This is a genomic window from Nonomuraea sp. NPDC048916 (genome assembly GCF_040649575.1).
Taxonomy (GTDB): Bacteria; Actinomycetota; Actinomycetes; order Streptosporangiales; family Streptosporangiaceae; genus Nonomuraea.
The window spans coordinates 56657-114327 of sequence record NZ_JBEZFS010000018.1; the positions used below are offsets into that span (position 1 = coordinate 56657).

The following is a 57671-nucleotide window of genomic DNA, read 5'->3' on the forward strand; positions in this document are numbered from 1 at the left end:
GGCAGCCAGGGGCTGTACGGCGAGGACACGCTGCGCCAGGTCGCCGAGCAGTCGCGGCGGATCGCCGAGACGCTGCCGGTGCCCGTGGTGTGGAAGCCGGTGCTCACCGACGCGGCGGCGATCAGGCGGATCATGCTGGAGGCGAGCGCCGACGACTCGTGCGCCGGGGTGATCGCCTGGATGCACACGTTCTCACCGGCCAAGATGTGGATCGCCGGGCTCGACGCGCTGCGCAAGCCGCTGCTGCACCTGCACACGCAGGCCAACGTGGAGCTGCCGTGGAGCACCATCGACATGGACTTCATGAATCTCAACCAGGCCGCCCACGGCGACCGCGAGTTCGGCCACATCCAGACCCGCCTCGGCGTCGCCCGCAAGACCGTCGCGGGCCACGTCAGCGACCCCTACGTGGTCGAACGCATCCTGGCCTGGGCGCGGGCGGCGTCCGGCCTGGCCGAGGTGCGCACCCTGAAGCTCGCTCGGTTCGGCGACAACATGCGCGACGTGGCCGTCACCGAGGGCGACAAGGTGGAGGCCCAGCTGCGTTTCGGCGTCTCGGTCAACACCTACGGCGTCAACGAGTTGGTCGAGGTCGTCGACGCCGCCTCCGACGCCGACGTGAACGCGCTGGTCAAGGAGTACGAGGAGCTCTACCGGGTGGCTCCCGAGCTGCTCGGTGAGCGGCGCGAGTCGCTGCGCTACGCGGCCCGGATCGAACTCGGCCTGCGTCACTTCCTGGAGGCCGGCGGATTCGGGGCGTTCACCACGAACTTCGAGGACCTCGGCGGCCTGCGCCAGTTGCCCGGCCTGGCCGTGCAGCGGCTGATGGCCGACGGCTACGGCTTCGGCGGCGAGGGCGACTGGAAGACCTCGGTGCTGCTGCGCACGCTCAAGTCGATGGCCCCCGGCGGCACCTCGTTCATGGAGGACTACACCTACCACCTGACCCCGGGGGAGGAGCTCATCCTCGGCGCGCACATGCTGGAGGTCTGCCCCTCGATCGCCGGGGCCGTCCCGGCCTGCGAGATCCACCCGCTCAGCATCGGCGGCCGGGAGGACCCGGTCAGGCTGGTGTTCGACGCGGCGCCGGGCCCGGGGATCGTGGTGGGGCTGGCCGACCTCGGCGACCGGTTCCGCCTGGTGGCCAACGAGATCGACATCGTGACGCCGCCCCAGCCGCTGCCGGCCCTGCCCGTGGCCCGGGCGGTCTGGCGGCCCCGGCCCGGCCTGCGCACCAGCACCGAGGCGTGGCTGACCGCCGGCGCCCCGCACCACACCGTGCTGTCCACCGCCGTCGGCGCCGAGGAGCTCACCGACCTGGCCGACATGCTCGGCGTGGAACTGCTGGTCATCGACGCCGACACGACCGTCCGGCGGTTCGCCCGGGAGCTGCGCTGGAACCAGGCCTACTACCGCCTCGCCCAGGGGCTCTAGGGATCCCTGGCATGAGAACGTGATCCGACCGGCGCACCCTGCCCGATACGACGAGTGCGTCCGCATCTCTCGGCCGTCCGTGCTCGCGACCCTGGTCTGGGGACGGTTATCCGCCAAGGCGGCTGTCGCCGTGTGCGGGTGAGGCGTAAGATCGCCGGGCGTGCTGACCAACTGGGCGGGCAACATCGCCTTCCGCGCTCGAGAGGTGCACCGTCCCACCTCGCTCGGCGAGCTCCGGCGGCTGGTGGCCGGAAGTCCCGCCGTCCGGGCGCTGGGCAGCGGCCACTCCTTCAACGAGGTCGCCGACTCACCGGGCGTGCTGGTGGCCCTGGACCGCATGCCGCAGGCCGTGGAGATCGACAGCGCGGCGGCGCGGGTGCGGGTCGCCGCGAGCGTGACGTACGCGCGCCTCGCGCCCGTCCTGCACGCGCGCGGGCTCGCGCTGGCCAACCTGGCGTCGCTGCCGCACATCTCGGTCGCGGGGTCGGTCGCGACGGGCACCCACGGCTCCGGCGTCACCAACCGGAGCCTCTCGGCGGCGGTCTCCGGGCTGGAGCTCGTCACCGCAGACGGCTCGGTGACGACCCTGGAGCGCGGCGACGCCGACTTCCCCGGCGCGGTGGTCGCGCTCGGGGCGCTCGGCGTCGTCACGACGCTCACGCTCGACCTCGTGCCCGCCTTCGAGCTGCGCCAGTACGTCCGCGAGGACCTGCCGCCCGGCTTCCCCTTCGAGGAGGTCATGTCGGACGGCCACAGCGTCAGCCTCTTCACCGACTGGAGCTCCACCCGCGTCTGGCTCAAACGCCGCACGGAGCTGCCTCCCGGCGACTGGTACGGCACCCGCCCGGCCGGCGGGCCGCGCCACCCGGTGCCCGGCATGCCGCCCGGCAGTTGCACCGAGCAGCTCGGCGTGCCGGGCCCCTGGCATGAGCGGCTGCCGCACTTCCGGGCCGACTCCCCGCCGAGCAGCGCGGGTGACGAGCTGCAGTCGGAGTTCCTGCTGCCCAGGGAGCACGCCACCGACGCGCTGGCCGCGCTGACGGCCGCCGGCGACCGGATCCGGCCGGTCCTGCAGATCTCCGAGGTGCGCACGGTCGCGGCCGACGATCTCTGGATGAGCCCCTGCCGCGACCGCGACAGCGTGGCCGTCCACTTCACCTGGGTCAAGGACTGGGCGGCGGTGCTGCCGGTGCTCACCCTGGTCGAGGACGTCCTGGCGCCCTTCGACCCGCGACCGCACTGGGGCAAGCTCTTCACCCGGTGGCCGTCGTGCCCGGAGCGCTTCCGCGAGCTGGTCCGCCGCTACGACCCGGCGGGTACGTTCGGCAACGACTTCCTGCGGCGGGCCGTACCTGACACGAGGTGACAGGTACGACCGGCACCCTGGACCCATGACAGCCAAAGGCACCTTCGACACCGCCGACTGGAACGCCCTGCCGCCCTTCGACGACCGCGACGGCGTCTCGCTCGGCCAGGTCACCCTCCGCAAGACCTTCCACGGAGACCTGACCGCCACGTCCGTCGTCACCATGCTCGTGGCCACGACCGAGGTGGCCGACTCGCGGTCGTACGTGGCCCTGGAACGCGTCGACGGCACCCTCGACGGCCGTTCCGGCGGCTTCGTCGTCCAGCACAACGCCGTCAGCGACCGCGGCGCGCAGGGGCTGCGCGTCACGGTCGTGCCCGACTCCGGCACCGGCGAGCTGCGCGGGCTCCGCGGCGAGATGGACATCCTCATCGCCCCCGACGGCTCCCACTCCTACACCTTCGACTACGACCTGCTCTCACCCTGACAATCGACCCATGACGAAGAGCCACTGGGCATGGGGTCCCGAGCCGGATCCGAATGAGTTACGGGAGCTGGCGCGGCTGACGGCCGCGCACACGGGGATCGGGGATCCGGCCGCGTGGGAGGAGCCGGTGCCCTTCGAGCGGGTACGGCTCGCGCCGCCACGGGTGCCCGTCCCCGAGACGTTGCGGGAGTTCTGCTCCGCCGGCCCGTACGAGCGGGTGACGCGCACCTACGGGCAGGCCTACCGCGACCTGGTCAGGGCCTACCGGGGTGACTTCGGCAACGCGCCCGACCTCGTGGCCCGGCCGAGGGACGAGGACGAGGTCGAGCGGGTCCTCGCGTGGGCCTCGGCCGAACGGGTGGCGGTCGTGCCGAGGGGCGGCGGCACCAGCGTCGTGGGCGGGGTGGAGGCGCGGTTCGACGGGCCCGCCCTCTGTCTCGACCTCGGCCGGATGCGCCGGGTACTGGAGGTGGACGAGGTGTCGCGGGCGGCACTGGTCGAGGCCGGCGCCTCGGGACCCGGGCTGAACGGGCAACTGCCCGGAGAGCTGCGGCTGCGGTTCTTCCCGCAGTCGTACGAGTTCTCCACGCTGGGCGGGTGGATCGCGACCCGGGCGGGCGGGCACTACGCGACCCTGCACACGCACATCGACGACCTGGTCGAGGCGGTGCGGGCGATCACCCCGGCCGGGGTGTGGGAGTCGCGGCGGCTGCCCGGTTCCGGGGCCGGGCCCTCGCCGGACCGGTGGCTGCTCGGGTCGGAGGGCACGCTCGGGGTGATCACCCGAGCCTGGGTGCGGTTGCAGGAACGGCCCGCCTTCAAGGTGTCCGTGCCGGTGCGCTTCCTCGCGTGGGAGGCGGCGGTGGCGGCCGTGCACGACCTCGCCCAGTCGGGGCTCCATCCGTCGAACTGCCGGCTGCTCGACGCCCGCGAGGCGGCGCTGGCCTCGGGAGGGGACGGGCGGCACGCCGTGCTCATCGTGGGGTTCGAGTCGGCCGACCATCCGGTCGACGCGTGGCTGGCACGGGCCCTGGAGATCACCGGCGGGCACGGCGGCGAAGCCGGCGAGGTCACCGGCCGGAGCGCCGGCACGGCAGGGGAGGCCACCGGCCCGCGAGGCGGCGCGTCCGGTCGGGCGGGGCAGGATCGGGAGTGGAAGGGCACGTTCACCCGCATGCCCTATCTGCGCAACGCCCACCCGGGGCTCGGCCTGATCGCGGAGACGTTCGAGACGGCCGTCACCTGGGACCGGTTCCCCGCGCTGCACGAGGCCGTCATGGGGACGTTCGGCGGGAAGATCGCGGTGAGCTGCCGGCTGGCCTTCGCCTACCCCGACGGGCCCGCGCCCTACTACACGGTTCTGGCGCCCGCGATCCGGGGCGAGGAGGTCGCGCAGTGGGACGACCTCAAGCGGAGCGTGTCGGAGGTCCTGCTGCGTCACGGCGGCACGATCACCCACCACCACGCGGTCGGCCGCGACCACCGGCCCTTCTACGACCGCCAGCGGCCCGAGCCGTTCGCGCTCGCGCTCCGCGCGGCCAAGCGGGCCCTGGACCCCGCGGGCGTGCTCAACCCGGGAGTGCTCATCTGAGCCTGGCCCGCGAACGGCGTCCCGGAGGCGTGGGCGCCGTTCTCATTCGTCCCCTGGTCGACTAACCTACCGACCAGCCGGTGGCGGTCCTTCCTGGGCCTCGGTGCTGGTCCGCCGCGTCTTCGGGGTCGCGGGCGCCGCCCACCGGCCCCACCACAGGTACGGCCTGCGCGTCGCCTGGCCGTCGGGCGACTGGGGGTCGCTGCCGATCGAGGGCGGGCTGGAGGTGGCCTTCAGCGGATGCTCGCCGAGGCGGGGCCGCAGGCCGAGACCCTCAAGGCCGAGATCGCGGCCCGCCTGGAGTCGGTCCGGTCGCCGTTCCGCACGGCGGAGGCCTTCCTGGTGGAGGACATCATCGACCCGGCGCGGACCCGGCCCGTGCTGACCGAGTGGGTGCACGACGCCTACGCCGTCCTCGACCCCGGCCCCCGCTCCACGACCCGTCCCTGACCCGGCGAATCGGCGGGTCCGGTGCGGCGCGGGCGCGGCGGCGGATGCGATCGTGAAGGCGGGCGCCGGTCACGCCTGACGGTCGCCGTGCACGCGGGCGGGCTCGCGGCCGCGCGAGGAGCCGCCGAAGGCGCGGCGGTAGGCGGACGGCGAGGTGCGCATCGCCCGCGTGAAGTGGTGGCGGAACGTCACCGGGCTGTCGAAGCCCACGGCCGCCGCGATCTCCTCCACCGGCACGGCCGTGGACTCCAGCATCGGCAGGCTGGCCGACACCCGCTGGGAGATCACCCACCGCAGCGGGCTGGTGCCCGTCTGCCGCTTGAAGTGCCTGATGAACGAGCGCTCCGACATGTGCGCCACCCTCGCCAGGCCGCCGACGCTGATCGGCCCGGCCAGGTTGCCCAGGGCCCACTCCATCGCCCTGGCCACCGCGTCGTCGTCGTCCACGGGCGTCACGGCGGCCTCGATGAACTGCGCCTGACCGCCCTCCCGATGCGGCGCGATGACCAGCCGGCGGGCCACCGCGTTGGCCACGCCGGGGCCGTGGTCGGTGCGTACGAGATGGATCAGCAGGTCGAGCCCGGCCGCGCTGCCCGCGCTGGTCAGCACGTCGCCGCCGTCCACGTACAGGACCGAGGCGTTGACCGAGACGGCGGGGAAACGCCGCTGGAGCAGGTCGGCGTGCTTCCAGTGGGTGGTCGCCTCGCGCCCGTCGAGCAGCCCGGCGGCGGCCAGCGCGAACGCGCCCGAGCAGATCGACACCATCCGGGCGCCCCGCTCGTGCGCCACCCGCAGCGCGAGGATCAGCTCCTCGGAGACCGGCCCGCGCACGTCGGCCACCCCAGGCACGATCACCGTGTCGCAGGAGGCGAGCACGTCGAGCCCGTGTGCCGCCCGCAGGGTGAACCCGCCCACCGCCCTGAGCGGCTCCGGTGTCTCGGCGCAGACCCTGAGGTTGTACCAGGGCACGCCGAGCTCGGGCCGGGGTAGTCCGAAGATCTCCACCACGCAGCCGAGCTCGAACGGCGCCATCCCGTCGAAGGCCAGAACGCCGATCGTGGGCAGGCGCGCGGGCATGAGCATGGCCGCATGTTAGCCCGCGGTCCCCTGCGGCAGAGAGAAGGCATGCACATTTCGGGGGTACAGACCGTTCTGCCCGATCACCGCTACGCGCAGGCGGAGATCACCGAGGCGTTCTCCCAGTTGACCGCGGCCGACCGGGACCTCCTTGAACGCTTCCACGCCGCCGTCGGCGTCGAAGGCCGCAACCTGGCGCTCCGGCTGGAGGACTACGCCAAGCTCGATTCCTTCACCCGCGCGAACGAGGCCTATGTGGAGGCGGCGCTGGACCTGGGCGAACGGGCGATCAGCGGGGCGCTGGAGAAAACGGGCCTGTCGCCGGAGAAGGTGGACCACCTGCTGTTCTGCTCCACCACCGGACTCGCCACCCCTTCGCTCGACGCCAGGCTGGCCCAGCGCGCCGGGCTGCGTGACGACGTCAAGCGGGTGCCGGTGTTCGGCCTGGGCTGCGCGGCGGGGGTGGCGGGGCTGTCCCGGCTCAACGACTACCTGCGCGGCTGGCCGGAGCACGTGGCGATGCTGGTCTGCGTGGAGCTCTGCTCGCTGACCGTGCAACGCGACGACACCTCGGTCGCGAACCTCATCGCCGGCGCCCTGTTCGGGGACGGCGCGGCGGCGGTCGTGGCGACGGGGCGCGGCCCCGGCCCGGAGGTGGTCGCCACGCGCAGCAAGCTCTACCCCGGCACGGAGCACCTGATGGGCTGGGAAGTCGGCGAGCACGGCTTCCGCGTCGTGCTCGACGCCGGGCTGGCCGGCTTCGTCGAGCGGAAGGTCGGCGGAGACGTCAAGGCCTTCCTCGCCGACTACGGCCTGACATCCGACCAGGTCGGGTCCTGGATCTTCCATCCCGGCGGCCCCAAGATGATCGACACGCTCGCCGCGGCGCTGGACCTGCCCGACGAGGCCACGCATCTGACCCGCCGGTCGCTGCGCGAGCACGGCAACCTGTCGTCGGTCTCCGTGCTGCACGTGCTCCAGCAGACGCGCGAACGCCGCGGTGAGCCCGCGGTGCTCCTCGCGCTCGGTCCCGGTTTCTCCGCCGAAATGCTCCTGCTGCACTGCTGAACGCCTGACCTGCGAGGCGTGACCGGGGCCCGCGGGGGACACCATGCGAACGCGGAGTCCGTCCGGATCGTCCCCCTGAGCGGCGGGGCCAAGCGCTGGGGATCGCCTCCTCCGCCATGGTCGCCGCACAGGGGGTGGGATGAGAGCGGCGGGCGCGGGTCAGACGCCCGGCCTGGAGACGCTGATCGCCTCCAGGCCCTCGGGCTGCTTGCCGGGGTAGAGGCCGGTGAGCAGTGTGCTGACCGTGTAGAGGTGCCAGGCCAGGGCGGGCTTCTTGACCACGGGATCGGCGAACAGGGCGCGCACCTCGTCCGGGTTGACGATCGGGGTCAGCGCGTCGAGGCCGCCGAGCACCTGCTCGCGCAGCACGTCCGTCAGCGCCGGGCCCGGGCTGGTGCGCCAGCTCCACCCGCCGCCGGTCTTGGGCGTCGGCAGGTGCGCGGGCGGCGTGTGGGTCCGCGCGAACCACCGCGGCCGGCGTGCCGCCATTCTCTCCGCGAACCGCCACGGCTTCCCCTCGATCGGGACATCCCGTAGCTCCGGGGCAAAGCGCAAAATAAGCGAATAAATCACTTCTTCGGAGAGCCGCCAGCCCTGGTCCAGGCTCAACGCCGCCCGCACCACCCGGTTGTCCAGGAACGGCCGGACCGGGTCGCCCCGGCGCAGCGAGCCCGCCCTGGCGCTGGCCTGCCAGCGGCCCACCTTGTACCAGATGTAGAGATGGTCCAGCGCTTCCAGCCGGTTCGCACGGGCCTGCCATGGTTTGGCCAGCTCCCGCGCGTGCTCGTTCGCCTCGGCCGTGAACAGCTTCTCGTCCTTGTAGAACGTGTTGTTGATCCGGCGGAGCAGCGCCTTGTCGCTGAGGTCCGTCTGGAGCAGGTTGAGGCTGCCCGCCCGGAGGGTCTCACCGCTCTGCCCGGACATGGTCGGTTTGCCGGAGTAGGGCAGGTAACTCACGATCGACTCGTACGCCGAGGTCATCCCCTCACACGTGCGCAGCGTCTCCCACGCCCGGCTCAGCGGGTGCTCCACCAGCACCGCGTCCTTCGCCGCGGTCTGCGGCGGCGCGATGACCGTGTGCTCCACCTTGAGCCTGGCCGCGATCTGCCGGGCGAGGATCACATCGGGGTGTGTGTCGAGCCCGTTCGTCGTCACCCGGAACGGCACCCGCGCCGCGTGCAGCAGCGCCGCCAGGATGCGGGTGTCGCGCCCGCCGGTCAGCGCGAGATTGACCGGCTCGCCGGCCTCGCGCAGCGGCGCGACCGTGGCCAGCAACGCGTCGCCCAGCTCGGCGATGGCCGCCCGCTTCCGCCGCGCCGAGGTGGGCGCGGGCGCCGCCTCCGGCAGCGGGGTCTCGGTGATCGTACGGCTCCCGCCCCGGATGTCGATCCGCGAGCTGGGACGGAGCGCCGACACGCCCAGGTACGGGGTCTCGTCCGACAGGAAGAAGCCCTGCCTGATCATCGTCTGCAGGGCCCGGACGTCGTGGTCGATGCGGTCCACCGGCTGGGCCGCCAGGTGCACGAGCAGCGCGCGGCTGCCCACGACGTACAGATCGGGCGTCTCGGCGTGGAAGACCGGGCAGACCCGGTTGATCGCGGTGCTCGCGGTGAGCTCGCCGTCACGGGCGATCCAGGCGGAGAAGCAGCCGCCCACCGTGTCGTCGGGCAGCCGCGGGGCGTCGGCCGGATCGGCCAGATGACCGTTCAGCCCGAGGACCCGGCCGCCCTCCTCGGAGATCAGGGGCGGCTGCCGAGAGTCGTCGGGCTCGTTGGACCACCCGAACAGGGACACGCCCCTGCCGTGCCACTCCCGGCCGCGGATCACCTCGGCGGGCACGGGGAAAGTGGTTTCGACGGCGGCACGAACCCGATCGAGGACACGGGCCGGGATGTCCTGTCGCTTTGCGGCTAGGCCCAAATAGACGCGCACGGCACCCATGCCTACCGGATATGACCGCTTTGCCACAACCGATCACGCGCGGATCGCGGTTTGCGCTCGCTTACGTCACCGGCCCGGCGACTCGCTGGGAGGGGTCGTCATAAGGCGTGGAGGTGGTTGTAGTGAAATTTCGTCCTTTAGCTATCGGTGTCGGACTTGTTGGACTGCTGGTGCTCGCCGCGTGCGGCGGCGGCCCCCAGGGCTCCACCGGCGACTCCGCGCAGCGCGCCCCCAGCAGCGAGCACCAGCAGCCGACCGCGTCCGCCGAGCCCTCGCCCCGCAAGAGCGAGAAGGACCCGGCCGAGGCCCAGATCTCCACCTTCGCCCTCGACGTGGACACCGCCTCGTACGCCTACGCCCGCCGTACCCTCCAGGAAGGGCGCTGGCCCGAACCCGGACAGATCCGGCCGGAGGAGTTCGTCAACGCCTTCAGACAGGACTACGTGGAACCCCCCGACGACGGGTTCACCGTGCACCTCGACGGCGCCCGCATGTCGCGCGACGGAGCGGTCCTGCGCGTCGGCCTGCAGACCCGCGGCTCCGACGCCGCCTCCCGGCGCCCCGCCAACCTCACGTTCGTGGTCGACGTGTCGGGCTCCATGGCCGAGACCGGCCGGCTCGACCTGGTCAAGCAGGCCCTGCACACGCTGCTCGACCAGCTGGCCCCCGGCGACCAGGTGTCGATCGTGTCCTTCAGCGACGAGGCCCGGCTGCTCGCCTCCATGACCCCGCTCGCCGCCCGCGCCGAGCTGCACCGCGCGGTGGACGAGCTCACCGTCCAGGGCGGCACGGACCTCGAGTCCGGCCTGGTCGCCGGCTACCAGGAGGCGGCCAAGGCCTTCCGCCCCGCCGCCGCGAACCGGGTCATCCTGCTCTCCGACGGCCTGGCCAACCAGGGCAGCACCGAATGGCGGACCATCCTCGACCGGGTCAAGGAGCACGCCGGCCGGCAGATCACCCTCCTCACCGTCGGCGTCGGCCGCGAGTACGGTGACGAGCTGATGGAGCAGCTGGCCGACAACGGCGACGGCGCCGCCGTCTACGTCAGCAGCCAGGAGGAGGCCGACAAGGTCTTCGTCAAGCAGCTCCCCGCCACCATCGAGCTGCGCGCCCGCGACGCCAAGGCGCAGGTGGTGTTCAACCCGTCCGTCGTCGAGAGCTTCCAGCTCATCGGCTACCAGAACCGCGCGCTGAAGGCCGGGGAGTTCCGCGACGACAACCGCGACGGCGGCGAGATCGGCCCCGGCCACTCGGTGACGGCTCTCTACTCCCTACGCCTCAAGCCGGGCGCCACCGGACAGCTCGCCCAGGCCACGGTGCGCTGGCAGGACCCCGACACCCGGAACCCCGCCGAGGCGAGCAAGTCGATCGACGCGGGCGCCCTTTCGGCCTCGGTCTGGTCGGAGGCCCCCCTCCGGCTCCAGGTGGACGTGGTCGCCGCGTCCTTCGCCGTCTTCATGCGCGATCGGGAGGCGTTCGGCCTGGACCTGCCCACGCTCGGCGAGCACGCCCGCCGCCTCGCCGGCGCCGCCGAGGACCCGATGGTGACCGAGCTGGCCGGTCTCATCGACAAGGCCCGCGAGGCGGGCTGACCCCTCGGGGGCTCTGTCGGCACCCCTTTGCCGCACGTCGTTTTAGGGGTGCTTGACCGTCCGTGGAGTCCGATAGACTGGTTCACGCAACAAGGGGCTATGGCGCAGTTGGTAGCGCGCCTCCATGGCATGGAGGAGGTCTGGGGTTCGAATCCCCATAGCTCCACCCAAGTGGCGTTGCAGGCGGCAGCGTAGAGGTATCAGCAGCGGCGGTGTCTGTATGGACACCGTCGCTTTTGCGTGTTTCTGTCCTGTGGGCGAGTCCTCCCACATCCACCGTTCTGGTCTCCTGGGCGGACGCCGCCCCTTTGGGCATGTAGTGATCCGCTCCAAGGCGGTGACCGCGTATCGGAATCTGGTCGCTCCCGCCGGAAGGGAGATCGCTGAGTTGCGGCGGTGTTGCCGCTGGATGGGAAATCGAGCCGAGCTCACATCTTCACTACGAAACGCGTGGAGTGGTGAACTCCGTGCTACGCAAATAATTTTCACGTGGTGGGCTGCTATTGGCGCTTCAGACTGTAATCGCAGGTAGCAGGGCGTTAGTTCTTCATTGCATGATCGTTATTGCTGAACACGCACTCGAAGAATGGTGTGATCTGCCCGGCACTACACGCTAATGTCTCGGGACAGGGCTAGTCTTTGCCTTTATCCACCTCTGGTGATCGGGCCCATCGGACGAAATAACTCGAGGTCGCCCGATGGGCGACTGGGCCGGTACGTGCGCCTGTGCGTTCGTCTCGGTCGATGTCCGATACAAGGAGGTGGTATGGGCACCGTCCAACCCGACGAGCCCGACAGGGGCAACAAGACGAGGCGTCGCCTCGTCGGAACGGTCTTCATGGGAGCTGCCGCGGCTGTCTGTCGAGGCGTCCTGTCGAGGATCGGCCAAGCCCTGTGGGACACGTTCTGCGGGAACGACGACGGCCCTGGGCCTATCTCGTAGTCAAGAGATAGGCCCAAGGTCGCCCTATCGTGAGGCGCGCCGATCCTTGGCCGGGATGCGTGCTTCACAGCTTCACAACAACTCGGCGTGGCCTGTCCGGTAAACCGACCGGGCGGGTCGCGCCGGTTTCTTGCGCATACCTAGCTGGCAACACAGCGTAACTGCCGTATCGCAATTTGCGAGCATGCCGGGCTTTAGCATCCCGGTTTTCACGCATCTATTCAATGTATTTCACGGATTCGAGACACTTCCGCTTGCATGCGCAAACGCCCAAATCGGGATGAATCATACCCGAGATGTGAATAATGTTCTATATAACTACTAAGACGGCCCAACCAGGGTGACGGTTCACATCCGTCCCGCACTACCCCCTTCTCGACACCTGAGACGGATCGTTACCTGTGCGCGCAGCGGCCGAGTTGGACGAAAACCACCTAGTGATCAAGGGTGTCGGTCATCTTGCCGTTGATGTTGTCTTGCCGGCCGTCCAGGCACATGGCATAGACGCGTCGAAGACCTGTTGAGCCTCCTCGAAGGCCGCCTCCTGCTCGCTCGTCTCCGGGGGAGCGATGACGACTTGGAGGTCGACGTCGGGGGAGATCGTGCTGGGTATTGCCGTTCGCGTCCACGACACGGGCGTCGTCTCCTGAGCGGAGCCGATCGAGCGCGTAGCCCATGCCTGGGTCTGTCCAGGTTAGTTCTACAGTCCCCGTGGGAGCGAACCTGTCGAAGCATCGGCGCAGGTGGCGGGAGTGGCGGTTCTGCGGGCACATCGCCTGATCGGCCGGACCTCTCGGTTGCAGGAGCTTTCGACGGTCAGGCCATGTCGATGCCCCGGCGTGCCGTCGCCGTCGGCGGACAGTTCGGCCAAGACGAATCGCGCCGGCGTCTGCCTGCTGACTTAGGATCGGATCATGGTAAAGATCGCGATAGGCGTCGATTGCAGAGTTCAGTGCTGTTCATGGCGTTGCGCGGGTCTCGTCTCGAGGGGCGTCGGGCGTGGCGACGACGTGGTCCAAGCCGGCAAGTTCGTCGGATGAGCCGAATGGATGGCATGAACGCCGAGCCCCGAAGTGATGCGGTCATCGACTTTCCGATCACCGGGGAGTGCCTGGTGCTCAATCCTCCCGGCCATTCGCGCTGGGCGTTCGACCTCCTTCCGCTGGCGCCCGGTTCGGCGGCTGTGGCGGAGGGCGGATGGTGGCGCTACCTGACCTGCCGGCTGCGTTCCTCCGACGTCAGCGGCTGGGAACGACCGGTCCTTACGCCTCTCGACGGTGAGGTTGTGGTCGGTCACGACGGCGAACCCGACCGCGATCGGCTCATCCCCTGGCGCGACGTCCCGGCGGGATTCCTGATCCGGCCGTTGCTCCTCGGTAAGCGAATCCCGGCGATGGCCGGAAACCACGTGGTTCTCGGTGCGGATGGCACGTATGTACTGCTTGCCCACCTACAGCAGGGATCGGTCCGCGTCGCCCCCGGCAAGGCAGTGCGCGCGCGGGAGACGATCGGGCTGATCGGCTCCTCGGGCAACGCCCTTGGCCCGCACCTGCATCTGCAGGTGATGAACGGCCCCGATCCGCTCACCGCGCGGCCCGTGCCCTTCGTCGTGCGCCGATACCAGCTCTGGGACGGCCGACGCTGGCACGAACGAAACGATAGCCCTTTGCCCGCCAAAAGCGTCCGAATCCGGGTTGACTAGTCCGCCGGTGACGCAGCCAGGGGCGAGCACGCCGACGCCGTTGATCACATCGTGCGCCTGTTCGTATCGGAAAGGCCGCTGCCTCCGGGCTAGACGTACCGCATGACGTGCAGCAGGTATTCCTTGCGGTTGAGCGGGTTGTGGTCGGTGCGCGGCCGGGACGGGGGAGTGCCGGGCACCTGCCGGTAGTGGTCGAAGGCGCAGTCCAGGACGCCCTCGCCGCCGGTGAGCGACGGCAGCTGCCGCTGCAGCGCGTGCACCTGGGCGGCCGGGATGTCACCCTCCAGCAGGTACGACGAGCCACGCGTCGCCGAGTCGCGGGGCACGGCGCGCAGGCGTCCCAGGACCGGCACGATCGTCCCGTAGGTGTCGGCCGGGATGTCGAGGTGGAAGCGGTGCATCGGCTCGTACACGCGGGTGCCCGCCTGCCTGAGCGCGCTCATCAGCACCAGGGGCGTCAGGTTGCGGAAGTCTCCGGCGGTGCTCGACATGCTGCTGTCGAACACGCCGCCGGAGTGGCTCTGCCGCGCCCAGTAGCCGGACCGCGTCAGCGTGACCGCGCAGTCGGCGACCTGCCATCCGCGCAGGCCCTGGCCGAGCGTCTCGTGCACGGTCTCCTCGATCGCCTTGAGGAACGCGGGCGGCAGCGAGCCGAGCTCGATCTCCAGCCGGAAGCTCACGCCGGACCCGGCCGGGGCCGGGTCGACGCGTAGCCCGACGGTCGCCAGGAACGGGTTGGGCTCCTTGCCGATGACCTCGACGGCCGCGCCGGTGCCGGCCGGCCGTTCGACGCAGATGGTGGTCGTCTCGCGGAAGGTGACGTCGACGCCGAACTCCTCCGCCAGCGTCGCCTGGATGACCTCCTTCTGCACCTCGCCGTACAGGGAGACGGAGATCTCCTGCCGGACGTCGTCCTGCCGCAGGCCGATCAGCGGGTCCTGCTCGGCGAGCCGGGCGAGTGCGGCGTGCAGCGCGCCCCCGCCGGCCGGGTCGCGGGGCACGACGACCGTCTCCAGCGTCGGCGGGGCGAAGTGGCGGTGCCCGGGCGTGCCGTGAGGCTCGCCGACCTGGTCGCCGATGCGGATGTCGCCGAGGCCCCAGAGCCTGCCGATCCGCCCCGCCGCCACCGACGCGCTCCGGACGGCCGAGCCGCGGTCGAAGACGCTGATCGCGGTGACCTTGCCCTCGTCGTGGCGGCCGAACGGCAGCCGATCCCGTACGCGTACCGTGCCGGAGAAGAGGCGGACGTAGGCGATCTTCTCGCCGGACGGGCCTCGTTCGACCTTGAAGACGGTGCCCGAGACCGGTCCGGCGGCATCGCCCTCGGCGGCGGGCAGCAGCTCCTGGACGCCGGTGATCAGCGCGTCCACGCCCGCGCCCGTGATCGCTGAGCCGAAGAACACCGGGTGAACCAGCGCCCGCCCGGTCTGCGCCGCAAGCTCGCGGCGCAGCCGCCCGTGGGTGAGGGCCGTCTCGTCGTCGAGGTACGCGGCCAGGAGCGCGTCGTCGTGGCCGGTGAGCAGCTCGGCCAGCGCGGAGACGAAACGGGGATCGTCTGGTGCGTGCGGCGTGAAGGCGGCGTCGCGGGCGCCCGGCCCGGCGGGCGATCCCATCGCGATGAGCGACGGGGACAGCTTCTCGGCCATGCTCCGCAGCACGGCCGCGTCGCCCGCGCCGCGGCGGTCGATCTTGTTCACGAAGATCAGCGTGGGGATGCGCAGCCGTCGCAGCGTGCGCATCAGCACGCGGGTCTGCGCCTGCACCCCCTCGACCGCCGACACCACCAGCACGGCGCCGTCGAGCACATTCAGCACGCGCTCGACCTCGGCGATGAAGTCGGGGTGACCCGGGGTGTCGATCAGGTTGACCGTGACGTCGCCGACGACGAACGACACCACGGCGGACTTGATCGTGATGCCGCGATGTCGTTCCAGCGCCAGGGAGTCGGTCTGGGTGTTGCCGTCATCGACGCTGCCGATCTGGTCGATGACACCGGCGGCGTGGAGCAGCCGCTCGGTCAGGCTGGTCTTACCGGCGTCGACATGCGCCAGAATTCCCAAGTTGAGCGTTCGCACGAAGCGTCATGTCCTTTGCGTGAGCGATGATCCTCTCCTGGATGGACATGAACGTTCCTCGCATTTTCGCTCCTCGGTCGACCGGCTGTTCCCCGTAGTGCAGCAGGTGGCCGCCCGGCCGGGCAACCGGTTATCCGGGGGCTCCGCCGGGCCGCAGGCGGTCGAGGCTCTCCTGGTAGAAGTCGATGTCGTCGCGCAGCCGCCGCCGGGTGAAGCGGGCGGGCTCCTGCGCGTGGGCGCCGATGCCGAGAGGGGTCCAGAACGCGCCGGGCGGCGGCTCCTCGTCGCCCTCGGGGATGAACTTGATCGCCTCCAGCGCGGCGTCCCTGGCCAGTTGCCAGCCGTCGGCCGCGTCGGGAGAGGACAGGATGTCGTCCTCCACGGCCATCCGGGCGTAGGCGGAGGAGACCAGGACCCACTGGCCCGCGTCGACCAGGGGCGAGGTGCCGGGGCCGAAGTGCGAGCCCCCGCGCCTGGCCTCGAACTCCGTCTCGTACGGGATCCGAAGCTCGATGTGGTGGCCGGCCTGGTCGAAGACCAGGGTCCAGGAGTCCGCGCCCTCCGTGAGGGTGGTCCAGCGGCTGTAGTCGGGGTTGCGACCCAGCTCTCCGTCCGCGACCGTGAGGCCGATGTGCACGTACGCCTCGGCGATCGTCCTGGCCTCAGCCATGGGCGGCCGCGAGCTCGCGGTAGGTGTCGCGGACGATGAGGAGGCGGTCGAGGGAGAACCTGCCCGGCTCCGCGTCGCGCACGTCACGGCCCTGGGCCGACCAGAAGGCGTGGTCGGGGACCCTGTCCTGGCCGGCGGGGATGAACTTGACCACCTCCGCGACCGCCGCCGTGGCGATCGTCAGCGCCTGCCGGGCGGCGGCCTCGTCGTCGATGGGGACGTTGCCGGCCGTCAGGTCGGCCACCCAGAGCCATTCGCCCGCGTCCAGCAGCTGGGAGGGCTCGGCGCCGCCGAAGGCGGGGAACTCGCCGGTCATCGTCTCGCGTTCGGGGAGGCCGAAGAGGAACTCCCGCTCCCGGCCGCAGTCGGCGCAGGCGCCCGAGTAGCGCGAGGTCAGCTCGCCGTCGGCGGTCACCAGCGCGGTGTCCCAGGTCGTCTCGACCGAACCGCAGGCGCACGGGTGGAGGTCGAGGTAGAGATGCGCCTCGTCTCTCGTTCGTGCTACGGCGAATGGCATCGTCCGCTCCCATTCTCGTGTGGCCCTGCCGACCATCATGCCGAAACCAGGTCACCGGATGCGTCGGGGACCACCGGCTCCGTGGGTGGTTCCTCGGTGGGTGGTTCTTCCGTGGGTGGTTCTTCGGTGGGTGGTTCTTCGGTGGGTGGTTCTTCGGTGGGTGGTTCTTCCGTGGGTGGTTCCTCGGTGGGTGGTTCCTTCGTGGGTGGCGTGGGTGGCGTGGGTGGCGTGGGTGGCGTGGGTGGCGTGGGTGGCGTGGGAAGTGTGGGGGGTTCCTGCGCAGGTGGCTCCTCTGCAGGTGGTTTCTCCGTGGCGGGGTCTTCTGCGGGTGGCTCCGCCGGGGGAGGCTCCTCCGGGGGCCACCAGCCGGTGGCGTTGGCGATCTTGCGCATGCGCTGCCAGAACGCGTGCCGGGACTCGCCCTGGATGCTCCGGTCCAGCAGCTCGGTGAGCTCGGCGGCGAGCGGCTCCGGCAGGAGGGCCCGGTTGGCGTCGCGGCCGGGGGAGCGCCTGCCGAGGCCCCGGGCCTCGGCCACCTCGACCAGCAGGGCGAAGCGGCCCGGCCGCTGCTGCGGGGTCGCGTTCCGCACCTGGTGGGCGAGTTCCTGGAGTTCGGCGGCCAGATGGAGCTCGCTCATGGTGAGCGTGCCACCCGGAGCGCTGGGGACCGGGACCGGCCCGCCCTGCGGGGCGCCCGACGCGGTGGCGACCGTGGTCGCGATGGCCACGGCCGCGGAGCGCTCGATGGCCGGCACCCCCCAGCCGCGGTCCACGGTCAGCACGTGAGTCCCCTGGTGCGTGGTGAGCTCGACGGGGTTGCCGGTCGAGGTTCGGCCCGTCACCACCTCCAGTGGCATCGGCGACCCGCCGGGCGGGGTGACGTCGAGGAGCGCCGAGCCGTACGTGCTGGTCGTGGCTCCGAGGAGGGCGGCGGCGCGGGACACGGCGGTGATGGCGGCGGTGACGGCGGGATCGGCGGGCCGTCCGGAGAACTCGTTGACGGCGATCAGGTGTGCCGTGGGCAGGAGGCCCGCGCGGGCGGCGGCGATCTGCCTGGCCGCGGCGCCGTCGGTGCCCGGCGTCAGCCCCGTGTCCCTCAGCTCGTCGCGGAGCGCGTCCTCGATGGCGGCGCGTTCGAGAGGTGAGGCGGCGGCGCGGGCCTCGACCAGCGCCCTGACGCGGACGAGCGCCGAGGCGTCGTCGCGCCGCAGGGTGGGGACGGCGCTCAGCGGGCCCGGGACCAGAGCACGCCCGGCCGGCATGCCCACCTGGTCGGCGACGGCCTCCGCGATCAGCTCGGCGAGCCGCATCCGGACGCCCGCCCCGTCGGCGGGGGACACGGTGACGGAGAGCAGGCCCGGGCTCGACGTCCCCACCGCCACCGTCCCGGCGGGCAGGTCGGCCTCGGCCACTTGCAGGGTGAGCGGTCCGGCGGGCGAGGTCACCGTGAACGTGCTCGGCTGCCCGGCGGGGGTGGTCGCGGTCCGCGGAGAGCCGGTGGGCACGATCGCCGCGACTCCGGACAGGTCCGCGAGCGTGCCGAGGCCCGCCGCGGTCGTCGGCAGCGCGCCGATGGAGCCGGCGTGGAAGTCCGGCACCGCGGGCCGACCCGCCGACCACGGGAACGACGGAGGGGTGTGGCCCAGGCGGCGGAGCCGGGCGTCCAGCGCCTGCAGCTCGTGCCGCCACTTGCGCGTCTCGTCCGCCGTCTCGGGGGTGGATTCCAGGTCGTGGGCCGCCCTCGCGGCCGCCCACCTGCGCGAAAGGTGGCGGAACTCGTCGAAGTGGGCCGTCACGCACTCGTCGCGGCCCACGCGCGAGCCCGCCCAGGAGATCAGGCGGCGGACCAGGCCCTGCTCCGCCCGGGCCGCGATGGCGGCCATGACCTGCCCGCCGTGCGAGATCTCGTGCAGGACCGCGCGGGCGAGCTGGTCGTTCGAGGCCCGCCCCGACACCAGCATGCGGCCCGTCCTGGGGTCGGTACTGGCCACCCGGCCGGTCGGCACCTCGCCGATCTCGACCTCGAAGGACAACGTCCCCCACGCCTGGGTCTCCACCGTCAGCGTCGAGCCGGACCAGGAGTAGCCGAGCACCTTCCCGCCGAAGTCGGAGATCCGCAGGTCGCGTGCCATCGCCTCCTTGAGCTCGTCGAGCGTCACGTCCGGCAGGTGCGGCGCTCTGCCGTCGGCGATGAACGCGGAGTCCGCGACCTCGGGCGCGCCCACCCCCCCTCCTTCGCCGCCCGCCGAGCCCACGGCGCGGCCGCCACTCGCGGCATTCGTGCCCTCCGCATGGCGCGACGGCCATACCGTGGGCGCCTCCAGCGTGGTCACGTCGATGCCCCGGGCGGCCAGTTCCGTGCGGACCCGCTCGGCGAAGGTGGCCTGGGTCCGCGGGTTGTCGAAGTGCTCGCGCAGATCGAGCCCCACGCGGTCGGCGGCTTCGGCCAGCGGGGGCGACAGGGTGGCGAACGCCGCCGCGAAGGGGCGGTTGCCGTCCTCGCTGCGCAGCGACCCCTTGGGGGAGACGTGGTACGTGAACGTGCGGCCGTCCGGTCCGGTGATGTCGATGCTGATGTCCGTGCCCGACTGTGCGGCCTTGATCCGGGCGTCCATCAGCGAGCCCCACGGCCTGGCCGGGTCCGCCTGCTCCGTGCTCGCCGGCGGCGGCCGCCGCCCGGCCGGCGCGCTCTCGGGCACGAGCTGCCATTCGGAGCCGAGGGACTCCCCGGACTCCAGGATGGCCACCAAGGCCTCGTAGTCGGTCTCGGACATGATGGCGACCACCTCGCCTGTGGCGCCGCGGGGCAGATGGATGGATTTGCCCTCGTTCTTCGGCCCCTCGGGGGTGAGCGCCTGCCTGATGAACGTCAGGTCGTAGAGCGTGGTGAGCTGGACGATGACCGCGTTGTCCTTCTCGAAGAGGCTCATCTCCCTACGATTGCCGCTCGCAACAGTGGTGCTGACCGAGGACTGCTCGCCGACGGAGATGCCGCCGTTCAGGCCGGTGGACGCGTCGTCGATGCCCGTGCTCGCGCCGATCGGAAACGCCATTCCGCCGCTGGAGGAAGATCCGGTGATCCGCTGGAGACGCCAGACATCCCCGTTCTCCACATTCTGCAGACCGCGGGCCAGGACCTGCAGGTTGGACTGCACCGCCTTGATCCACACGTCGACCACGCGGTTGCGCAGCCCGATCACCGGCAGCCGGATCCGGTGCCCGCGCTCGCCGGTCATCCGCTCGAACAGGGCGGTAGCCGCCATCTCGGACAGCCGGTTCCGTAGCTCCGTCTCGAGCACCTCGACACCTTCGCCGAACAGCTTCTTGTTCCTGAGCGCGTCGACGATCTTCTGGTACAGGTCCGCCTTGACAGAGTTGGCCACGAAGCGGTGCAGAGCGGGCACCTGCCGGGGGTCGAAGCTCCTGCCCGGCTCTGCCGGTTGTGTCCCCGCGGGCCTGGTCAGGCCGGTCGGGATCAGCCGGTCCATGTGGCCGGTGAGCTCGACCGTGGTCGTCCGCGGGGTTCCCTGCCGGAGGGGGAGGCCGGTCACGCGCCTCTGCTGAGGGGTTACCTCCACCTCGATGACGGCCCTCACCCGCTGCCGGACCCTGTCCATGCCGTTGAACATGGCGACGCGCTGAAGGCGGGTCTCCTGCTCGGAGAACCAGCCGGTGGTGGCGCGGCTGCGGTCCGTGTTGAGGCCGCCGTTGTTGCCGTGCCCCTCGGCCGAGAAGTTGCCGCCGGCGTTCACGGAGTTGGACGCCGATCTGGTTTCCGACCTGCCGTGTTCCTCGTAGGTGTAGTCCTGGAGGATCAGGCCGACTTGGTTCGTGGTCCCGAGCAGCTTCGCCGGCTCGTCGATGATCTCAAGCCGTGTCTTGACGACGACCTGGTCCCGCCAGCCGTCCTCGTCGAAGGGGGTGAAGTAGCGCAGGTGCATCCCGTCCGGACTGAGGATGTTGTCTATCGGCCCCCACCAGCGTTTCTCCGCGAAGATCTTGCGAACGCTGTCCGCCACCGTCCGATTGCCGAGGGCCTTCGGAGAGCCCGTCCCGATGGCCAAGCGGACGGCGTCGAGCATCTCGATCTTCGTGCCCTTGTGTGCCAGCACGATGTCGTCGATGAGGGTCATCCCCATCGACTTCATGAGGAACGCGGCCACGTCCACCTCGCGCCCGGCCTTGATCAGTTCGGCCGCCCTGGTCAGGAAGTCGTCGACCCTGGTGAGGGTGGAGCCCTCGTCCACGATCTTCTTCAGCGCTTCGATCAGCACCGCCGGGGTGTGTCCCTCCGCCAGCGGGATCGAGGTCGTGGCTTGGGGCGACTCGGCCAGGTAGCGCTTGACGAGCGGCACGGCCTCGTTACGGTCGAGCTGCAGGGTGCCGTTGATCAAACGCTCGACCGCGTCCGCCACCTGGTGCAGTGGCAGGTCGAGGGTCCCCTCGGCGTACAGCCGCAGGGCGTGGCGCTCCGGCAGGGTGTAGAGCATGGTGCCGTCGGCCGTCCTGGTCACCTGTTCCGCGTTCGCCTCGCCGCCGGTGGTGTCGAACTCGACCGGCGCCAGGAAGACGTACTTCTTGCCCACCTCGATCGCCAGCCGTTCCCTGCCCCAGATCGACAGGTCGTACTGCGAGCGCGAACTCCCGCCCGAGTGCGCGCCGCCGATCTTGCCACCTCCGCCGGAGCCGTCGGCCTGCTGTCCGCCCACGCCGAGCGAGCCTTCGACCTTCCCGCCGGACGACCTGCCGGCAGTGACGCCCATGCTGGCCAGCGTGAGGTTGATGGGGGCGCCCACGTCGTCGGTGACGCCGACGAACACCGACTTCCCCTGCCTGGCCTGCAGACCGATCGACGCCTTGGTCGGGACGGCCCCCTGTGGGCGGACCACGAAGCCCGTGTCGTAGAAGGTGCGGAATATCTCCGGGTGGGCGATGAGGCTGCGGACGTTGAAGAACTCGGCGAGATGGGCGAAGCCGGGCGAGTCGCGTCTCGTCGCGCCGGGGATCAGGGCCTGGGCGGTCTCCAGGAGGTTGCGGGTGTCCATGTGCTGGATCGTCGCGTACCGCATCACCTCGTCCGGGGTCGGCACCTCCTTGGACGCCGGGGGCACGGGCCGCAGCGTGCCGTCCTCGGGGAGGAGGTCGCTGGAGATCAGCACCCGGGCGCTCCCGTCCACCTCCGCCAGCATCTCTGGGGTGCCGTCGGCCTCGAGCAGCTCGACCCGGGCGGTGTGCGGGATGTCGAAGATCGCCACGGGGGAGGTGCTCTCGGTGAGCATCACCCCGTTGATCGTGAGCCCGGTCGTGTGGGAGAGGCTGCGCGAGCCGTCCCTGCCGCCGCCCACGCCGGCGCTGGGGCTGACTCCCTCCTCGCCCTTGGGAATCAGGTGACCGGCGCCGTATCCCACGCCGCCGGCCACGTTCTCGTTGCGTGTGTGCGACCACACGTTGGTGTCGGAGCCGATGTCCAGGTTGACCACGGCCTGCGCTTCGGTGGTGCCCACGAACGTGGCCCCCGGCTTGCCCTGCTCTTCCGTGAAGTGCTGGTCGAGTTTGACGCGGAGCGTGATGTGCCGTGGCGCGCGGCCGCTGTGCCGGACCACGAGGTTGATCATGATGCCGTCCTGCGCCGCCTGGTCGTAGCCGGTCTGCAGGCGGTGCTTGACCAGCTGCTCGGCGATTGTCTGCTCGTTGACCATCTGGCTCACCCGCTGCAGCAGGTCCGATGCGTAGACCGGCTCCTTGTCGGCGTTGAGCGGGGCCAGCACGCCCATGGCGCGCAGCTTCTCCTCGGTGGCCTCCCTGAGCCGGTCGGCCTCGTGGATGCCCTGCACGAGGGCGGGCCCCGCGCCGCGCAGCTTGCCGGATTCGTTGCCGTAGAAGTGCGGCAGTTCGCCCTTGCGGCCCTTCGGGGGGTCGGGGTCGGGGTCGTCGCGGAGCACGGGCTTGCCGTCAATGGTCTTGACGGCCTTCTCGTCGACGGGCAGGCCGTAGCGGTAGGCGTCCGGCTCGGGGAACCTGAACAGGCCCCTGCCCTCTCCCGTGATCGGGGCGAGCTTCTTGTTCTCGCCGATGAGCCGGACCGTGACCTCGTAGTCGAACTCCAGCTCCACGCCCTGGGTATGGCCGGTGTAGCGCTGCACGCTCGGGTGGTAGGTGACGCCGTTCACGCTCAGCCCGTCCGAGGCGGAGGCGCCGACTGAGGTCTGGCCGTTCGGCCCCGACGCGACGGTGTACTCGCCGTCTCCCGGAATGGCGTCGAAGTCCGGCACCACGCCGTTGACGCCGAGCGAGCCGGACACGCCGAGGGAACGGCCGGACGACTGGTTGCCGGTGGCGCTGGAAACGCCGACGCGCAGCCGCTCCTGCCAGTGGGAGCGGCTGGCCGCGCCGACCGGCTGTGCCGTCGCCAGCCGGGGCACGGCCCGGAAATGCAACTGCGCGAACGGGCGGCCGTCGACGTGGATGATCTGCGGGACCCCCCGCGGGTCGTTCACCGCGTGGCCTATGCGGCTGTAGAAGTGGTCGGTGAAGGAGGCGTAGAGCTGCTGGCGGGCGACGCTGCCCGGCGGGAAGTGCTTCTCGCCCAGGGCGTGCACCGTGTCGTCGGCCAGCTTGAGCAGCCCGGTCAGGCCGAGGACGACATGCTCGGGGAACGCCTCCTGGCGCTGGGCCTCTGGCAGCCGCAGGGTGCGGGACGGCGCGCCCTCCATGTACGCGTGCGACACGTAGACCCGCAGGCTGGTGGCGTCGCCGTGGTCGCCGTGGTCCACCGTGACCGTAGGCGACCAGCCCTTCTCGAGCGACGTGCGGACCTTGACGCTCCACCTGGCTCTGGCGTCGAACAGCACCGACTCGCCGCGGTTGTCCTCGACGCCGCCGTCCAGCCCGAAGCTGCTGGCATTGCCGGTCACCGAGCTCGAGAGACCCGAGTTGAGCGAGGCGCTCAGTTCGATGTGCTTGAGCACCTCCTTGACCGCGCTCTCGGGCAGCGCCGCGAACCATCTGCTCAGCTTGTCGCCCACAGTGACGCCTTGGCTGCGGTTGGCGGTGGCGCCGACGGTCTGGCCGCCCTGGGGCATCACGCCGTTCATGATCTCGGAGGCGACCTTGGTCGAGTCGAGCACTTCCACGAGGTCGGTGACCGACAGCCTGACCAGGATCTCGCCCGGGTTGCGGCGGCCCACGCTGATCAGCGCCCCGTCGCCCGAGATGACCCGGCTGAACTCCGAGCGCAACCTGCGGTCCAGGACGTCCGGAGTGAAGCTCTCGTCGATGCCGCTGTTTTCGAGCAGCTGGTTGACGGTCTCGGTGAGCCTGTTCAGGTGCGGCAGCCGGTCCGCCGGGACGAAGCTGGGCTGGCTCGCCAGCCGAGGGAGCGCGGCGGCCAGCGCCTCCTGGAAGTCGTTCAGCCAGCTCTGCGCCTGCTCGGCGAGGCCGGTGACCGTGTCGGGCCGAGCGCCCTGTTCGAGCGCGGTCAGCAGCTGCTCGTACGCCTCCCGCGCCTGCGTCGCGTACTCCAGCGCCTGCTGGTACGCCTCGGCGATGCGCAGGTGCCGCTCCTGCTTGAGGAGTGCATTCTCGGCGTTGGCCAGCTCCTTGCGCGCGCGCTCCTTCGCTCCGAAGTCCCTGTGTCCCTCGGCCTGGGCGGCCTTCAGCATCGCCGCGTCGGCCTCCTGCTCGGCGGCGGCCGCGGTCGCGATCTTGGCGCCGACCCGTACGTGCATGCCGGTCTCGGTCCTGGTCAGCGACTCGACAGTGTGGCGTACGTACGAGGTCAGGTCGGACAGCGGCGTGCTCACCGGTGGCGGCGCGACGGCGCTCCCGCGCGACCACGGCGGCACGGGCGGCGTCTGGCCCCGGCCGCGCAGGTCGGCGTTCAACCGGTCGATCTCGTGCGCCCAGCGCTGCTTCTCGTCCATCGACTGGGCGGCGCGCCACTTCCTGGACAGGAAGCGGAACTCGTTGAGCCGCGGCGGGACGCACTCGTCGCGGCCCTCGATGGGACGCGTCCTCGACACCCAGCGCCGCACCATGCCCTGCTCCGAGCGCGCCAGCGCGGCCGCTCGCTGCTGGCCGCCGTGTGAGATGTCGTGCAGCACCGCCCGATACAGGGACTCGTTCGGCGTGCCCTGCGCGATCCTCATGACGATGGGGTCGGTGTCGGTGCCCGTGTGGATCTCCGACTCGGCCACGTCGGTGCCGCTGACCTCGCCGGGCCTGATCCGGTAGTGCAGGGTGCCGTGCGTACGGGTCGCGACCACCATCATGGAGGACGGGTGCGCCCAGGTCAGGCTCAGCACCTCGCCGCCGAAGTCCGTGAGGTCGAGATCCGCGACGACCGCGGCATGGATCTCCTCGACCGTCACCGGGCCGTGGTGTGCGGGGCGCCTGCGCCGCGGCTGGAACAGCGAGTTCCTGATCTGCTGCGCCGAGACCGTTCTCGGGTTGCCGGTCCCGGTCTGGGCGGACGGGGCCGGCGGCGTGCCGAGGGCCGCCAGCCGGTCCGTGATCTCCTGGGCCGCGACGTCGTAGAAGCCCGCGCGCAGGGCGGCGTCGGGACTGGAGGCTCTGGCCGCCAACCGGCTCGCCACCCGGTCGGCCTGCTCGGAGTCGCTGTTGTTCCAGGCGCGGCTGTGATCGGCGGCGTCCGGCGCGGCGCCCGGATCGGCGTCGGTGAGCTGGTTGAGGCCCTCCAGGGCGCCCTCGGTCGCCGGCCTGCCGCCCGCTATGGCGATCTCGGCGCCCAGGGTGGCCGCCGCCTCCGCCCGCAGCCGCTCCGCGGTCGCGCCGTTCGCCGCCCGCGCCGTCAGCCGCTCCTCGGTGCGCCGCAACGCCTCCGGCGACAGGCTGACCGGCCGTCCCCTGGCGTCGGTGACAAGGATGCCGCCGTCCTGCAGCGGGATCCCATGAGGGAACGCCAGGCGCTGCGCCTCCGTGATGGCCATCTGGGCCATCACGGCGGACAGGGTGTTGGGCACGGTGCTGGGAATGGCGTTGGGCGCGGTCGCCGTGGTCGTGCCGCCCGCCACCTGTGTGGCGGCGGCTCCGGTGGGGCTCTGCGGTTGCGCGGCCGGGGCCGGGGCGCTTGGCGTGCCGGTGGTTCCCGAGACCTGCGTGGCCGGGTCGGGCGCGGCCGCATTGGCGGCGGTTCCGGTCGCGCCCTGCGTCTGCGCGGCTGGGTCCGACGCGGCTGGGCCCGGGGTTGTTGGGTCTGGCGTGGTCGGATCCGGGGTTGTCGGGTCTGGGGCGGTTGGGTCTGGCGTGGTCGGACCCAGGGCTGTCGGATCCAGGCCGGTCGGGTCTGGGGCTGTGGGGTCCGGGGCTGTGGGGTCTGGGGCTGTGGGGTCCGGGGTGGTCGTGCTCTGGACTGCCGGGTCCGGATCGGCGTTGGCGGGAGCGGCCGGGTCGGGGGCCGGCTCGCCGGCGGTCTGGCCGGCGCCCTGCGCGGCCTGGCCGGGCTGGGCGTTCCGGGCCGGCGGAGTGTGCGGGTCCGGCCGGCCGTTCTGTGCGGATTCCGGGTCCGGCTGGGGCTGCCCACTCGTGGGCGCCTGGGGCTGGCCGGTCTGACGCGAGCCCGAGCCGGGTGCGGAGGGAGTGGTGGGCGTAGACGAAGTGGGGGACGGGGTGGGGGCACCGGACGGGGTCACTGTGGCCGAGGCCGTGCCCGCCGGGGCGGACGTGGGAGCGGCGGCAGGGGCAGGCGTGGGGGCGGGGTGGGCGGACATGGCGTGGTCGACCGCCCTGGCCACGTCGCTGCGGGTCGCCGTGTCGGTGGCGTGGGCCAGTGCCGCGCTCGGATTGAACAGGGCCATGGCCACGTCGGGGTTGAACGGGCTGATCGTTCCCGTACGGCCGACACCGCCCATGAAGCCGCCGACGAACGCGTCCGCGCCCGGCCACGCCGGAATCTCCCTGTACACCGCCATGTTGGCCACGACGCTGCCGACCGGTGAGGCGATCGTGTTGTTCAGGCCGGTGTTCAGCGCCCGCCCGGGGAAGCGGAGCAGGGCGTTCCCGATCCCCGGTGAGTCGCCGGCCAGCCGGTTCAGCCGCCCGATGACGGGGATCTCGTTGACGAGCCTGGAGATCCTGTTGGCGCTCTTCAGCCCGACGCCCGCGCCCGCGCCCGCGCCGACCGCCGAGGCCGCGGTCATCTTCCAGTCCCACTGGTCGCGGGTGCCCATCCGCATCTGCGTGTACTGGGACCAGGCGTCGATGAAGACCTCTTCGCCGATCTCCTCGAACAGTTCGTGGCCCAGGGGTGAGGCCATCACCCGGGAGAGGCCTGCCAGGGCGGTCATCCGGCCCGCCGTGGCCGTGACGAACCCGCGTCCGGCGTTGATGGCGAGCCGCTCCAGGATCCGGGCGATGGCCCCGCGCGCGAGGACGGCGTACCGGCCTATCAGCCAGGCGCCGGCGCCCGCGGAGAAGAACGCGCCGAGTAACGCGATGAAGGCGGCGACGACGGTGATGCGGAACGCGACGTTGATCGAGATCTTCGAGTACTGCGTCTGCCGGGCGAAGGCGTCGAGTTGCTGGTAGTAGCCGTCGGACAGCATGGCCAGGGCGCCGACGCCCGTCCTCTCCCCGAACATGGTGCCGACCTGGGTGCGGTAGCCGGGTGTCGCGGGCGCCTCCCAGCTCGCGAGCACCAGCTTGACGGACCGCGCCGCCGGATCGAAGGCGTTGACCAGGGCGTTCGTCGTCCGCTGGTGGGGCTTGGCCATCGCCCACAGGCCGCTCTCGCTGGCCTCCGGCCAGGACTGCCCGGAGGCCAGCAGGGGGATCAGGATGTAGTTGACCCAGTCGGGGAGGGATTCGGTCTCCCAGATGGGCCGGACGTCGGTGGACGACGTCCCGCCTCCCCCGGTGGACCGCTGGCCGCCGGGCGTGTTGGTGTTGACATCCGTGTGCCCGCCGGCCATGTCACCCCCAGCCTTCTCGTCGCCGCCTGGATTCCGCTCGCCGCCCGATCGGCGGTCTGTGAGAAGGGGCTCAGATCTCGGTGAGCAGTTTCTTGATGCGCGCCGCCTCGGCCTGGTTGGTCGCGACCGAGTTGCCGATGGTGTCGCGCAGGGTCGGGCCCGCCTTGACGATCTGGTCGATGACCCGCTGCCCGGACCTGATCATCTGGAGCGGTCCACCGCTTCGCATGAGCGCCTCCTGGAACCGGATGCCCTCGGCTCCGCGTCCCCAGGGGGCGGCGGCCACGTGGCCTTCGATCTCCGAGGCCGCCGCGTCCCATTCCTTCTTGAGGTTCGTGGCCATGTCGTTCCAGACGTTGATGCCCGCCGCCACGGCCCGCTCGCTGAAGTACACTCCGTCGCGCATCGTGATCACGTCATCCCTTCCCGGTCATCCGGTCCGCCAGCTGCCGCATCGCGGTCTCGATGTCACCCTCGATATGGGCCTCCATCTGCTCGGGTGGGATCAACGGCGCGAAGATCTCCACGACGCGCTCGCGGGCTTTGGCGGTGGCGCGGGCGATGGTCGCGGTGATCGAGTCGGCCAGCTGCCTGGAGTCGGGCCGGCGATAGATGCGCGGGTCGATGTCGAGCCGGATCAGGTCTCCGCGTGCGCCCACGGTGGCCGACACCAGGGCGTCGGGAGACGTCTCCGTCACCCTTACGGCACGAGCCCGCTCATGCAGCTCGAGTGCCTCTTCCTGCATGCGCATGAACATGGCGCGCAGTTCTTCCGCGTAGGCCTCCATGCCTGAGGCCTCCGCCGACCCGTACTCCACTCGCCCCCCGAAGCGCACAAGTCACTCAGCTAACTTTGAGCAAGATTTTCCTTAATTCTCACAAAGTGCACAAGAGGTGAACAGAAAGAACTTCTAGCGCAGGAGGGACACCACGTGCTCACGCAGTTCGCCGGCCTCGCCGCGCGCGACCCGGAGACGGTGGACGCCGCGCTCGACGCGCTCCAGGCCCAGCCGCCGGGCGACCGTGACCTGCCCGCCGGTGTATTCGAGCAGCAACTCGCCGTCGCTCTCGCCCAGCACCAGGAACGGCTCGCCGCGCCACTCACAGACGGTCGTGACGAAGGCCGCCTCCTCGCACTCGGCGGCCGGAACGGGCAGCACGAAACAGTCCGGTGTCACCTCTTCGAACCCCTCGGCGGGCACCGGGCTGCGCAGGCGCATCCACAGGCCGTCGGGACGCGGATCGGGGCTGGCCTCGTAGTCCACCCCTTCGCGGCGGGCCCGGTATCCGTGCCGGATCACGCCACGTCCTCGCGCGGCACGACGCGCACCAGCAGCCACCGTCCGGTGTCGCCGTCGTAGACGGCGCGCCGCCGCTCGACCCCCTCCACCGTCAGCTCGACGATCTCGGCGCCGTGCGTGAGACCCACTCCGTCGATCTTGTACTCGCGGATCAGCTGGTCGACGTTGGGCACGAGTCCCAGGCCGATGAAGGGCGGCTCCTCGATCACCCACCCGGCCACCGCGGCCATGCTCGCCTCGTCGACCCCGCCGTACGGTGTGCGGTAGAGGGCGGGCCCGGCGGCGTGCCAGCGCAGGATGTTCACCGACCCGTCCGGTGTCACCGCGTCGGGCTGCGCCAGGGCGTTGGCGAGCACGCCGGGGGTGGCGATGTGCGCGACGTCCAGCGCGTGGTGGCAGTAGCCGGACACCCGGGTCTCGCCGTCGACCAGCAGGGCGTGAATGGCGGGCGGGTGCAGCAGCTTCTGGACCACCGGCAGCCCAGAACCGGGGTCGAGGACGAGATCCTGGGCCATGGACGGGACCGCGAGCCTGGCGACCGTGCCCGATTCGAGCGGGAAGGCGACCGGCAGCGTCGGGTTGACCGCCAGCCCCCAGCGCGGGTCCGGCCACCCGGCGGCGAGCTCCGGAAGCGAGGTGACCCGGTACGTCGCGAGACCGGTGACCGTCCGCATCGCCTCGACCGAGGTGAAGGCCGCCAGCCAGGTGCGCTCGTCGTCGGTCACGGTCGCCCACGCGGGCGGCTCCTGCCCGGCCGCAGCCGCCTCGCTGATCGGCAGCGCGAAGTCGGCCTCGCGTAACAGGGACAGGCAGCGGGCCAGGTCGCCGGCCGCGAACGCCGCCTCCAGCTCGTCCTCGAACGGGCTTCTCGCCCCCCAACCCTGCATACGCCTCACCCTACGACGACACGCCGAAGGAATGATCACCCTCCGGGGGACGGTCAGCCCACGGGGCGGCGGAAGGTGTGGCGGTAGGCCAGAGGGGCCACGCCGACGGCCGAGTGCAGGTGCTGGCGCAGGGAGACCGCGGTGCCGAAGCCGGCGCGGCGAGCCACCTGGTCCACCGGCAGGTCGGTCGTCTCCAGCAGGTGGCGGGCGTGCTCGACCCGTTGCCTGGCGAGCCAGCGGGCCGGGCTGAGGCCGGTCTCCTCACGGAAGCGCCTGGTGAAGGTGCGCACGCTCATGTTGGCGTGCTCGGCCAGCGCCGCCAGGTCCAGCGGGGTGTGGAGGTTGGCCAGCATCCAGCCGCGGGTGGCGGCCGTGCCGGTGTCGGCGGCCGGGGGAAGCGGGCGTTCGATGTACTGGGCCTGGCCGCCTTCGCGCCACGGGGGCATGACGCAGCGGCGGGCCGCGCGGTTGGCCACCTCGCTGCCGTGGTCGCGCCTGATCACGTGGAAGCACAGGTCGAGGCCGGCCGCCACGCCCGCCGAGGTGAGGACGTCGCCGTCGTCGATGAACAGGACGTCGGGATCGAGCCTGACCTTCGGGAACAACGCCGCGAAGTGGGCCGCGTCGCGCCAGTGGGTGGTGGCCGGGCGGCCGTCCAGCAGACCGGCGGCGGCCAGCACGTAGGCGCCCGTGCAGATCGACATCACCCTCGGGCGGCCATGCAGCGCGGCGGCGAGGGTGTCGCTGATCGTGCCGTTCAGCAGGGCGCTGCCCGCGTGGATGCCGGGCACCAGCACGGTGTCGGCGGTGTCGAGCACGTCGAGATCGTGGTCGGGCAGCACGCTGTAGCCCGCCGAGCAGCGCACCGGCCTGCGGCCGGGTGAGCAGGTCACCACCTCGTAGAGCTTCTCGCCCTCGGCCGACTCCGCCGACCAGAACACCTGCCCCGGGACGCCCAGGTCGAGCGGGGCGAAGTGGTTGAGAACGAGGACCGCGATCCGGTGCGCCATGGCCGGATTCTTTCAGAGGTTGGCTATCCGGTCACTCGCTCGCGCACACGGTGGTGGATCAGGATGGTCCGCATGACCCTGAGCGCCACCCGCCCCCGCGCGCGCCTGCATCGGGCCTGGTTCGTCGCGGCCGTCGCCTTCGTGGCCATCCTGGGGGCGGCCGGGTTCCGCGCCACCCCGGGAGTGCTGATCAATCCGCTCCAGGCGGAGTTCGGCTGGACCAAGGGCACGATCTCGCTCGCGGTGTCGATCAACCTGGTGCTCTACGGGCTCACCGCCCCCTTCGCCGCCGCCCTGATGGACCGCTTCGGCATGCGCCGCGTGGTCGCGCTGGCGCTGCTGGTGGTGGCCGCCGGCAGCGGGCTGACCGTCCTGATGACCGAGAGCTGGCACCTGCTGCTGCTCTGGGGCGTGCTGGTCGGGCTCGGCACCGGCTCGATGGCGCTGGTGTTCGTGGCGACGGTGACCGACCGCTGGTTCGTGCGCCACCGCGGGCTCGTCACCGGCGTGCTGACCGCCGCCGGCGCCGCCGGGCAGCTCGTCTTCCTGCCCGTGCTGGCCTGGCTGGCCGAGGGTCCCGGCTGGCGGGTGGCCTCGCTGACCGTCGCGGGCGCCGCGCTGGCCGTGGTGCCCTTCGTCTGGTGGCTGCTGCGCGACCGTCCCGAGGACGTGGGCACCACCGCCCTTGGAGCCGAGCCCGGCGCGACCCGTACCGAACCGAGCACCGCGAACGCGGCCGTCAGGGCGGTCACGGTGCTGAGATCGGCGGCGCGGACCCGCCCGTTCTGGTATCTCGCGGGCGGCTTCGCCATCTGCGGCGCCAGCACGAACGGCCTGGTCGGCACCCATTTCATCCCCGCCGCGCACGACCACGGCATGGCGGAGCCGATGGCGGCCGGGCTGCTCGCGATCATCGGCGTCTTCGACATCGTCGGCACGATCGCCTCCGGCTGGCTCAGCGACAAGATCGACCCCAGGCTGCTGCTCGCCGTCTACTACGGGCTGCGCGGGGTCTCGCTGATGATCCTGCCGAGTCTGTTCGCGGCCACCGCCGAGCCGAGCATGCTGATCTTCATCGTGTTCTACGGGCTCGACTGGGTGGCGACCGTGCCGCCGACGGTGGCGCTGTGCCGGAGGATCTACGGCGCCGACGGGGCCGTGGTGTTCGGCTGGGTGTTCGGCTCGCACCAGGTGGGCGCCGCGATCGCGGCCGTGGCCGCCGGGCTCACCCGCGACCACCTGGGCGCCTACGACCTCGCGTGGTACGGCTCCGGCCTGCTCTGCCTCCTGGCCACCGGCATGTCCCTGGCGATCGGGCATGCTAGGAGACGATGAACGCCTCCGAGCCCAACGACCACGAGCCCAACGACCACGAGCCGAACGCCTCCGAGCCCAACGGCCGCGAGCCCAACGACTCCGACCTGATGGTGCTGCCGCTGGTCATCAGGATCGAACGGGCCACGCCGCCCGAGCGCACCGACGCGCTGGAGGCGGCGGCCATGGCCGTGCTGAGCCTGCTCGACGACCCGGGCGAGTGGGCCGCAGAGGTGGCGGCCTGGCAGTCCACCGGCAGGATCCGCAAGGTCGTCCGCCGGGCCAGGGGCGCCGAGTGGCGCCGGGCGGTCGCGCTGCCCGGCCGCACGGTCGAGCACCGCACCGCCGAGGTGCGCGTGCACCCGCCCGTGCCGCTCGACGACTGGCCGCGCGACCTCGCGCGGCTGCAGGTGTCCGGCACCGAGCTGACCGACACGCGCGATCTCGGGCCCGCCGAGGCACCGATCCTGTGGGCCAACCCCGGCCTCGACATGTCGGCCGGCAAGGCGATGGCCCAGGCCGGGCACGCCGCGCAGCTCGCCTGGTGGGCCAGCGACCACTCCGAGCGCGACGCCTGGCGGGCCGCCGGGCTGGCGGTGTCGGTGCGCACCGCCGCGGAGACCGGCTTCGCGGCGAAGGTCGAGGCGGGCCTGCCCGTGGTGCGCGACGCCGGGTTCACCGAGATCGCGCCAGGCTCGTGCACGTTCGTGGCGGAGGCGCCCTGGCTGTACGGGCGCGTCCGCCGGTAACCGCTGATCCGGAGCTCCACCTGTTCGGCACAGGCATGATGACACTTCGGTTGCTTCATGAGCGGAATGGCGGGATTTGTCGTACGCTCCCGTCGTGCTCGATGGGGAAGATGGGACCGTGGGTTCCGATGTGAAGACAGTTGACAGATCGGGAACCCCTGCCTCTCCGCCAAGGCGCTCCCGCATCGGCGATCTGCCGATGCGGGTGATTTACCGCGGGTGCGCCGTGGTCGCCGCGGTGGCGGTCGCCGCCGTGGGGCTCGTCTTCGTGCTCCCGTCGCGGCCGGACGAGGTCGCCGCAGGGCAGGTCGCCGCGCCATCTGCCGTGCCGGCCTCGTCCGTTCCCGCCCCTATGCCCACGCCGTCTCCCTCGCCGACCACGTCCCTCGCCGCGGCCACTCCCCGGCCGACGCCGACGCCCGGCACGTCACTGACTCCCGGCTACACGGCCATGGAGGCCCTGTACGCCGACATCCGGGTGCCCAGGCTGCCGGCCAAGGTCAAGCGCCTCGCGCTCCGGTCGCCGGGCAAGCACGCGATCAAGGACACCCGGTCGGGGCTCGCCGTGCCGAGACTCGGCGGGCAGTGGAAGAGGCACGGCGCGGCGCCGTTCACGACCAAGCAGGTGCTGCCCATCAAGCGCGGCTCGACCCGGCGCGGCACGTTCGTCACCTGCCCGCTGCCCATCGAGGAGCAGGCCGAGCCGCGTGACACCGCGTTGCTCGCCGCGCGCTGGACGCTCAACCACCACCCCAAGGGCGCCACGATCACCTGGATCGCCTCGCAGCCCGTCAAGGACGGTTGGATGCTGGTTTATCAGGTCAAGTACGGCAAGAGCAGCTCGCGCGCGGCGGTGGCCGTAGTCGACGGGGGAATGGCCAAACCCGGATTGGCGTTTGTGTCAGTGCCGGACACGCAACGCGATCGGTGGCCTGACGTGACTCGCGCGGCCTCGTGGGTGCGTGTCCCGAAGTAAAGGATTATGACTGCGGTGATGTGGGGGAGTAAAGCCGTGGAACGCTCTGGATCGCCGCAGACCCAGGACCAGGATCGGTCCAAGCCGCCCTGGCGCTCCGAAGGACTGCCCGGCACGCCCGGCGGCCGACGCAAGATGAACTGGTGGCGGTTCGCCGCCACCCTGCTCGTCGTCTACGCGATTTTCTTCCTGGTGTCGTCGTTCCTCGACAACCGCCAGGTCGAGACGATCTCCTACACCGAGTTCACCACGCAGGTCGACGCGAAGAACGTCAAGGAGATCTACGCCACCGGCCTGTCCATCGAGGGCGATCTGAAGGCCGCGGCCAAGGATCCCGGCAGCGGCGACAAGTCCTACACCGAGTTCCGCACCGAGGTCCCCGCCTTCGCCAACACCGAGCAGCTCTCGCGGCAGCTCGACACGGCCGGCGTGGAGATCAAGGCCGAGCCGATCGGCGGCCGCGGCTTCGCCGTCAACCTGCTGCTCTCTCTCCTGCCCGTGGCGCTGCTGGCCGGGCTCTGGATCTGGATCATGCGCCGGGGCGCCGGGATGATGGGCGGCGGAGGGCTGGGCGGCCTCGGCAAGTCCAAGGCGGCCAAGCCGGTCGCGGCCGGCAAGGTGCGCGTCACCTTCGACGACGTGGCCGGCATCGACGAGGTGGAGAACGAACTCGTCGAGATCGTCGACTACCTCAAGGACCCCGGCAAGTACCGCAGGCTCGGCGCCAAGCTGCCCAAGGGCGTGCTGCTCGCCGGGCCTCCCGGCACCGGCAAGACGCTGCTGGCCCGGGCCGTGGCCGGCGAGGCCGGCGTCCCCTACTTCTCGGCGAGCGCGTCCGAGTTCATCGAGATGATCGTCGGAGTCGGCGCGTCCCGGGTGCGCGACCTGTTCGAGGAGGCGCGCAAGGTGGCGCCGTCGATCGTGTTCATCGACGAGATCGACGCCATCGGCCGGGCCCGCGGCGGCGCGGGCGGCATCGGCGGCCACGACGAGCGCGAGCAGACGCTGAACCAGATCCTCACCGAGATGGACGGCTTCTCCGGCGCCGAGGGCGTCATCGTCATCGGCGCCACCAACCGCCCCGAGGTCCTCGATCCCGCGCTGCTCCGGCCCGGCCGCTTCGACCGCACGGTCCAGGTGGGGCTGCCCGACGCGGCGGGCCGTACCGCGATCCTGGAGGTGCACACCAGGGGAGTCCCGCTCGACGTGGGCGTCAGCCTCGACCAGATCGCCAAGACCACGCCCGGCATGACCGGCGCCGACCTGGCCAACCTGGTCAACGAGGCGGCACTGCTGGCGGCCAAGCGGGGCAAGGAGAAGGTCACCGCCGTCGACTGCTCCGACGCGCTGGAGAAACTGCAGCTCGGCGCGGCGCGCAGCATCGTCATGCCCGAGGAGGAGCGCAACCGGACCGCCTACCACGAGGCGGGTCACGCGCTGCTCGGCATGCTGCAGCCCGGCGCCGACCCGGTGCGCAAGATCTCGATCATCCCGCGCGGGCGCGCGCTCGGCGTCACGCTTTCCACCCCCGACACCGACCGGTACGCCTACGACGAGGAGTATCTCCGCGGGCGCATCGCCGGCGCGCTCGGCGGGATGGCGGCCGAGCAGGTCGTGTTCGGCGTGGTCACCACCGGCTCGGAGAGCGACCTGGAGCAGGTCTCGATGATCGCCCGCGGCATGGTGGGCCGGTGGGGCATGTCGCAGAAGATCGGCCCGCTGACGATCCTGCCCTCCGACGGCCAGCAGCCGCAGGCCTCGCCCGCGACGCTCGCGATGGTCGACGAGGAGGCCCGGCGGATCGTGGACGAGTGCTACGAGCGGGCCCTCGACGTGCTCAGCCGCAACCGCGGCAAGCTCGACGCGATCGTCGAGGCGCTGCTGGAGCACGAGACGCTCGACGAGGTCGGCGCGTACGGTGCCGCGGGCCTCGGCCACGCGAGGGTCGTGCAGGGCTAGCTTTTCCAAGACTTAGGGCAAGTCGGGATATAGCTGGGTTTAGCGTGGGGAAAGCCTCCCAGAAGGATGGACGGGGGACTGCCATGACTCTGAACGACGAGCTCCTCGCCGGGCTCGGAGACCCCGGTCTGGAGCAGATCGCCGGGATGCTGGGCACCGACGTGGCGACCGCGCGCACCGTTCTCCAGGCGGTGTCGGGCACCATCGTCGGCGGCATGGCCCGCAACGCCGAGGACCCCGACGGCGCCGAGGCCCTTCGCGGCGCGCTGGACGAGCACGTCGACGCCGACCCGTTCAACGGCGACATCGCCTCCCTGACGCGCGACGGCCAGAGCATCCTCGGCCACGTGCTCGGCGGCCAGGGCACCGAGCAGGCCGCGGCCGGGCTCGCCCGCCTCGCCGATGTCGACTCCGGCATGCTCATGAAGCTGCTGCCCCTCATCGCCCCCATGATCATGTCGCTGCTGGCCAACCGCGCGAGCGACCAGGACATGGACGCCGCCGCGATCGCCGAGGAACTCGTCCGCGAGCAGTCCTCCCTGCCGAGCGATCTGGGCGCGGTGCTCGCCGGGCTGCTGGCCGGGATCTTCGGTGAGACGGTGCCCCAGCAGGCCCGAACGCAGGGTGATTGGTGACCGGTAAGCTGGTGCGGTGATCGTCCTGGCCTCAGCCTCTCCCGCCCGCCTCGCCCTGCTGCGCGGTGCGGGGCTCGACCCCAAAGTGATCGTCAGCGGGGTCGACGAGGAGTCGTTCTCCGCCTACTCACCCGCGGCGCTCAGTCTCGAGCTCGCCAAGGCCAAGGCTGCGGCGGTGGCGAGCGGCCTGGACGAAGGGCTGGTCATCGGCTGCGACTCCATCCTCGAGCTCGACGGCCGCCCCTACGGCAAGCCGGCCACGGCAGAGGAGGCCGCCGAGCGCTGGCGCGTCCTGCGCGGCCGGACGGGCCGCCTCGTCACCGGTCACTGTGTCATCGACGTGGCCGCCGACCGGCAGGTGGCCGAGGTGGCGACCACCGTGATCCACTTCGGCCTGCCGTCCGAAGACGAGATCGCCGCCTACGCCGCCACTGGCGAGCCGCTCGGCCTGGCCGGCGCGTTCAGCATCGAGGGGCGCGGCGGCTGGTTCGTCGACGGCATCGAAGGCGACCACGGCAACGTGCTCGGCCTCTCGCTGCCCCTGACGCGGCGCCTGTTCGAGGAGCTGGGCTACACGGTGACCTCGTTCTGGCGCTAGCCTGCCGGGCATGCGATCAGTGCGCGACTTCATGGCCGGCGTGGGGTTCTTCGTGCAGGGCGTGGGGTGGGTCGCCCGGCACGGGCGATGGTGGCTGTTCGGGCTGATCCCCGCGTTGATCGCGTTCGCCATCTACGTGGTGGCGCTCGTCCTCCTCGGCACCAACGCCGGCGAGCTGGCCGAGTTCCTGACCCCGTTCGCCGACTCGTGGGGGTGGCGCGACGCCTTCCGGGCGATGGTGGGCGTCGCGCTGTTCCTGGGCGGCCTGGCGCTGGCGGTGCTGACCTTCACCGCGCTGACCCTCGCCATCGGGGAGCCGTTCTACGAGAAGCTGTCCGGCGCCGTCGACCCGGTGGACGGGGTGGAGGAGCAGCCGTGGTGGCGCACCCTGCCCCGGTCGATCAAGGACAGCCTGGTGACCCTGGGCTTCGTGCTGATGTTCACCGTTCCGCTGTTCTTCCTCGGGTTCATCCCGGTCGTGGGGCAGACCGTGGTGCCGGTGCTGGGCGCGGCCATCTCGGGGTTCTTCCTCACGGTGGAGCTGACCACTCTGGCTCTGGAGCGGCGCGGCATGGCCCGCAAGCAGAGGTTCGCCCTGCTGAGGAGCAGCAAGCCGGCCACCCTGGGGTTCGGAGTCGCCGTCTTCGCGCTGTTCCTGGTGCCTTTCGTGGCGGTCATCGCGATGCCCGCCGCGGTGGCGGGCGCCGCCCTCCTCGTCCGCACCCGCCTGGCACCCGGACCCGGCGCACCGGACCTGACGCGCCGCGTCTGACGTGCCGGACCTGACGTGCCGGACCTGACGTGCCGGACCTGACGCGCCGCGCTTGATAAGCCGCGTCTGGCGCGCCACCCCTGATGCGCCGGACCTGATGCGCCACCCCTGATGCGCCGGACCTGATGCGCCACCCCTGATGCGCCGGACCTGATGCGCCGCGGCATGCTGCGCCGCGGCATGCTGCGCCCGACGCGCGCCCTGGCCCGACGCGTTGGGTCTGATCCGTGCCGGGGGCTGACGCCTCGGCGGTGGTTGTCCACAGTGCGTGGCATGCCGTGCCGGTTATCCCCAGAACGGGGTTCCGGGCATCAAAGGGAAGCCGGGTTCGGCCACCCTCGTGCCTCATGACGACCAACACCTCCGAGCCCAGCCTCACCCTGGCCGGTCCCGCCGACATCCTGGCCGCGGTGCCCTACCTGGTGGGCTTCCACCCCGCCGACAGTCTCATCGTGGTCGGGCTCGCCCGCGGGCAGGTCAAGGTGGCCGCCAGGTGGAGCCTCCCGTTCCCGCCGGGCACGCTGGCGCCGCTGCCCCCACTGTTCGAACGCGAGGGCATCACGCGGGTCATCGTCATCGGCTACGGCCCGGGCGAGCGGGTGACCCCGGCGGTCGACGAGGCCAGGGCGTTCGCGGCCAGGGCCGGAGTGGAGGTCGACGAGGCGCTGCGGGCCCACGAAGGCCGCTACTGGTCCTACGTCTGCGACGTCGCCCACTGCTGCCCGCCCGGCGGCACCCCGTTCGATCCCACCGCCAGCCCGATCGCGGCCGAGGCGACGGTGCACGGCATGGTCGCCCTGCCAGACCGCCAGACCCTCGAAAACACCATCGCCCCCGTCACCGGCCCGGTGCGGATGGCGATGCGCCGGGCGACGGCCGACGCGGTGGCCGGCTTCCGTGCCGGTCTCACGGCCGCCGCCGACCCCGACGCGTTCGCCCGGGAGTTCGTCGCCCACGCGCTCGTACGGGTCCGCGCGGCGCTGGCCGTCCACGCCGCCGGCGGGCGCGTCGACGACGCCGAGGCGGCCAGGCTGGGCCTCGACCTCGCCGTGGTCAGGGTGCGTGACGAGGCGTGGACCCTCATGGAAGACGGCCACATCGGCCTGTGGAAGGACCTCATGCGCAGGCTGGAGCCCCGCTTCGTCCCGCCGGCCGCGTCGCTGTTCGCCATGGGCTCCTGGCGGTCGGGTGACAGTGTCCTCGCCACGATCGCCCTCGAACGCGTGCTGGCCATCCACCCGGGCTACTCCATGGCCAATCTGCTCATGCACGCTCTGCGCAACCTGCTGTCACCGGGCATGCTCCGCGGCCGCATGCCCACCCCCGCCGACCTCGACACCGCTATGGGCGCGGCCCGCGCGAGCTGGCTCGTCCCCCTCCTCGACCTGCTCGACCAGGACGACCAGGACGGCCGGAACGACCGCCAGGACGGCCGGAACGACCAAGAGGGCCGGAACGACCAAAAGGGCTGGGACGACCAAGAGGGCCGGAACGACCAAAAGGGCTGGGACGACCAGGAGGGCTGGGACGACCAGGAGGCACCCGCCCTACGGGCCGCGACGCCGGCCGCGGACGGTCAGAGCCCACCCTCCTCGCGGCGGCGGCGCTCGTTGTAGGCGCGCATCCGCTGGGGATAGCCGGTGAGCTGCACGTCATACACCGGTAATGCCAGGTCACGTGCGACCTTGTGGATCACCGCGGGGGCGCCGACCCTTCGCCGCGTCCATTCGCCGTCGTCAGCCACGGCGACGGCGGTGGTGTCGGTCGCGAACGTCTCGGGCTCGACGTAGAACTCCACACCACGCCGGGACCGGGCAAAGGCGATGAGCGCTTCGATGTCGGCGTCTGTCGCCTCCCGGTCGAATTTCGCAATCCTGGGGCCGCGCAGACGCCGGATGCCGTAGCGGTCTCGCCATCTCATGAGTCCTTTTTATACCGTCAAAAGGCTTCGCGCGTCGGGGCAGATCTAGGGGACACCTCGGGGATCCTCCCGATGGCCATCGCGCCGCGACGAGACGCAGTATGGAGGGTGACTGTTTCGAACCTAAGGAGAGGCATGACTGTGATGGCTGGGGTACCCACATCCCCGGACCCGGGACAGGTGCCGCCGGCTCACCTGCGCGCCACCAACCAGGACCGTGAGCACGTGGTGGAGCACGTCAAAACCGCCTACGCCGAGGGCCGCTTCGACAAGCTCGAGTTCGACGACCGCCTCGAACGCGCGATGACCGCCCGCACCCACGGTGACCTGATGCCCATCATGACGGAGCTCTACGGCACGCACTTGGCGCCCCCGCACCGCCCGATGCCGCCGCCGGTCCGCCGCCCCGAGACGGCTCCGGTCGGCAACGAGCTCCTCGGCGCCTCCGCGGCCCATCTGCTGGCGGTCGTCGGGTTCCCGATCGTCGGCCCGCTGATCCTCATGCTCACCGGCGGCAAGACCTCGGCCTACATCCGGCGCCACGCGGTCGAGGCACTCAACTTCCAGCTCACCCTGATCGGCGCGACGATCCTGTTGCCGATGACGGTCATCGGCGTCGTGCTCGTCCCGGTGATCTGGGTGGCTGCCTTCGTCCTCTCCGTCATCGGCGGCATCACGGCGCTCTCGGAGAAGCAGCCGTTCCGCTATCCCATGACGATTCGCCTGGTGAAGTAACTCCCGACGAGGTGACCGCTGGGAGCGAAGGCCGACAGCTCGCGGTCCGGGCGGCCATCGCTCCCGCCGCGCGGGGGCTCGGCGCGCTGATCACGATGGCCCGACTCGTCCACGCGGCCCGTCACACGACCAAGGAGGCCGGCGGGCGGGATCTCGTGCTCGGGCCGCTTGGGTCGTGTTCGGCCCGGGGGCCGGTCAGCGGGACAGGACCGCGTACGTGACCCTCATGACGCCCGCGCCGGTGTTGCCGATGGCGGCGAAGGCGGCCTCGGACAGGTCGAGGCAACGGCCGCCGATGAACGGGCCGCGGTCGTTGACGCGGACCGTCACCGCCTTGCCGGTGGCCGGGTTGGTGACGCGGACCCTGCTGCCGAACGGGAGCGTCTTGTGCGCCGCGGTCAGCGCCGACGGGTTGAAACGTTCGCCGTTGGCCGTCATCTGGCCCTCGTTGTAGAAGGACGCGCCACAACTGCCCGTGGAAACCACGCGGGAGGGTTTGGCCTTCGTCTTGGTCGCCGGCTTCTTACTGGCCTTCGGCTGGGAGGCGGCCAGCGGCTTGGCGGAGGCCGACGTGGAGGGCGCGGGCGTGTTCGGCGCGGTCTTGGCACCGGTGGGATCGGAGGTCGCGCCGGTGACGGGCCCGGCGACCGGCCCGGTGGGTGAGACGGTGGGTGAGACGGTGGCTGAAACGGTGGGAGACGCGGCGCCCGGCCCGCCGGGTGATGCCGCAGGGGACAGGCTGGTCTCGGGGGACAGGGCCGAGGTCTTCGGGTCGTCGTTGGCGACGGCGGCCCACGCGGTGGTGGAGGCGGCGGCGATGACGGCCGCTCCGGCTGCGACGGTGACCCAGCGGCGCTTGGCCGGAGACGTCGTGCGGCCGGGCGGGTTGGGAAGGGACGGCTTGCGCGAATGCTGGCCCAAGGTAAACCACAGTCCTAGCTAGGGGAAAGGACGGGGAAAGGCCAGACAGGGGAGGTGATGGGGGCGCATGCCGGCCGATCCCGTGTGCGGGGTGGGGTTCCCCGCGGACCTGGACGAATATGCGACAAACAGCGAGTAAAGGCAACCTAATAGGACAACCAGTGATATATCTCACTTTGGTAACAAGATTGTTTAGGTGCCGTGATCAAAGCGGTGACCAAAGTCATCAAAGCCGATGAATCACAGCATCAAGGACCGTACGGTCTCCACCGTGTCGGCGTCCTCGGCCCGCTTGTCGGGCCGATAGCGCAGCACCCGGGCGAAACGCAGGGCCATGCCCCCCGGGTAGCGCGGCGAGCGCTGCACCCCGTCGAAGGCGATCTCGACCACCAGCTCCGGCCGGACCCTCACCGTCCACTCGTCGGCGGGCCCCTCGGCCAGCTCCAGGAAGCGCTCGGTCTGCCAGGCCAGCAACTCGTCGGTCAGGCCCTTGAACGTCTTGCCGAGCATCACGAACCCGCCCTCGGGGTCGCGGGCGCCGAGATGCAGGTTGGACAGCTTGCCCTCGCGGCGCCCATGGCCCCACTCGGCGGCCAGCACGACCAGGTCGAGAGTGTGCCGGGGCTTCACCTTCACCCAGCCAGCGCCCCTGCGCCCGGCGGCGTAGGGCGACGAGAGCGACTTGACGACCAGCCCCTCGTGCCCGGCCCTGACCACGTCGGTGAAGAACTTCTCCGCCTGCGCCACGTCGTCCGTGACCAGCCGCGGCGTGAGCAGGCCCGCCGGAACCACATGGCCGAGGACCTCCTGACGCCGGGAGTAGGGCAGGTCGAGCAGGTCGGCGCCGTCGGCCCGCAGCATGTCGAAGAAGAACACGCTCAGCGGTGTCTCCTCCCGCAGCCGCGACACGTTGGTCTTGCTGGAGGCGCGGCTCGCCGTCACCTGGAACGGGTGCGGGCGCCCGTCGGGACGAAGCGCGATCACCTCGCCGTCGAGCACGAGATCGTCGGACGGCAGCCCGAGCACGGCCTCGACCAGCTCGGGCAACTGGGCCGTGACGTCGTCGAGCGTGCGGGTGAACACCCTGACCTCACCGCCGCTGCGATGAGCCTGGACGCGGATGCCGTCGAGCTTCCACTCCAGCGAGGCCGGCGCGCCCGCCTTCGCCAGGGCGGCCACCACGTTGGGCGCGCTGCCCGCCAGCATGGGCGACACCGCCCGTCCGACCTCCAGCCGGAACGCCCGCAGAGCCGGCACCCCGCCCGTCAGCGCCGCCGCGCCGACCGCGGGCAGCCAGCCGCGCAGCGTCAGCGCCCGCCGCACGTCGGCGGACGGCGCTCCGGACGCCTTGGCGATCGCCTCGATCATCACCCCGTCGAGAGCGCCCTGCCGCAGCTCACCGCCGAGCAGCCGCAGCATGAACGCCTGCTCCTGGCTGGTCAGCCCGGTGAACAGCCGGCTCACCAGCGCCTTCCGGGTCGCCTGGGAGCCCTGCCCGGAGACCGCCTTGATCGTGCTCAGCAGCGCGTCGACCTCGGTCAGCGTCGCGGTGGCGGCCAGCTTGGGCTGGGGGAGGTCCTGCAGGGTGCGCCAGCCGACCCCGATCTGGCGCTGCGGCAGCTCGCCCGAGAGGTAGGCGATCGCGATCTCCGCCTCGCCGGCCCCGACCCGGCCGAGCAGCTCCGCCAGATGACCGATCTTGCCCAGGCGCGCGGATGCGCGCGTCACCGCCTCGGAGACCCGGACCACGTCGATCAGTAGCACAAGGCCTATCGTGCCGCACCGCGCCGACACTTCCCACCGCGCGCGGCCGGTGTGCTGAACGGGCGGGCCCGTGGGCCCACCCGAAGGTCAGCGAACCCCCAGCAGGTCGACCATGAAGATGAGCGTCTCGTTGGGCTTGATGCGGGCGCCGGCGCCGCGGCTGCCGTAGCCGAGATGGGGCGGGATGACCAGCTTGCGCCGGCCGCCCACCTTCATGCCCGCGACTCCCTGGTCCCAGCCGGCGATGACACGACCGCCGCCCAGCGGGAACTCGAACGCCTCGCCGCGGTTCCACGACGCGTCGAACTCCTCTCCGGTCGAGAACGCGACGCCCACGTAGTGGACCCGGACGTTCTGGCCGGGCTTGGCCTCGGCGCCGTCACCCTCGACGACGTCGACGATCTCCAGGTCGGTGGGCGGGTTGCCCTCCGGGAAGTCGATTTCCGGCTTCTCGAGTGCCACGAAGTGCTCCTGATTGCGAGTGAGAATGGACCCGACGACTCTATGCCGTCGGGATATCGTCATCGTTCATGGCGGCTGTTTCCCCCGATGGGATCATGCTCACCGGGCGCGTCGCCGTGGTGACGGGAGCGGCCGGAGGGCTCGGGCGGTCGACGCCGAGGCGATCGGGCCGTGGCGCTGCACCTTGACCGCCGCCCCGATCACCTACCTCGACACCCATCTGACCCAGATCGTGCTGCGCGATGCCGCCTGGCGAAAGCGGCTCACCGCGGCCGACCGGCGCGGCCTGACGGCCCTGTTCTGACTCACCTGAACCTGTACGGCGCTTCGAGCTCGGCATGAACGCCACCTGGAGTCGGACGGCGTTCCGGTCGGCCCGCCCGCCTGACGATCCGAGGTCCTGACGCTACGGGCGGGGGGCACAGCGCCGGCGGTTCCCTGTCGCGTTGGCCGGGGAGCGCGAAGCACCCCCGTGAGCTGGGTGTGCTCGGGTTCGGCGCCAACAGGCGGCCGTGGCGAGGGTGCCGGCCGCGTCGGTGACCAGCACCAGCGCGACGCCCAGCGGCCTGGGCTGGTCCTGGTCGGGGCCGCTGGGCCGGCCGCGTCCTGGCCTGGACGGTGAGGTCGGCGCGTCGCCTCACATTTCGCAGGGCTGTGCCGTCGTACCGATGAACCGAACGCGAAGGAAGTAAACCGATCATGGAACCCGTGAACGTCGCCATCATCTACTACAGCGCCACCGGCACCGTGCACGCTTTGGCGCAGGCCGCCGCCGAGGGCGCGGAAAAGGCCGGCGCCCACGTGCGACTGCGCAAGGTCGCCGAAACGGCTCCACCGGAGGCGATCAGCGCCAATCCGGCCTGGGCCCAGCACCTCCAGGACACCGCCGACGTCGCCGAGGCCGGCCACGACGATCTGGCCTGGGCCGACGCGGTGCTGTTCGGCACCCCCGCCCGCTTCGGCAACCCGGCCAGCCAGCTCAGGGCGTTCATCGACGCTACCGGTCCCCTCTGGTTTCAAGGCAGGCTCGCGGACAAGGTGTACTCGGCTTTCACCGCCTCCAACACCGCCCACGGCGGACAGGAGTCCACCCTCCTGGCGATGGGGAACACCTTCTACCACTGGGGCGGCATCATCGTGCCCCCGGGCTACACCGACCCCGTCCAGTTCCAGTCGGGCAATCCCTACGGCACCTCCCACGTGGCCGGCGACGGGCCGCCCAGTGAGGTGATCGTGCAGGCGGCCCGTCACCAGGCCCGCCGCGTCGTCGACACCGCGGCCTCGCTCAAGGCCGGCCGTGCCGCCTGATCCAGCACAGAACAACGACGGGGCTGGTAGGGCAGGTCCGTCAGCTGGTGGCACCTCACATTCCAGTGGGCTGGGTCGTCGGATCACTGAGACCACAAGGACCACCGCCAGGCGAACTGGTTGCGGTCAGATTCCTGAACGGAGGATGCGATGACTTCGAACGATGCCGAGGTTAGGGCGCTTTTGGAGAGTCGAGTCGATGCCTGCCATACAAAGGACATTGATCGACTCATGTCACATTATTCTTCCGACATCGTTTATTACGATGTTGTTCCCCCTCTCCAGTTCACGGGATCCGATGAACTCCGCCGCAACTTTGTGCGGTGGTTCGACGAACACGACGGTCCCATCGACCTGGAAACGCACGATCTCACCATGGCGACGAGCGCAGATGTCGCGTTCGCGCACATGCTCCACCTGGACACCGGTACGCGCAAGAACGGGGTCCAGAGCGCAATATGGGTACGATCGAGCGTTTGCTGCCGGCGGTCAAGCGGCAAGTGGTTGATCACGCACGAACATATCTCAGTGCCGATCAACCCTCAGAACCGTCAAGCCTGGTTTCCGCCGGGGGTGTGAGCCGGCCTGATCGTTCATCTGAGAAAAGTGCTTCCTACCTGAGAGAGGATGTCTGACGTCCTGATTCGAAAGTAGTTTTCCGATGGGTGATCCTGCCGGCCGGGCCGCTGGCCTGGTGGTGTCCGGCGATGGCAAGAACGCCGGTGACCGTCCGATGATGCGGATCCGGTTCGGCGACCCCGGCCTCGGCGCGGCCGCCCCGCCGATGGCTGGAGCCACCCCGACGGCGCCGCGCCGGAGAGAAGCGGCGCGGCGCCCGAGCGGGCCGGGATCGTGTCTGAGCGGGACCGAGGTTCACCAACTCTGGTGCAGGGGCATGCCCTCCGTGTAGCCCGAGGCGCTCTGGATGCCCACCACGGCGCGTTCGTGAAACTCCTCCAGCGTGGTGGCGCCCGCGTAGGTGCACGAGGAGCGCAGCCCGGCCACGATCGCGTCGATCTGGTCCTCCACGCTGGGCCGCACCGGGTCGAGGTACATGCGCGAGGTCGAGATGCCCTCCTCGAACAGCGCCTTCCTGGCCCGGTCGAACGCGCCGTCGTCGGCCGTGCGCAGCCGGACGGCACGCGCCGACGCCATCCCGAAGCTCTCCTTGTACTTGCGCCCGTTGGCGTCGGTGCGCGTGTCACCGGGTGACTCGTACGTCCCGGCGAACCAGGAGCCGATCATCACGTTGGCCGCGCCGGCCGCCAGGGCGAGGGCCACGTCGCGCGGGTGGCGCACGCCGCCGTCGGCCCACACGTGGCGGCCGAGCCGCCGGGCCTCGGCCGCACATTCGAGCACCGCCGAGAACTGCGGACGCCCGACGCCGGTCATCATCCGCGTGGTGCACATGGCGCCCGGGCCGACGCCCACCTTGAGGATGTCGGCCCCGGCGTCGACCAGGTCACGCACTCCCGAGGCCGTCACCACGTTGCCGGCGGCGACCGGCACGCCCGGGCCGAGCGCGCGCACGGCCCTCAGCGCGGAGATCATCTTCTCCTGGTGCCCGTGCGCGGTGTCCACGACCAGGCAGTCGATGCCGGCTTCGAGCAGTTCCTTGGCCTTGGCCGCGACGTCTCCGTTGACGCCCACGGCGGCGGCGATGCGCAACCTGCCCGCGTCGTCGAGCGCGGGCTGGTAGAGCGTGGCGCGCAGGGCGCCCGTGCGGGTCAGGATGCCCACCAGGCGGCCGTCGCCGTCGACGATCGGGGCCAGGCGGTGGCGGCCGTCGTGGAGCCGGTCGAACGCGGTGCGCGGCTCCAGCCCCGCGGGCAGCGTCAGCAACTCGCTCGACATCACCTGCGACAACTGGGTGTACATGTCGATGCCCTGGCAGTCGGCCTCGGTCACCACGCCGACGGGCCGGTTGTCCCAGTCGACCACGATGACGGCGCCGTGGGCGCGCTTGGGCAGCAGTTGCAGCGCCTCGCCGACGGTGTCGTGCGGGGTCAGCGTGAGCGGCGTGTCGTGGACGAGGTCACGCTTCTTCACCCAGTCGACGACGTCGGTCACGACGTCGATGGGGATGTCCTGCGGGATCACGGTGATGCCACCCCGGCGCGCGACGGTCTCCGCCATCCGGCGGCCCGCGACGGCCGTCATGTTGGCCACGACGATGGGGATGGTGGTGCCGGTGCCGTCGTGTGTCGAGAGGTCGACCGCCAGCCGGGAACCGACCGAGGAACGCGACGGCACCATGAAGACGTCGCTGTAGGTCAGGTCGTTGCGCGGCTCGAGGCCGTTGAGGAACTTCACGTTCGTCCATCCTATGGCGTGACTGTGTCATCAATGGTTTGCCCTGATTCCCAGGGGCTTATGATCGGCCGGGATACTCATGGGGGATGGAGGGGCTGTGGACATCACAGACCGTGATGAGCTGACGGTGGTCGGCTTCGCCGTGCGCACCACCAACGCCGAGGAGGCCGATCCCGTGCGGGCGAGACTGCCCGCGCTCTGGCAGCGGGCGGGGGCCCCGGGAGCTTTCGCGCACGTGCCCGGACGGATCGACGAAAACCTCTACGCCGTGCTCACCGACTACGAGAGCGATCACCACGGCGCCTACACCCAGATCGTGGGCATCGGCGTGCGCACGGTGCCGCGGCTGCCCGAGGGCATGGTCGCGGTGCGGGTGCCCGCGGCCAGGACACTCAGGATCGAGGCCCGCGGGCCCATGCCGCAGGCGGTCGTCGAGGCGTGGCAGCAGGTGTGGAAGCACACCGAGTCCGGCGGCGCCCCCGCACGCGCGTTCACCACCGACCTCGAGGTGCATCACCCCGGCGGCGCCGACCTCTACATCGCGGTCTAGAACATCGCGGTCCGGGAACCTTCCGAGAGGCCGCTGCCGGCTCAGGGGGCCAGCCCGAGCGCGGCGGCGGCGGCCTCGACGGCGGCGTCCTTGACCTCCTCCATCGGCAGGCTCGCGTACTCGACCGTGCAGTCGGCCATCCCGCCCAGCGCCACCGTGGCCCGGATGTGCGCGGCCGGGATGGGGTCGGGCCCGAGCAGCAGCACGATCAGCCGCCGCCGCCACTCGAACATGCGCCCGCCCAGATCGAGGTGGGTCAGCGTCGACAGCTCCCGCACGACCATGACGGTCACCTCGCGGTGGCGCCACAGCAGCTCGAAGTAGTCTTCCAGCAGGTGCCTGGCCTCGCCCGGCCGGCGCCCGGCCACGAACCCCTCCATGTCCTCGACCAGCGGCTGGATGATGCTCCTGACCAGGTCGTCGCGCGAGGCGAAATGGTAGTAGAGGGCGGGCTTGGTGATGCCGAGGCGGTCGGCGATCTGGCGCAGGCTGGTGTCGCGCACCCCCTGCTCCACGAACAACTCGCGCGCCACCGCCTGGATGCGCGCCTTGGTGTCACTCGGCCTGCCCATGCCCACAGCGTATCGCTTACCAATCGGTAAGTAAGCTCTTGTGCGGCGCGCGGGGAGCGGCTTACCATCCGTTAAGTAAGGAGGTGGTCATGCGAATCCTCGTCTCCGGCGCCAGCGTCGCCGGGCCCGCCGTGGCGTACTGGCTCACCAGGTACGGCTTCGAGGTGACCGTCGTGGAACGGGCGCCGTCGCTGCGCAAGACGGGCGGCCACGCGATCGACCTGTTCAGGCCCGCGATGGACATCGTCGAGAAGATGGGCCTGCTCGACCCGGTGATCGCCGGGAAGACCGGCACCGAACGGCTCGCCATCCTGCCGGAGGGCGCCGGCCGGCCCGTGGAGCTCGACCTGAGCAGGTTGTTCACGGCGGTCTCGGACCGCCACGTCGAGATCATGCGCGACGACCTGAGCGAGATCCTCTACGACGCCACACGCCACGACACCGAGTACGTCTTCGACGACTCGATCACGTCGATCTCGCCGGACGGGGAGGTGGCGTTCGAGCGCGGCACGGCCAGGCGGTACGACCTGGTGATCGGCGCCGACGGGCTGCACTCCAACGTGCGCCGCCTGGTCTTCGGCCCCGAGTCGCGCTTCTCGACCTGGATCGGCGCCTACCTGGCCGTCGCGTCCGTACCCAACCACCTGGGGCTCGACGGCCGCATGGAGGTGCTCGTCGGCGTCGGCAGGATGGCCGGCATGTACGGGGCGGCGCACATGGACGACGCGCGGGCGGTGTTCCTGTTCAGGACGCCCGAGCCGCTCGACTACCACCACCGGGACACGGTCCGGCAGAAGGAACTGCTGCGCGGGCGGTTCGCCGGGGCGGGCTGGGAGATCCCGCGGCTGCTGGCCGAGCTCGACCGCACCCCCGCCTTCTACTTCGACTCCGTCACGCAGCTGCGTCTGGACACCTGGTCACGCGGCCGGGTCGGCCTCGTCGGCGACGCGGGTTACTGTCCGGGCCCGGCGGTCGGCGGCAGCACCAGCCTCGCGGTCGTCGGCGCGTACGTCCTGGCGGGCGAGCTCGCCGCCGCCGGCGGCGACCACGAGCGGGCCTTCCCCGCCTACGAGGCGGAGCTCGGCGACTACGTACGGCGCAGCCGCGTGTTCGCCGTCAACGCGGCCAAGCGCCTGGTGCCCCGCGGCCGGCGCGACCTGTGGACGCTCGCGCAGGGCGTCCGGCTGGTCGGCCGCCTGCCTGCCCCGCTCACGCGGGCCGCGACCGCGCTGGGCGGCAAGGCGGTGAGGCTGCACGACTCGATCGCGCTCAAGGACTACTCGGCGTACGAGAAGGCGTAGGCGGGCTCCGGGTCACCGGCGTAGAGATCGCCGTCGAGCAGGTCGAGTAAGGCGAGGTCCATGTCAGGCGAGCACCCCCTGGGATCGGAGTTTGCCGGCCACGTCGGCCGGCAGGCCCCAGGCCGACAGGTCGTCGAGCCGGGTGGCGGGGGAGAGGTCGGGCTCGGGCGTGCCGAGCAGGCGCGGCGCGGGCATCGGCTGGGAGAGGCCGCCGACGTCGGCGAAGGCGCCGCGGGCCACGTTGTGCGGGTGGGCGGTCGCCTCCGGCATGGACAGCACCGGCGAGACGCACGCGTCGGAGCCCTCGAACACGGCCTCCCACTCGGCCCGTGTCCGGGACCTGAACTCCTCGGTCAGACGGGCCCTGAGGGCGGGCCACTGCTTCCTGTCGTTCCGGTCGGGCAGGTCCGTCAGGCCCATCAGCGTCACCATCGTGTCCCAGAACTGCGGCTCCAGGGATCCGACGGCGAGGTACTGACCGTCGGCGGTCTCGTACGTGTCGTACATCGGGGCGCCGGTGTCGAGCAGGTTGGTGCCGCGCGGGCCCCAGAAGCCGGTCTGCACGCCGTGGTAGAACATCGAGAACAGCAGCGCGGCCCCGTCGACCATGGCCGCGTCGATGACCCTGCCCCTGCCGGTGCGCTCCCGCTCCAGCAGGGCGAGCAGCACGCCGTAGGCGAGCATGAGGCCGCCGCCGGCGAAGTCGCCGATGATGTTGATCGGCGGGGTCGGCTTCTCGCCCTCGCGGCCGAGCATCGACAGCACTCCGGAGATGGCGATGTAGTCGATGTCGTGCCCCGCGGTCGGGGCCAGCGGGCCGTCCTGGCCCCATCCGGTCATCCGGCCGTAGACGAGCCGCTCGTTCACCGCGTGCAGGTCGTCCGGCCCGATGCCGAGCCGTTCGGCGACGCCGGGCCTGAACACCTCGATCACCACGTCGGCGTTCGCGGCCAGGTCCTTGAAGGCGGCCACCCCTTCGGGAGACTTCAGGTCCAGGCCGATCGTGCGCTTGCCGCGGTCCATGACGTCCGTGCGCGGCCGGTCGGTGACGGCGGACACGCGATCGACCCGCAGCACCTCGGCGCCGTGGTCGGCGAGCATCATCCCGGCGAACGGCCCGGGCGCCAGCCCGGCGAGCTCCAGCACGCGCACTCCGGCCAACGGCCCCTGGCGGGCTTCAGACATCTGTATCTCCTCGACTCGTACGGCCAACCAGCCTCAGTAGAACAACATTCGGTGAGCTATGGCAAGCCGCGGCACCGACCTTCCCGCGAAGCGAAGAGAGGTATGGGAAACTTGCCCACTGATCGGGTGGTCTACAGGGGTAGGACATGGTTTCGGATAGCACGCCGCTGATCGCCGGGCGCTACCAGTTACTGCGCGAGCTGGGCCGCGGCGGCATGGGGGTGGTCTGGGAAGGCCGCGACACGCTGCTCAACCGGCAGATCGCGGTCAAAGAGGTGCTCCTGCCGGAAGGGCTGCCGCGCGCCGACCAGGAACGCCAGCTGCTCCGCACGGCCCGCGAGGCCCGGACGGCGGCCAGGCTGAACCACCCGTCGGTCGTCGCCATCTACGACGTCGTGGAGGAGGACGGCCGCCCCTGGATCATCATGGAGCTGGTCCGCCACCCCTCCGTCGAGCAGGTCGTCGCCACGACCGGCGCCCTCCCGGTGCGGCAGGCGGCCGACGTGGGCAGGCAGGTGCTGTCCGCGCTCTGCGCCGCCCACGAGGCCGGGATCCTGCACCGCGACGTCAAGCCGAGCAACATCCTGCTGGCCGACGACGGCAGGGCCGTGCTCACCGACTTCGGCATCGCCACGGCCGAGGGCGACGCCTCGCTCACCCAGACCGGCATGGTCACCGGGTCGCCGAGCTTCCTGGCCCCCGAACGGGTCCGCGCGGCCGAGGCGGGCCCGGCCTCCGACCTGTGGTCGCTCGGCGCCACGCTCTACGCGACCCTCGTGGGCCGCTCGCCGTTCGAGCGCGGCGAGCCCATGGCCACCCTCAACGCGCTGCTCAACGACGAGCCCGACTACCGCAGGATCCCCCCGATCATGCACCCGATCCTGAAGGGCCTGCTGCGCAAGGAGCCGGAGGATCGGGTGAGCGCCGAGGAGGCCGACCGGCTGCTCGCCGAGATCGCCGCCAGCAGGCCCGCCGGCGCCGACCAGCACGTGGACGAGGACCGTTCGGGGCGGGCCGGCCGCACCCTCATCGCCGTCGCCCTGGCGGCCACGCTGGTGGTCGCGGGCGGGACCTTCGCCTACCTCAAGACCGCCCCGCCCGCGGAGGGCGCCCCGCGCCTGGCCGGGCACACCGCGACCAGCCCGCTGCCCGGCGCCACGCCGACCCTGGCCCCCACCGCTACACCCACCTCCACGCCGACGCCGACGCCGACGACGTCCAGGTTCGTGCCGGCCGTGCGCGCCTGGAACTCGCCCGACGGCTGGTCGATCATGCGGCCCACCGGCTGGAGGGGCGCGCGCGGAGAGGCCTACACCGAGTGGACGCGGCGCAACGGGAGCGCGCACCTGGGCGTCGAGACCATCTACGCCAACGTCGACGCCTACCAGATCATCCGAGACGCCGAGGAGGTGCTCCGGCAGAACACCACCGACCTGGAGATCCTGGGCCGCCGGGTGGTCAGCCACCGGGGCACGCGAGCCGTGGAATGGGAGTTCGCCTACACGGCCGGCGCGGAGGGAGGCGCGCCGTGGGCCACACCGGGCCGGAGATACCGCGAGGTGCGGCGCGCGCTCGTGACCGGCGACACCGCGTTCGTGCTGTCGTGGACGGTCGCCGAGGCCCAGTGGAGCCGCAACACGCGGCTGATGCGGCAGGTGATCGGCAGCTTTACGGTGGGCAGATGACTCCCTGGAACCTCCTGGCCCTCCCGCCGCTCCCCGAGGAGCTCCTGCGCCATCTGCTCGCTCCGCTGGCCGACCGGGTGGACGTGCGGGTGCCCGCCGCCCGCGAGCGCGGCGCGCTGCTCGACGCGCTGCCCGAGGCGGAGATCGTGCTGGGCGACTGGACCGGCCTGCTCGCGCTCGACGCCGAGGCGGTCGCGGCCGCGCCCCGGCTGGCCTTCGTTCAGCAGCCGTCGGTCGGCGTCGACGGCCACGATCTGGCCGCGCTGACCGCCGCAGGGGTCCCGCTGGCCAACACCGCCGGCGTCAGCGCCGTCGCGGTGTCGGAGTGGTGCGTGGCCGCCGCGCTGTCGCTGACCCGCAAGCTCGCCGCCGCCGACGCCGCGGTCCGCGCGGGCGACTGGCCGCAGCAGGGGCTGCAGCCGCGCGAGCTGCACGGGCAGCGGGTCGGCATCGTCGGGTTCGGGCCGATCGGCGTCTCCTGCGCCCGGCTGTTCCGCGCGTTCGGCTGCGAGGTGTCCTACTGGACGCGCAGGCCCCGCGAGGAGCCCGGCCACACCGACCTGGAGACGCTCGTGGCCACCTCCGACGTGCTGGTCGTGGTGATCGCGCTGAGCGACGAGACCCGCGGCCTGATCGATCCGGCCCGTATGAAGCCGGGCGCCCTGCTGGTCAACGCCGCGAGGGGCGGGGTCGTGGACCAGGCCGCGCTGGTCGCCGCGCTGCGGGAGGGGCGGCTCGGCGGCGCGGCACTCGACGTGTTCGAGACCGAGCCGCTGCCCGCCGGCGACCCGCTGCGCGAGGCCGCCGGGGTGCTGCTGTCGCCGCACGCCGCCGGGGTGACGCCGGAGTCCACCGGACGCCTGCTCGCGGCCACGCTGGACAACCTCACCGCGGCCCTGGACGGGCGTCCGGTGGCCGACGTGCTCAACGACGTCTCACCGGTCGTTCGCCGGAAACCGGTTGATTCGCCGACCTCCTAGATGGTCCCCTGGGCGGCGAACAGTTTTCGTGTCTTTAACGACCCCACTCTGTTCGATGTTGCCCGCGGGAGATACGTTTCTACGGACGATCTCTACCAGCTCAAAGGGGGTGCCGCAGGTGACGACGACGATGTCGACACACCGACGGGCAGTAGAGCAGATCCGGCAGTCCTACGCGGAGATCCCTGGCGACGCCGCGCCTCGGCTGGCCAAGGCCACGTCCAACCTCTTCAGGTTCCGTGACCAGGGCAAGACGGCCAAGCTGTCGGCGCGCGACCTCGCCGAGGTGATCAGCGTCGACCCGGTGACGATGACCGCCGAGGTCCAGGGCATGACCACCTACGAGCACCTGGTGGACGCCACACTGCCGCACGGTCTCATGCCGTACGTCGTCCCACAGCTCAAGACCATCACGCTGGGCGGGGCCGTGACCGGGCTCGGCATCGAGTCGACCAGCTTCCGCGACGGCCTGCCGCACGAGTCGGTCGAGGAGCTCGAGATCCTCACCGGCGACGGCCGCGTCATCGTGGCGCGCGACGACAACGAGCACCGCGACCTGTTCCGGGCGTTCCCCAACTCCTACGGGACCCTCGGCTACGCCCTGCGGATCAAGATCAGGCTCAGACAGGTCCAGCCGTACGTCCGGCTCACCCACGTCAAGTTCACCGACGCCGACAAGTGCATGCTGGCCATGCAGGAGATCTGCGACGGCATGCAGCACGACGGCGAGCCGGTCGACTTCGTCGACGGCGTCTACTTCGGCCCGCAGGAGATGTACATCACGGTCGGCCGTTTCGCCGACCGCGCTCCCTACGTCTCCGACTACACCGGCATGCGGATCTACTACCAGTCGATCACCCAGCGCAACCGCGACTGGCTGACGATCCGCGACTACCTGTGGCGCTGGGACACCGACTGGTTCTGGTGCTCGCGCGCCTTCGGTGTGCAGCAGCCCGTGGTGCGGTCGCTGATGCCACGCCGCTGGATGCGTTCCGACGTCTACCGCAAGCTCGTCTCGCTCGACCGCAAGTACGGACTGACCGCCAGGATCGACCGGTGGCGTGGCCGGCCCGTGCAGGAGTCGGTCATCCAGGATGTCGAGACGCCGGTCGAGAGGGGGGCCGAGTTCCTCGAGTTCTTCCATGACAAGGTCGGCATGACACCGGTGTGGATGTGCCCGCTCCGGGCCTCCTCACGCTGGCCGCTCTACCCGCTCGAACCTGGCAGGTTGTACGTGAACTTCGGCTTCTGGGGCATGGTCCCGTTGCCGCGGGGACAGTTCGACGGCTACTACAACCGGCTCATCGAGAACTCTGTGCACGCGCTCGACGGGCACAAGTCCCTCTACTCGACCTCCTTCTATGCCCGTGAGCAGTTCTGGCAGCTCTACAACGGCGATGCTTACTGGTCGGTCAAGCGGGAATACGACCCGAGCGGTCGCCTGCTGGACCTGTACGACAAGTGTGTGCGGGGAAGGTGACAGATGGCTTTGGCATCCATCTTTGAGAAGATCGTCGGCTCTGAGGCGAACATCGCGTTCATGGCCTACGACGGCAGCAAGGCAGGTCCCGACGGGGCGGACATCTGCCTGGAAGTGAAGTCTCCCATCGCAGTGGCCTATCTCGCCCAGGCGCCGGGTGAGCTCGGCCTCGCGAGGGCCTACGTCTCGGGCCACATCGACATCCACGGCGACACGTACACCCTGCTCGATCGCATGTGGAACATCACCACCAACGACCTCACCCCGGCCGAGAAGCTGGCCGCGGTCCGTTCCCTTGGTGTGAAGCCGCTGCTCATGCGGGTTCCGCCGCCTCCGCAGGAGATCCGGCAGAGCATGCTGGCCAAGATGGGCTCGCGGCACGCCAAGCAGCGTGACGCCGAGGTCATCCACCACCACTACGATGTGTCCAACCGTTTCTACGAGTGGGTGCTCGGCCCGTCCATGGCCTACACCTGCGCGGTCTTCCCCTCCGAGGGCGCCTCGCTGGAGGACGCCCAGTTCGCGAAGTTCGACCTGGTGGCCCGCAAGCTGGGCCTGAAGCCGGGGATGCGGCTGCTCGACGTGGGCTGCGGCTGGGGCGGCATGGCGCTGCACGCGGCCGAGCACTACGGCGTCCAGGTCCTTGGCGTGACGCTCAGCAGGCAGCAGGCGGAGTGGGCGCAGAAGGCCATCGCCGAGGCGGGGCTGCAGGACCTCGCCGAGGTCCGCTTCATGGACTACCGCGACGTCACCGAGACCGGCTTCGACGCGGTCAGCTCCATCGGCCTCACCGAGCACATCGGCAAGGCCAACCTGTCGTCCTACTTCGAGTTCCTCTACGGCAAGCTCCGGCCGGGCGGCCGCATCCTCAACCACTGCATCACCCGCCCGACCGGCACGGAGAAGACGTTCAACAAGGGCGGCTTCATCAACCGCTACGTCTTCCCCGACGGTGAGCTCGAGTCGGTCGGCTGGCTGGTCAGGCACATGGAGGACCTCGGCTTCGAGATCCGCCACGAGGAGAACCTGAGGGAGCACTACGCCGAGACGCTCCGCCACTGGTGCGCCAACCTCGACGCCAACTGGGAGGACGCGGTGCAGGAGGTCGGCATGGGCACCGCCCGGGTGTGGGCGCTGTACATGGCGGGCTGCATCGTGGGCTTCGAGCGCAACAAGGTGCAGCTGCACCAGGTCCTCGGCGTGAAGCTGGACGAGGCGGGCCGCTCGGGTGTCCCGCTGCGCCCGTCGCGCGACTGGCCCTGACGTTCGCGGGTGAGGGGTCTCACGCCCCTCACCCGCCGGGCCGCGCCTAGCGGAGCTCGCGCTTGAGGATCTTGCCCGTGGCGGTCATGGGCAGGGCGTCGCGGAACTCCACGACGCGGGGGTACTTGTAGGCGGCCATGTTCTCCCGCGCCCAGGTGATCAGGTCCTGCTCGGTGACCGTGGCGCCCGGCGTGCGGATGACGTACGCCTTGATCTCCTCGCCGTGCGAGTCGTGCGGCACGCCCAAGACCGCGGCCAGCGAGACCGCCTCGTGCGTCATCAGCACCTCCTCGATCTCCCGCGGATACACGTTGAACCCGCCCCGGATGATCATGTCCTTGGCCCGGTCGACGATCATGTAGTAGCCGTCGGCGTCGCGGGTGGCGATGTCGCCGGTGCGGAACCAGCCATCGCGCATGACCTCGGCCGTGGCCTCGGGCCGCCCGTAGTAGCCCTTCATGATGTTGTGGCCGCGGACCGCGATCTCGCCGGGGCCCTCGCCGTCGATCGGCTTCCAGTCGCCGTCGATGAGCTTCATCTCCACACCCCAGATGGGGGTGCCGATCGTGCCCGGCTTGGTGGGACGGCCGAGTTGGTTGAAGCTGGCCACGGGGGAGGTCTCGGACAGGCCGTAGCCCTCGAGGATGCCGATGCCGAAGGTCTCCTCGAAGTCCCGCAGCACCTCGACCGGCGACGAGGCGCCGCCCGCGATCGCGACCCGCAGGGTGCGCGGCACCTCCGCGCCCTCCGCGTGGATCTTCGTCAGCATGGCCCAGTACATCGTCGGCACCCCGGCGAACAGCGTGACGCCCTCCTTGCGCATCAGCGCGAGCGCGTCGCCGGGCTCGAAGCGGGGCATCAGCACGAGGGCCGCGCCCCGGCGGAAGCCGCTGTTCATGACCACGGTCTGCCCGAAGGAGTGGAACAACGGCAGCACCGCCAGCGTCACGTCGCCGCCCTCGGTCCTGGGGAACATCTCGTCCGAGACCATGGCGTTCATCAGCATGTTCTGATGGCTGAGCTCGGCGCCCTTGGGCTGGCCGGTGGTGCCGGAGGTGTAGAGGATCACCGCGGTGTCGTCGGGCGAGGTCTGCACCGTCTCGAACTCCGCCGGCATCCCGTCGAGCGCGGCCCAGAACGACTCGCCGTACTCCGACTCGGTGGCCAGCGGTGTGGCGGGCAGCACGAAGAACTGCTCGCAGCCCTCGGACGCCTCGAAGCCGGCCTTGGCGCGCTCGCCGAGCGGCAG

At 71.1% G+C, this 57671-nt stretch carries 44 protein-coding genes and 1 tRNA gene (2 of these 45 running past the window's edge); 26 read left to right on the plus strand and 19 right to left on the minus strand.

Annotation, left to right across the window (positions count from 1 at the left end; translation table 11 throughout):
- The 5 genes from araA to AB0C16_RS21280 form a co-directional block, all read left to right on the plus strand.
- Positions 1-1434, plus strand: partial view of an L-arabinose isomerase gene (gene araA / locus AB0C16_RS21260; protein ID WP_357685377.1) — the 3' portion only. The gene continues 21 nt to the left of window position 1, outside the view; 1434 of the gene's 1455 nt are visible here — the last part of the coding sequence; its start codon lies beyond the left edge, outside the window; its stop codon occupies positions 1432-1434.
- A gap of 160 nt (positions 1435-1594) precedes the next feature.
- Positions 1595-2800 (plus strand): FAD-binding protein, encoded by a 1206-nt coding sequence (locus tag AB0C16_RS21265; protein WP_357685379.1) that lies wholly within the window; start codon positions 1595-1597, stop codon positions 2798-2800.
- Between the two features lie 25 nt (positions 2801-2825).
- Complete coding sequence (locus AB0C16_RS21270; RefSeq protein WP_357685381.1) at positions 2826-3227, plus strand: DUF3224 domain-containing protein; 402 nt, start codon at positions 2826-2828, stop codon at positions 3225-3227.
- Between the two features lie 10 nt (positions 3228-3237).
- On the plus strand, positions 3238-4818 hold the full coding sequence (locus AB0C16_RS21275) for an FAD-binding oxidoreductase (protein WP_357685383.1): 1581 nt from the start codon (positions 3238-3240) through the stop codon (positions 4816-4818).
- 240 nt (positions 4819-5058) lie between these two features.
- Positions 5059-5268, plus strand: a complete 210-nt coding sequence (locus AB0C16_RS21280; RefSeq protein ID WP_357685385.1) for a hypothetical protein — start codon at positions 5059-5061, stop codon at positions 5266-5268.
- A gap of 69 nt (positions 5269-5337) precedes the next feature.
- Here the strand turns inward: AB0C16_RS21280 and AB0C16_RS21285 are convergent, their stop codons facing one another.
- The gene (locus tag AB0C16_RS21285; protein WP_357685387.1) at positions 5338-6351 is read right to left on the minus strand and encodes a helix-turn-helix domain-containing protein; all 1014 of its coding nucleotides are present in this window, start codon (positions 6349-6351) and stop codon (positions 5338-5340) included.
- A gap of 42 nt (positions 6352-6393) precedes the next feature.
- Between AB0C16_RS21285 and AB0C16_RS21290 the strand changes: the two genes are divergently transcribed.
- Positions 6394-7413: a 3-oxoacyl-[acyl-carrier-protein] synthase III C-terminal domain-containing protein gene (locus tag AB0C16_RS21290; RefSeq protein ID WP_357685389.1), complete on the plus strand. Its 1020-nt coding sequence runs from the start codon at positions 6394-6396 to the stop codon at positions 7411-7413.
- 159 nt (positions 7414-7572) lie between these two features.
- Here AB0C16_RS21290 and AB0C16_RS21295 read toward each other — a convergent pair whose 3' ends face one another.
- Positions 7573-9252, minus strand: a complete 1680-nt coding sequence (locus AB0C16_RS21295) for an asparagine synthase-related protein (protein WP_357685391.1) — start codon at positions 9250-9252, stop codon at positions 7573-7575.
- Positions 9253-9476: 224 nt separating this feature from the next.
- On the opposite strand from AB0C16_RS21295, the gene AB0C16_RS21300 reads away from it, so the two are divergent.
- The 3 genes from AB0C16_RS21300 to AB0C16_RS21310 all read left to right on the plus strand — a co-directional run bounded on the left by AB0C16_RS21300 (position 9477) and on the right by AB0C16_RS21310 (position 13591).
- Complete coding sequence (locus AB0C16_RS21300) at positions 9477-10946, plus strand: von Willebrand factor type A domain-containing protein (protein ID WP_357685393.1); 1470 nt, start codon at positions 9477-9479, stop codon at positions 10944-10946.
- A 93-nt stretch (positions 10947-11039) separates the two neighbouring features.
- A tRNA-Ala gene (locus AB0C16_RS21305) sits at positions 11040-11112 on the plus strand.
- A 1813-nt stretch (positions 11113-12925) separates the two neighbouring features.
- Positions 12926-13591 (plus strand): M23 family metallopeptidase, encoded by a 666-nt coding sequence (locus AB0C16_RS21310; RefSeq protein ID WP_357685395.1) that lies wholly within the window; start codon positions 12926-12928, stop codon positions 13589-13591.
- An 89-nt stretch (positions 13592-13680) separates the two neighbouring features.
- On the opposite strand, the gene AB0C16_RS21315 is transcribed toward AB0C16_RS21310, so the two are convergent.
- The 9 genes from AB0C16_RS21315 to AB0C16_RS21355 form a co-directional block, all read right to left on the minus strand.
- The gene (locus AB0C16_RS21315; RefSeq protein ID WP_357685397.1) at positions 13681-15666 is read right to left on the minus strand and encodes a translation factor GTPase family protein; all 1986 of its coding nucleotides are present in this window, start codon (positions 15664-15666) and stop codon (positions 13681-13683) included.
- Positions 15667-15796: 130 nt separating this feature from the next.
- On the minus strand, positions 15797-16336 hold the full coding sequence (locus AB0C16_RS21320; protein WP_357685399.1) for a hypothetical protein: 540 nt from the start codon (positions 16334-16336) through the stop codon (positions 15797-15799).
- Positions 16329-16853 carry a hypothetical protein gene (locus AB0C16_RS21325; protein WP_357685400.1) on the minus strand — a complete coding sequence of 175 codons (525 nt, stop codon included), beginning with the start codon at positions 16851-16853 and terminating at the stop codon, positions 16329-16331. The genes AB0C16_RS21320 and AB0C16_RS21325 overlap by 8 nt, the downstream gene beginning before the upstream one ends.
- A 35-nt stretch (positions 16854-16888) precedes the next feature.
- On the minus strand, positions 16889-27781 hold the full coding sequence (locus AB0C16_RS21330) for a hypothetical protein (protein WP_357685402.1): 10893 nt from the start codon (positions 27779-27781) through the stop codon (positions 16889-16891).
- 70 nt (positions 27782-27851) lie between these two features.
- Positions 27852-28187, minus strand: a complete 336-nt coding sequence (locus AB0C16_RS21335) for a hypothetical protein (protein ID WP_357685404.1) — start codon at positions 28185-28187, stop codon at positions 27852-27854.
- Positions 28188-28197: 10 nt separating this feature from the next.
- On the minus strand, positions 28198-28569 hold the full coding sequence (locus AB0C16_RS21340) for a YbaB/EbfC family nucleoid-associated protein (protein WP_357685406.1): 372 nt from the start codon (positions 28567-28569) through the stop codon (positions 28198-28200).
- Between the two features lie 123 nt (positions 28570-28692).
- The gene (locus AB0C16_RS21345; protein ID WP_357685408.1) at positions 28693-29082 is read right to left on the minus strand and encodes a hypothetical protein; all 390 of its coding nucleotides are present in this window, start codon (positions 29080-29082) and stop codon (positions 28693-28695) included.
- Positions 29079-29969, minus strand: a complete 891-nt coding sequence (locus tag AB0C16_RS21350; RefSeq protein WP_357685410.1) for an SseB family protein — start codon at positions 29967-29969, stop codon at positions 29079-29081. Before AB0C16_RS21350 ends, AB0C16_RS21345 begins: the two co-directional genes overlap by 4 nt.
- A gap of 53 nt (positions 29970-30022) precedes the next feature.
- Complete coding sequence (locus AB0C16_RS21355) at positions 30023-30979, minus strand: helix-turn-helix domain-containing protein (protein ID WP_357685412.1); 957 nt, start codon at positions 30977-30979, stop codon at positions 30023-30025.
- 72 nt (positions 30980-31051) lie between these two features.
- Between AB0C16_RS21355 and AB0C16_RS21360 the strand changes: the two genes are divergently transcribed.
- The 8 genes from AB0C16_RS21360 to AB0C16_RS21395 all read left to right on the plus strand — a co-directional run bounded on the left by AB0C16_RS21360 (position 31052) and on the right by AB0C16_RS21395 (position 39598).
- Complete coding sequence (locus AB0C16_RS21360) at positions 31052-32314, plus strand: MFS transporter (RefSeq protein ID WP_357685414.1); 1263 nt, start codon at positions 31052-31054, stop codon at positions 32312-32314.
- The gene (locus tag AB0C16_RS21365) at positions 32311-33042 is read left to right on the plus strand and encodes an aminoacyl-tRNA hydrolase (protein ID WP_357685416.1); all 732 of its coding nucleotides are present in this window, start codon (positions 32311-32313) and stop codon (positions 33040-33042) included. The genes AB0C16_RS21360 and AB0C16_RS21365 overlap by 4 nt, the downstream gene beginning before the upstream one ends.
- 199 nt (positions 33043-33241) lie before the next feature.
- Positions 33242-34018 carry a hypothetical protein gene (locus tag AB0C16_RS21370; protein ID WP_357685418.1) on the plus strand — a complete coding sequence of 259 codons (777 nt, stop codon included), beginning with the start codon at positions 33242-33244 and terminating at the stop codon, positions 34016-34018.
- 36 nt (positions 34019-34054) lie between these two features.
- Positions 34055-35977 (plus strand): ATP-dependent zinc metalloprotease FtsH, encoded by a 1923-nt coding sequence (ftsH, locus tag AB0C16_RS21375; protein ID WP_357685420.1) that lies wholly within the window; start codon positions 34055-34057, stop codon positions 35975-35977.
- A gap of 83 nt (positions 35978-36060) precedes the next feature.
- Positions 36061-36612 carry a DUF937 domain-containing protein gene (locus AB0C16_RS21380; protein ID WP_357685422.1) on the plus strand — a complete coding sequence of 184 codons (552 nt, stop codon included), beginning with the start codon at positions 36061-36063 and terminating at the stop codon, positions 36610-36612.
- A gap of 16 nt (positions 36613-36628) precedes the next feature.
- Complete coding sequence (locus AB0C16_RS21385) at positions 36629-37210, plus strand: nucleoside triphosphate pyrophosphatase (protein WP_357685424.1); 582 nt, start codon at positions 36629-36631, stop codon at positions 37208-37210.
- Between the two features lie 10 nt (positions 37211-37220).
- Positions 37221-37982, plus strand: a complete 762-nt coding sequence (locus AB0C16_RS21390; protein WP_357685426.1) for an EI24 domain-containing protein — start codon at positions 37221-37223, stop codon at positions 37980-37982.
- 347 nt (positions 37983-38329) lie between these two features.
- Positions 38330-39598, plus strand: coding sequence for a DUF4192 domain-containing protein (locus tag AB0C16_RS21395; protein ID WP_357685428.1), 1269 nt, complete (start codon positions 38330-38332; stop codon positions 39596-39598).
- Here the strand turns inward: AB0C16_RS21395 and AB0C16_RS21400 are convergent.
- Positions 39559-39903: a hypothetical protein gene (locus tag AB0C16_RS21400; RefSeq protein ID WP_357685430.1), complete on the minus strand. Its 345-nt coding sequence runs from the start codon at positions 39901-39903 to the stop codon at positions 39559-39561. The two genes, AB0C16_RS21395 and AB0C16_RS21400, sit on opposite strands and share 40 nt — an antisense overlap.
- 135 nt (positions 39904-40038) lie before the next feature.
- Between AB0C16_RS21400 and AB0C16_RS21405 the strand changes: the two genes are divergently transcribed.
- Positions 40039-40638 carry a DUF1707 and DUF4870 domain-containing protein gene (locus AB0C16_RS21405; RefSeq protein WP_357685431.1) on the plus strand — a complete coding sequence of 200 codons (600 nt, stop codon included), beginning with the start codon at positions 40039-40041 and terminating at the stop codon, positions 40636-40638.
- 195 nt (positions 40639-40833) lie between these two features.
- Here the strand turns inward: AB0C16_RS21405 and AB0C16_RS21410 are convergent, their stop codons facing one another.
- The 3 genes from AB0C16_RS21410 to AB0C16_RS21420 all read right to left on the minus strand — a co-directional run bounded on the left by AB0C16_RS21410 (position 40834) and on the right by AB0C16_RS21420 (position 43785).
- Complete coding sequence (locus AB0C16_RS21410) at positions 40834-41559, minus strand: septal ring lytic transglycosylase RlpA family protein (protein WP_357685433.1); 726 nt, start codon at positions 41557-41559, stop codon at positions 40834-40836.
- A gap of 240 nt (positions 41560-41799) precedes the next feature.
- On the minus strand, positions 41800-43323 hold the full coding sequence (locus AB0C16_RS21415; protein WP_357685435.1) for an ATP-dependent DNA ligase: 1524 nt from the start codon (positions 43321-43323) through the stop codon (positions 41800-41802).
- Between the two features lie 87 nt (positions 43324-43410).
- A complete protein-coding gene (locus AB0C16_RS21420; RefSeq protein WP_357685437.1) occupies positions 43411-43785 on the minus strand; it encodes an FKBP-type peptidyl-prolyl cis-trans isomerase in 375 nt (124 codons plus the stop codon).
- A gap of 699 nt (positions 43786-44484) precedes the next feature.
- On the opposite strand from AB0C16_RS21420, the gene wrbA reads away from it, so the two are divergent.
- Together wrbA and AB0C16_RS21430 are read left to right on the plus strand one after the other, a co-directional pair.
- The gene (gene wrbA / locus AB0C16_RS21425) at positions 44485-45093 is read left to right on the plus strand and encodes an NAD(P)H:quinone oxidoreductase (protein ID WP_357685439.1); all 609 of its coding nucleotides are present in this window, start codon (positions 44485-44487) and stop codon (positions 45091-45093) included.
- A gap of 150 nt (positions 45094-45243) precedes the next feature.
- The gene (locus AB0C16_RS21430; RefSeq protein ID WP_357685441.1) at positions 45244-45672 is read left to right on the plus strand and encodes a nuclear transport factor 2 family protein; all 429 of its coding nucleotides are present in this window, start codon (positions 45244-45246) and stop codon (positions 45670-45672) included.
- A 294-nt stretch (positions 45673-45966) separates the two neighbouring features.
- On the opposite strand, the gene AB0C16_RS21435 is transcribed toward AB0C16_RS21430, so the two are convergent.
- On the minus strand, positions 45967-47406 hold the full coding sequence (locus tag AB0C16_RS21435) for a GuaB1 family IMP dehydrogenase-related protein (protein WP_357685443.1): 1440 nt from the start codon (positions 47404-47406) through the stop codon (positions 45967-45969).
- 97 nt (positions 47407-47503) lie between these two features.
- Between AB0C16_RS21435 and AB0C16_RS21440 the strand changes: the two genes are divergently transcribed.
- The gene (locus AB0C16_RS21440; RefSeq protein ID WP_357685444.1) at positions 47504-47956 is read left to right on the plus strand and encodes a GyrI-like domain-containing protein; all 453 of its coding nucleotides are present in this window, start codon (positions 47504-47506) and stop codon (positions 47954-47956) included.
- A gap of 41 nt (positions 47957-47997) precedes the next feature.
- Here the strand turns inward: AB0C16_RS21440 and AB0C16_RS21445 are convergent, their stop codons facing one another.
- On the minus strand, positions 47998-48528 hold the full coding sequence (locus AB0C16_RS21445) for a helix-turn-helix domain-containing protein (protein ID WP_357685446.1): 531 nt from the start codon (positions 48526-48528) through the stop codon (positions 47998-48000).
- Between the two features lie 89 nt (positions 48529-48617).
- On the opposite strand from AB0C16_RS21445, the gene AB0C16_RS21450 reads away from it, so the two are divergent.
- Entirely contained in the window at positions 48618-49829 is a 1212-nt protein-coding gene (locus AB0C16_RS21450) for an FAD-dependent monooxygenase (protein ID WP_357685448.1), read from the plus strand.
- A 63-nt stretch (positions 49830-49892) separates the two neighbouring features.
- On the opposite strand, the gene AB0C16_RS21455 is transcribed toward AB0C16_RS21450, so the two are convergent.
- Positions 49893-51014, minus strand: a complete 1122-nt coding sequence (locus AB0C16_RS21455; RefSeq protein WP_357685450.1) for a CaiB/BaiF CoA-transferase family protein — start codon at positions 51012-51014, stop codon at positions 49893-49895.
- 146 nt (positions 51015-51160) lie between these two features.
- On the opposite strand from AB0C16_RS21455, the gene AB0C16_RS21460 reads away from it, so the two are divergent.
- The 4 genes from AB0C16_RS21460 to AB0C16_RS21475 all read left to right on the plus strand — a co-directional run bounded on the left by AB0C16_RS21460 (position 51161) and on the right by AB0C16_RS21475 (position 56422).
- Complete coding sequence (locus tag AB0C16_RS21460) at positions 51161-52699, plus strand: serine/threonine-protein kinase (protein WP_357685452.1); 1539 nt, start codon at positions 51161-51163, stop codon at positions 52697-52699.
- Complete coding sequence (locus AB0C16_RS21465; protein WP_357685454.1) at positions 52696-53679, plus strand: NAD(P)-dependent oxidoreductase; 984 nt, start codon at positions 52696-52698, stop codon at positions 53677-53679. The genes AB0C16_RS21460 and AB0C16_RS21465 overlap by 4 nt, the downstream gene beginning before the upstream one ends.
- Positions 53680-53809: 130 nt before the next feature.
- Positions 53810-55159 (plus strand): FAD-binding oxidoreductase, encoded by a 1350-nt coding sequence (locus AB0C16_RS21470; protein WP_357685456.1) that lies wholly within the window; start codon positions 53810-53812, stop codon positions 55157-55159.
- Between the two features lie 3 nt (positions 55160-55162).
- Positions 55163-56422: a cyclopropane-fatty-acyl-phospholipid synthase family protein gene (locus AB0C16_RS21475; RefSeq protein WP_357685458.1), complete on the plus strand. Its 1260-nt coding sequence runs from the start codon at positions 55163-55165 to the stop codon at positions 56420-56422.
- Between the two features lie 46 nt (positions 56423-56468).
- On the opposite strand, the gene AB0C16_RS21480 is transcribed toward AB0C16_RS21475, so the two are convergent.
- A protein-coding gene (locus tag AB0C16_RS21480) for a long-chain fatty acid--CoA ligase (protein ID WP_357685460.1) crosses the window boundary here: on the minus strand, positions 56469-57671 show its 3' portion. Its footprint extends 333 nt past the window's final position; 1203 of the gene's 1536 nt are visible here — the last part of the coding sequence; the start codon falls outside the window, past its right edge — the gene reads right to left on this strand; it ends in the stop codon at positions 56469-56471.

Bases quoted from the DNA above. Each gene is read 5' to 3' on its own strand.
- AB0C16_RS21350 (WP_357685410.1), bottom strand. From the start codon at position 29,969: ATGCAGGGTTGGGGGGCGAGAAGCCCGTTCGAGGACGAGCTGGAGGCG.
- AB0C16_RS21330 (WP_357685402.1), bottom strand. From the start codon at position 27,781: ATGGCCGGCGGGCACACGGATGTCAACACCAACACGCCCGGCGGCCAG.
- AB0C16_RS21390 (WP_357685426.1), top strand. From the start codon at position 37,221: ATGCGATCAGTGCGCGACTTCATGGCCGGCGTGGGGTTCTTCGTGCAG.
- AB0C16_RS21455 (WP_357685450.1), bottom strand. From the start codon at position 51,014: ATGTCTGAAGCCCGCCAGGGGCCGTTGGCCGGAGTGCGCGTGCTGGAG.
- AB0C16_RS21340 (WP_357685406.1), bottom strand. From the start codon at position 28,569: ATGGAGGCCTACGCGGAAGAACTGCGCGCCATGTTCATGCGCATGCAG.
- AB0C16_RS21430 (WP_357685441.1), top strand. From the start codon at position 45,244: ATGACTTCGAACGATGCCGAGGTTAGGGCGCTTTTGGAGAGTCGAGTC.
- AB0C16_RS21310 (WP_357685395.1), top strand. From the start codon at position 12,926: ATGAGCCGAATGGATGGCATGAACGCCGAGCCCCGAAGTGATGCGGTC.
- AB0C16_RS21270 (WP_357685381.1), top strand. From the start codon at position 2,826: ATGACAGCCAAAGGCACCTTCGACACCGCCGACTGGAACGCCCTGCCG.
- AB0C16_RS21275 (WP_357685383.1), top strand. From the start codon at position 3,238: ATGACGAAGAGCCACTGGGCATGGGGTCCCGAGCCGGATCCGAATGAG.
- AB0C16_RS21400 (WP_357685430.1), bottom strand. From the start codon at position 39,903: ATGAGATGGCGAGACCGCTACGGCATCCGGCGTCTGCGCGGCCCCAGG.
- AB0C16_RS21405 (WP_357685431.1), top strand. From the start codon at position 40,039: ATGACTGTGATGGCTGGGGTACCCACATCCCCGGACCCGGGACAGGTG.
- AB0C16_RS21285 (WP_357685387.1), bottom strand. From the start codon at position 6,351: ATGCTCATGCCCGCGCGCCTGCCCACGATCGGCGTTCTGGCCTTCGAC.
- AB0C16_RS21465 (WP_357685454.1), top strand. From the start codon at position 52,696: ATGACTCCCTGGAACCTCCTGGCCCTCCCGCCGCTCCCCGAGGAGCTC.
- AB0C16_RS21365 (WP_357685416.1), top strand. From the start codon at position 32,311: ATGAACGCCTCCGAGCCCAACGACCACGAGCCCAACGACCACGAGCCG.
- AB0C16_RS21355 (WP_357685412.1), bottom strand. From the start codon at position 30,979: ATGGCGCACCGGATCGCGGTCCTCGTTCTCAACCACTTCGCCCCGCTC.
- AB0C16_RS21290 (WP_357685389.1), top strand. From the start codon at position 6,394: ATGCACATTTCGGGGGTACAGACCGTTCTGCCCGATCACCGCTACGCG.
- AB0C16_RS21380 (WP_357685422.1), top strand. From the start codon at position 36,061: ATGACTCTGAACGACGAGCTCCTCGCCGGGCTCGGAGACCCCGGTCTG.
- AB0C16_RS21475 (WP_357685458.1), top strand. From the start codon at position 55,163: ATGGCTTTGGCATCCATCTTTGAGAAGATCGTCGGCTCTGAGGCGAAC.
- AB0C16_RS21460 (WP_357685452.1), top strand. From the start codon at position 51,161: ATGGTTTCGGATAGCACGCCGCTGATCGCCGGGCGCTACCAGTTACTG.
- AB0C16_RS21395 (WP_357685428.1), top strand. From the start codon at position 38,330: ATGACGACCAACACCTCCGAGCCCAGCCTCACCCTGGCCGGTCCCGCC.
- AB0C16_RS21335 (WP_357685404.1), bottom strand. From the start codon at position 28,187: ATGCGCGACGGAGTGTACTTCAGCGAGCGGGCCGTGGCGGCGGGCATC.
- AB0C16_RS21370 (WP_357685418.1), top strand. From the start codon at position 33,242: ATGCGGGTGATTTACCGCGGGTGCGCCGTGGTCGCCGCGGTGGCGGTC.
- AB0C16_RS21470 (WP_357685456.1), top strand. From the start codon at position 53,810: ATGTCGACACACCGACGGGCAGTAGAGCAGATCCGGCAGTCCTACGCG.
- AB0C16_RS21445 (WP_357685446.1), bottom strand. From the start codon at position 48,528: ATGGGCAGGCCGAGTGACACCAAGGCGCGCATCCAGGCGGTGGCGCGC.
- AB0C16_RS21450 (WP_357685448.1), top strand. From the start codon at position 48,618: ATGCGAATCCTCGTCTCCGGCGCCAGCGTCGCCGGGCCCGCCGTGGCG.
- AB0C16_RS21360 (WP_357685414.1), top strand. From the start codon at position 31,052: ATGACCCTGAGCGCCACCCGCCCCCGCGCGCGCCTGCATCGGGCCTGG.
- wrbA (WP_357685439.1), top strand. From the start codon at position 44,485: ATGGAACCCGTGAACGTCGCCATCATCTACTACAGCGCCACCGGCACC.
- AB0C16_RS21325 (WP_357685400.1), bottom strand. From the start codon at position 16,853: ATGCCATTCGCCGTAGCACGAACGAGAGACGAGGCGCATCTCTACCTC.
- AB0C16_RS21320 (WP_357685399.1), bottom strand. From the start codon at position 16,336: ATGGCTGAGGCCAGGACGATCGCCGAGGCGTACGTGCACATCGGCCTC.
- AB0C16_RS21280 (WP_357685385.1), top strand. From the start codon at position 5,059: ATGCTCGCCGAGGCGGGGCCGCAGGCCGAGACCCTCAAGGCCGAGATC.